The sequence below is a fragment of the Pseudomonas sp. 1 R 17 genome (assembly GCF_900067035.1).
Lineage (GTDB): Bacteria > Pseudomonadota > Gammaproteobacteria > Pseudomonadales > Pseudomonadaceae > Aquipseudomonas > Aquipseudomonas marginalis.
In genome coordinates this window covers 100,968-157,574 of record NZ_FKLB01000061.1, presented here as the reverse complement: position 1 = coordinate 157,574, position 56,607 = coordinate 100,968, and the positions used below count along the sequence as shown (strand labels likewise).

Genomic DNA, 56,607 nt, shown 5'->3' with positions numbered 1-56,607 from the left:
GGATCGGCACAAAGCCCAGTTGCAAACTGGTTTCCAGCAACGCCGCCTGGTTCTTCTCATCGATATCCGCTGCTTCGTCGAGATAGTACGGCAAGCGCACACGCCCGGCCTGGTCACGGTCCATCAAGTGCAGCAACAAGTACATGTTGGTCAGCGCCTTGATGGTCATGGTGGTGCCGTTGGACGCCGCGCCGTCGATGTCGGTGTGGATCACCGGCTGACCGTGCACCTTGGTGATCTCGAAAGCCAGTTCGAACAGGTCCTTGAGGCCCAACTGGTTATGGTTGGCCGCCACCAGGCGGGCCAGGTATTCCTTGGCTTCTTCGTTCTTGTTGTCCTGCTCGGCACTTTGGCTGAGGTCGAACACCGACAGGGTTTCGCCTTCTTCGTACTGGCCAGCACTGTGGATGATCTGGTCGATATGTTTGAGGGCTTCCTTGTTCGGCGCGAGTACGATGCGGAAGCTTTGCAGGTTGGACACCTGACGCTTGTTGATCTCGCGGTTGAACAGCGCCAGCTGGTGTTCCAGGCTGTCGTAGTCGCTGCGGATATTGCGCAGGGTTCGTGCAATGTCAGTGACCGCCGCCCGGCGCGCCTTGCCCAGTGTCAGCGCCTCATCGGTGCGGTGCGCATAAGCGTTGATCAACAATTGCAGGCGACGCTCTACGTCATCCTCGCTGTCGAACTTGGCCACGCCCTTGAGGCGCACCTGAGCGTACAGCGCCTCGATCTGGCCATCGGCACGCAGCAAGCCCTGCCAGCTGTCCTGATAGTCATTGAGCAGCGGCAGCAGGTTATCCATGGAGTCATCGACCGGGTCCATGAACGGCGTGCCAAACGGCAAGTCGGCCGGCAACAGCTGCCGGCGGCGCAAGGCGTCATCCAGCGTACGTTGCTTGGCTTCCATATCGCCGATCTGGCGGCCCACCAGCTGCAGCTTGGCGGACAGTTGCTGGACGCGCTCGGTGAACGCATCGCTGGATCGTTTCAACTCATCCTGGGCCGCTTCCATCTGTGCCAGGTTTTCCAGTTTTTCGCCTTCTTCGGCACTCAGGGTTTGCGCGCGACGGAAGTCTTCCAGCGCCTTTTGCGCGTCCAGCACCTGCTGGTACAGCGCTTCGGTCTGGGTCTTGCTCGCCGCGCGGTCGGAGGTCACGGCTTGCTGGGTTTTCAGCTGCTTGAGTTCTTTCTCCAGGCGTTCCTTTTGGTCGCGCAACGCTGCGCGATCCGCCAGGGCCTGCAGCGCCGGTGGTTCGATGTGGGAGATGTCGATGGACAGCCCCGGCACTTCAAAACGTTCGCCCTTGAAGCCATCGAGGATCTGCTCCAGGGATTTGACCCACCGGCCGTCCTCATCCAGCGTGATGCCGTGTTCACCCAATGGCAGGCTGAACAACGAACTGTTGAACAGGCGCATCAGGCGCTCGACGTCCTGCTGCGAAAACTCTTCGCGCAGCTTGGCATAGCTGTTGTTATCCGCGTGATCCAGCTGCTGCTTGACCGACTTCAAGCGTTTTTCCAGATCGCGCAGACGTTCGTCCAGATCCTCGGCGCTGAACTGCCGCGACTGCGCCAGTGCGCCCGCCAGTTCATCGTGAGCGTCCTTGGCCGCCAGCAATTGCTGCTCCAGGACCCTGACGTCATCCACCAGGGCAAAGCGATGCTTGAGCACCGACAATTCGCCCAGCCAACGCTGGATGCCGCTGATTTCCCGCTCCAGGCGCATCAGCTCCTGGGTGCCGCCACGCTGGTCGTTCTGCAGTGCGTCCTGCTCGTTGCGGTAGTGCTCGGCCTGGATGGTCAGCTCTTCCTTGCGCGCACTGGCATAGTCCGACCAGGTGCCGAGCAGCGAATCCAGCAGCGGCGACAGGCGATGCAGCTTGCCGCGCAGGGCGTCGCGCTGGCGAACGCCATTGGCCAGGGCTTCCACCAGCGGGCCGGCAGCGACCAGGGCGTTGTAGTCCTGCTCCATGCGTCGCACATCGCGGAAGGCTTCTTCGCACGCTGCGATGTAATCCACACTACCCGAACGCAGGCTGTGCTCGAACGCATCGAGGAACAGCTGCTTGAGCTTGGCCGCGGTGATTTCGCGCATGTGCAGCAGGTTGATAAACAACGCGCGGAAAGTTTTCAGGCTTTGCTCACTGGTGGAGCGCAGCGGGATCAGGGTCAGGTCCAGCGGGATCGACGTATGACCACCCACCAGCAAACGGCGCAGTTCATCCGGCTTGAGTTCGTAGGCTTTCAGGCCTTCGCGCTCAAGGTTGGTGAACAGCTCCTTCTGACGCAGGCAGGTGTCGTTTTTCTGATAGTGGGCCAGGTCCAGCTTGCCGGCGTAGGCAAAGAACTGGTGCCCGAAACCACCGCCCGGGCCGCGCCCGACCACGCCGATTACGTGGGGGCCATGGGGCAGGGAGACTTCCACCAGGATGTAGCTGGTGTCGGTGGCGAAGTAGAAGCGTCGCGATTGCTCCAGGGTGTACTTGCCGAAACTCATGTCCGACATGCGCGCCAGGATCGGGAACTGCAAGGCGTTGATCGACGCGGATTTACCCAGGTTATTAGCGCCATACACCGACAGCGGTTCTTCCAGCGGGAACAAGCCCAAGCTGTAGCCGGCAGTGTTCAATAGCGCGAAGCGGCGGATGCCGTAGCGTTCCTTGCTCATGCGTCGGTCTCCTGTTCTTCGGCAATGGCGCGGGCCAGTGCGTCTTCTTCGCTTTCGTCCGCGAAGTCGCTGAGGTCCAGCGGGTCATCGGTCTTCAGCAGTTTTTCATCGCTGTCTTCGTCAATGATCACCGGCACCGGCAGTGGCAACACGCTGTGTACGCTGGCCGCCAGGTCGCGGTCCTGCTGCACCGACAGGCACACGTCGAGGAAGCGGTGCATCGGCGGCAGGAAGCGGTAAATGCCGTTGTCTTCGCTGGCAAAACCCAGCTGGGTCATACGGCGCATGATTTTTTCTTCGAGTTCTTCCTGGGTCTGCACTTCGGCCTGGATAAACAGGTCGCGGTACTTTTCCAGCAGCGACGGCAGCTCGTCACGGCCCAGGCTGCCACCGTCGAGCACGGCGATCGGGTCGCGGCCCTGGTCGGCCAGGTGCTCGACAATGATGAAGGTGAACAGCGCCAGGCGCTGGGCGGTCTTGTTGACCTGCGCACTCGCAATCGCGGAGTCCGGCACGAAGTAGTAGAAGCCACGGGTATCGCACACCAGCTCAAAGCCCAGGGCCTTGAACAGCGTGCGGTACTGGTCCTGGAAGTTCGACAGTTGCGCGTACAGCTCGGGGTCGCGGCGGCTGACGTGGTAACCCTTGAACAGCTCGCGAAAGATCGGCGCCAGCTGGGACAGTTCGGATAGATCAAGATGCATGAGGTGTACTCGCAGGATGCTCGGCGGCGTCGGTGCCGGCCGGGAGCAGGGCGAATGAGCGCAGGCTGACCTGGTGCTCGTGTGTGTGGTAGTCGCGGCGTTCCAGGCGCTCGCGCTTGAAGCGTTTCTCCCGCGAGAGCCGCGAGAACCAGTACAGCAATTCGTCGGTGGCACCGTCCGGTTCCTGCTCCAGCAGCCAGGTCATCAGGTCCGGCATCGGCAGCGCGTCTTCGCAGCGCTCGAGCATTTCCTTGACCGTCCGCGGTGCGCGCTGGGCTTCGCCCTTGTGGGACTTGTGCGCCTTGGGGAACCGGGCCGGTTTCGGCTCGAAGTTCGCCAGGGCATACACATAGGCTTCGACCTGGCTGGCACTGCCGAGGAAGGTGCTTTGCGGTCGGGTAAACATCGGCATCGCCGCCTGCGGCACCGCGTCCAGGCCTTTACGGCGGATGGCCGACAGCGCCAGCGCCGCACCGCGGGTCACGGCATTGTGCCGACGCGCTTCTTCGCGCAGCGGCAACAGCAGCTCGCGGGCATGCCGCAAGGTCAGCTGGGCGCTGGTCTGCATTTCGAGGATGCGCGCGTGGGTGCGCAGCAGCATGTCGTCGTCCACCAGGTGGCCGAGGCGCTGTTGCTCGGTGAGCATGCGCAGCAGCACGTTTTCCACCTTGCGCACGCCTTGCTCGAAGGCACCGTCGGCGTTCACCAGCTGGATCATCGGTTCGACGTACTCGTCCCAGGTCGCCAGGACTTCGGCGTAACGCTGGCGCAGCGGGATCTGCCGGTCACTGGTCTTGGCACGGTCGGCCACGGCCGCGAGGGCCTGTTCGTCGTTGGCGAGTTTTTTCAGTACGTCGCGTACGCGCATGTCGAGCAGGCGCAGTTGGCGGGCCAGGTCGTGGCCATCACGGATGTCGAAGGCATCCTGGATATAACCGGCCAGGCGCTCAAGATGGCGCAGGTAGGCTTCGATCTCCAGGCACAGGCCAAGCCGGTGCTCCTTGCGAAGATAAGCCAGGAAGTCGTGGATCTGCGCGTTGAGCTCGAAACGGTTCGGGCTCTTGGCGACAGGCACCAGGATATCCAGGCGAATCCACACGTCCAGCAGGCTGGTGATGTCCTGGGGCGTGCTGTCCAGTTGTTGGGCGGCCAGTTGTGCGCGCAGCTCGCCGAGGCTCAGGGTGCCTTGGTCGAAGTGTTCGCACAGTGGCTCAAGTAAGGCCCAGTGTTCGGCGAGGGCGCGCAGGACGCGCTTGGGTTCGATCATGGGAATGGCCGGCTGGTTGGCGATTAAAAGTCGCGATTGTACTGCATCAGGCGCGGGATTTATCCACAGCCGGTCAGTGCACAGTGGGCGATTGTTACCGAACAGCGGTAGAATCCCCGCTCTTTACTTATCCACAAGTGGCCGAGCTGTGCTTATCGAGTCCCGACGTCGCGCTTACTTGACCGCCATGCAGGTGGTCAACTGGCTGCCCCGCACCGAACTGCCGTTCGCCGCCCCGTCGCGGCCCGAGCTGTTAGCGGCGCTTGAGCCCTATGAGGCGTTCGAGGTTTCGGGGGAGGAGGCGGCTGCACCGGTGGCCGTGGTCAAACCCGTACTGGACGCTCGTCCTGCGGTTGAACGCGTCAAGGTCGAGGTGCCGCGCCCGGGGCCAATGGCCAAGCCCGTAGTGGCCGAAGCGGCTGCGCCGGTTGCCAAGGCCCCCGTGGTGCCGCCGCCACGCTTTGCCCTGCAGTTATTGCGGGCCGGGCGTTGCCTGCTATTGGTGGAGTTACCCACCGGCGAGCGCTTCCAGACCCGCGACCCCGCCTACATGCTGCTCAAGGACATGCTGCGCGCCGCCGGCCTGCCCGACAGCCCGCAAATCGTCGGCGACCCGGTCCGTTGGCCGCTGCTGGTACGCGGCACCATGGACCAGGGCCCGGAAGCGGCGCGGGATTTCGTGCAAGGCTTCGTCTCGGCACGCCTGGAGGACGAACCCTGCGTGTGCCTGTGGCTGATCGGCCTGCCCGCCGTACGGTTTGCCGGTGAAGCGAACGCCGAAGCCTGGTACCGCGAACTGCAGGTCGAGGGCCTGGGCTCTGTATGGGCCCTGCCGGGCCTGGAATTATTAATGGAAGAGCCACAGCGTAAGGCTGATGTCTGGCAAGCCATGCGCCGGCTGATGGCGCGCTGGAAAACAACCGATGAGTGAGGCTTTATCCTTCCGCCCGATGACCGAGGCCGACCTCGACGCCGTGCTGAAAATCGAATACGCGGCATTCAGCCATCCCTGGACCCGGGGGATCTTTCTCGACGGGCTGGGCAAGTACCAGATCTGGCTGATGTTCGAAGGCGAGCAGCAGGTAGGCCACGGCGTGGTGCAGATCATCCTCGATGAAGCGCATTTGCTGAACATCACCGTCAAGCCGGAAAACCAGGGCCGTGGCCTGGGCCTGGCACTGCTGGAACACCTGATGTCCCGCGCCTATGCCGCCAACGCGCGGGAATGCTTCCTGGAAGTGCGCGACAGCAATACCGGAGCGTTCCGCCTCTATGAGCGCTATGGCTTCAACGAGATTGGGCGTCGCCGGGACTACTACCCGGCTGTCGGCGGGCGCGAAGATGCGGTTGTCATGGCCTGCACCCTCGTCGATTAAACACACGAACCAATGTGGGAGGAGGGCAAGTCGAATCGTCGCACCGCCCCTCCCACATTTGGATTTGCGCAGTGTCAGCGGTTTCCGTCTACCGGGTCCAGATCAGCCAGTTCCGCTTCATCCAGGCCATTTCCGCCGCCAATGTCATCTTCATCGACAATGCTCAGGTCAAAATCCGCCGGGTTGTCTTCCGCCGCCTCCCGAGCGTCCCGCGCACCGTCTTCATGGATCAGGGTTTCCGGGCTCATATCATCATCGGTTGACTCATGATCAGCCGTTGAAGCCCCGGTCAGTCCGGCCTCGCGCACCCGTTCGTCGGGCATCAGCTGTTCTCGCTCGCCACGGGGGATCTCATTGCCAATCTCCGCCGTCGGTTCTTCCTCGTCAAAATCCAGCTCGCGCATCGAGCCCATGCGGTCTTCGTTGTCGTCAATCGGTTCGGGCTGTGTAGCGCCGTAGGGACGTCGTGATTCAGTCATGGCCAATCCTCATACTGTGGGGCTTATAGTGTGTGGACAGGCATGGCCCCCCAAGATTCAAGTAATTGCCCGCCGGCTATCTTTATGATCGGCGTGACCCGGACGGGCGGTCGTCTGTCAAAGCTGCGCATCATTCCTGAGGCTTTCCCTGATGAACGAACTACAAGACCTGCTTGATAACAACGAACGCTGGGCGGATGCGATCAAACAGGAAGATCCCGAATTCTTCGCCAAGCTCGCCCGCCAGCAGACCCCTGAATACCTGTGGATCGGTTGTTCCGATGCGCGGGTACCGGCCAACGAGATCGTCGGCATGCTGCCCGGTGATCTGTTCGTACACCGCAACGTGGCCAACGTGGTGCTGCACACTGACCTCAATTGCCTGTCGGTGATCCAGTACGCGGTCGATGTACTCAAGGTCAAACATATCCTCGTCACCGGCCACTATGGCTGCGGCGGCGTGCGCGCCTCGATGCAGGACCGCCAGTTCGGCCTGATCGACGGCTGGCTGCGCACCATCCGCGATCTCTACTACGAAAACCGTGACGTGCTGGCCCAACTGCCGACTGAAGAGGAACGTGTGGACCGCATGTGCGAGCTGAACGTGATCCAGCAGGTGGCCAACGTCGGCCACACCAGCATTGTGCAAAATGCCTGGCACCGTGGGCAGAGCCTGTCTATCCACGGCTGCATCTACGGCATCAAGGACGGCCGTTGGAAAAGCTTGAACACCACCATCAGTGGCTTCGAGCAGCTGCCTCCGCAGTATCGCCTGCGTCCGCTGGGCGAAGCCTAAGGCCGTTTGCGGTCGCGCCAATGGGTCATGAACGCCTGGCCTTCGGCGTTCAAACACTCTGTGCTGCCGGTGATCCAGCCCCGGCAGTTCAGCTCGCCGCATTGGCAGGCGAACTGTCGGAACAAGGCGTCCTCGGTACTGGCGTAGTCCAGGGTCAGCGGGGCGCCAGCGACTATGGGCTGCACGGTCCATAGCTCCAGGTAGGTGGTGTCGAAAAACACATTCGGGTTGCAGGAGTGTCGCAGCAGGCCGCAGAACCAGCTGTCATACAGGTGGATGCGGGCGGACAGCTGCAGCGTACGTGGGCGTCGCTCGTTCACGGCGTAACCGGACACCCGGGCAATGCGCACGCGGCCGTCGAAACCCACGCGAGCCCTGACGCCGCCGCCGTCGCGCTCAACCTTAAAGTGCTTGGCCGAGGGATAGCCCTGTTCAACGAGCAGTGTCTTGAACGGGTACAAACCATCACTCACAGTGGTTTTAGCCTGGTCCATGGCTTGAGTTTTCATAACTCTCCTTGGTTAGGCTGCATCGACCTGCGGATGGTGGCTGACTACCAGTCTTGCAGCGGATGGGCCCGGCTCAAGACTCGCTGAACGTGGAGCCGATTTCTACTGTCAACTTTGACAGTAGAAATCGGATTTTCTGCTGTCTACAGCGCAGGCGCCATGATGCTGGGGGCGGGCGCTGCGTTCTTCAGTTGCTTGAGCTGCGTCTTGATCGAAGGCGTGGCGCATTTGGCGTTCGCCTGTTCCGGGGTCAGGTTGCGCACCGAGGTGTAGAACAATTCGCAGGTCTGCTCTTTGCGCGTGACCTGCCAGGTGTTCATGCAGGCCTTGAGCAGCACATTCGGATCGCTCGCGGGTTTCTGGCCCATTCCGGCCTGCCAGCAGGCGGCGCTCAAGTCCTGGCCCATCACTTTTAAACCCGCGTCGTCGGCTTTCTGCTCGTTACCGTCATAGGTGTCCGGGCTGGCCGCGTACCAGATGTAGCTGGGGTGGTTGGCGCCCAGCACCGAGACGGTCTTGCCTGCGGCAGGGCTGATCTGCGCCAGGCCCAGTACACCCACGGTTTGTCCGTATTGCTGCTTGATCCAACTGCGCACCGGCGCGCCGAACGCGACCATTGGCAGCGAGCCGTTGGGGTGCAGGCTCAGTTCGCTGACCATGCGGGTCTGGTAGTCGGTGAAGTAGCCGTAGACGTTCTCCAGGTCCTTGCCCGCATTGGAAGGGGCGGCGATGGGGGCGATATCGATGATGGTCTGGTAGGCCGGGGTTTCGGTGGCCGGCACGCCGTTATCGGTGAGCAGGCTGGCCCAGCGGTCGGTGGTGGCCGACTCCAGGTAATCCTGGGCCTGGGTCAGCGAATAATCCGGCGGGAAATGCAGCAACTCGATGCTCTTGCGGTTTTCCAGGGCCATGCCCAGTGGCAGGAACAGGTACCAGTTGTACGCCCACTTGCCGTCGCTGTTGAGTCTGCTCGCGCCCTGGTAGGCCAGGTCAGCGGTATTGAGCAGCGCGGTCAGGGGCTGGCCGTAACTGTCGGGTACACCGCTGAAGGTCGCGGCGAGCTGCCCTTCATGGTTCTTGACGCTGACCTTGGCTCGGCTGTAGCCATCGCGCTGCAGGCTTTGGTTCAGGTAGTGCTCGGCGGTCTGCTCCAGCGTCCATGGCCGAAAGCAGATCACATTGCAGTTATTGGGGTAAGCGAACAACTGGGTCACCCGTTGAGTGCTGCCCAGCGGTACTTCGATGTCGGCGTGTACGACCGCACTGGCCATCAGTGCGGCCAGGGTGAAGGACAACCTGGTCGGTTTGAACATACTTGATTCCTTGTCAGCGAAAGCCCGTCTGCGCGGGGTGAAAGCCCACCTCCTCACAGTAGCGGTTGGCCAGGAAAACCGCGTGCTAAATCGCCAGGCATGTCGCTATTGGATAAGCGTCCTACACGCTGAACTGCAACGCGTTGCTCAAATCCCCCATGGGTTTCTGGCCTCGGGCAATCATGGCGTCATCGCGTTGCTTGAGCCCGTCCAGGGTCTCCAGCTGGAAGACCCGCGTAATCAAGCGCAGGATCGACGCGGTGTCGTACACCGTATGGTCCACGGTGCCTTTACGCGCGAAGGGCGAGACCACCAGCGCCGGAACCCGTGTGCCTGGGCCCCAGCGGTCGCCTTTGGGCGGGGCGACGTGGTCCCACCAGCCGCCGTTTTCATCGACGGTCACCACCACCACCATGTTTTTCCACTGCGGGCTTTCCTGCAGCACCTTCAAGGCGCGGACAATATGGCGGTCGCCCGACGCCACGTCGGCGTAACCGGCGTGCATATTCAGGTTGCCCTGGGGCTTGTAGAAGCTCACGGCTGGCAGCTTGCCGGCCTGGGCATCGGCGAAGAACTTATTGGTGCTCGCCTCATCGCCCAAACCGCCATCGCGCAGGCGCTTGTCACGCTCGGCACGGTTCTCGGGGCCCTGCTGCTTGAAGTAGTTGAACGGCTGGTGGTGGTACTGGAAGTTAGGGATCTTCGGGATACCGCCCGAATCCTTGAACTGATCCAGCGTTGCCTGCCATGCCCCGGCGTACCACGCCCAGTCGACGTTCTTTTTCGACAGCTTGTCGCCGATGTGCTCATGGGTCTGCGGCACCAGTACGTTGGGCAGGTCGGCTTTTGCGTAGTCCGGGTTTTCCGGGTCACGAATCCAGGTCGGCCAATACGGCGGCGCCAGGGTGTTCACGCCGTAACCGTCCGGGGTCAGCGCGCTGGGGCCGAACTGCGGCGGGCCGGTCATGGCGCTCGCCGGGGATTTATCCAGCGGCTTGAGACGCGGGTCGGTGGGGTCATCGCTTTGCAGCGTGGCGATCTGCGCCTTGGCCACCGACTGCGCGGCATTCGGGTAGAACGGCGCGGTGGCGCTGATCAGGTATTGATGGTTGAGGAACGAGCCACCAAACGCCCCCTGGAAGAAGTTATCGCAGAGCACAAACTCCTTGGCCACGTCCCACAGGCGCAGGGAATAGCGACTTTGGGCGTAATGGCCCATGACCAGGCCGCCGGAGTCGGCCCAGGCGACGAAACCGTCGTTCTTGCCGCCGTTGATCTGCATCTGGTTCTGGTAGAACACGTGCCACAAGTCGCGGGTGACCAGGCTCAACGGCAGGTCTTCGGCGTTCGGGCCCTTGAGGGCGAACGGGGCGTTGGGCAGGTTTTCCTGGAATTGCACTTCGCTGGGGTAAGTCACCCCGTCCACGCTTTGCGGGCCCACTTGCAGCACACCGCCCCAGGCCGGGGGCAGGGTGGTCAACAGGCTGCCGTCGCGGTCGCGTTGCTGTGTGTCGGCGGCGGAAAGCGCCGACAGCGGTTTCTCAACGCCTGGGAAGTCCGCAAACAGATTGTTGAAGCTGCGGTTCTCGGCATAGATCACCACCACGGTCTTCACCTGGTCGTGCAATGCCTTGTCCAGCTCCTGGGGCGTGAGCGGCCGCGCCACCGGCTTGCCCGGCGTCTCACTGCTGTTGCCGCAGGCACTCAAGGTCGCGCCAACCCCCAACACCGCCGCGCCCCCCAGGAAGCGCCGACGGCCGGTGTCTACCGGCGGTTGGGCTACGGAATCGGGGGAAGGGCGGTCTTCGTGATCATCACTCATTGCGGGGAGTCCTTGCTGGCGAAATGTTGCAAGATATTTCGCAGGACGGTAGCAATGCAATGTGACGGAACGAAGACAGCGGTGTGATGAGCAAGACGTGTCTACGCTTGGCCAGCGCTGCTAGACTTGCCCGATAATGGACATCACTGAGGTGAACCGTGAAACCTTCAACCGCCCTTGATCTAAAACGTGCAGCCGTCAGAGAAGTGGTGGGCCGATTTCGCATCTCAAACCCAAGGGTATTTGGGTCTGTATTGCTGGGTACCGACCAAGAAGGCAGCGACCTTGATTTGCTGGTCGATGCGCCGCCGGGAACCACTTTGTTTGATCTTGGCGGGCTGCAAGTCGAGCTTGAGGACCTGCTAGGGGTCAATGTCGATCTACTGACGCCTGCCGATTTGCCGTTGAAGTTCCGCGCAAAAGTGCTGGCTGAGGCACGGCCTGTATGACAGCAAATCGCCTCGGGGATTATCTGGATCACATAAGGCAGGCCACTGCTGACGCGATCAGTTTTGTAGAGGGCCTTAGCAAAGAAGAGTTTCTGGAAGACAGGCGTACTCAACAAGCAGTGGTCATGAGTCTGATCATCATTGGTGAGGCGTCGACGAAAATCATGGATCTGCACCCGCACTTCGCTGAGGCTCATTCACACATTCCTTGGCGCAGCATGCGGGGAATGCGTAACCGCATCGCCCACGGTTACTTCGATATCAACCTTGATGTGGTTTGGGACACCATCCAGAGCGCGCTGCCTGATCTATTGGCGCGTCTTCCTGTAACTGCAGTGTGATTGCACCTGTTGCAACAACAGGTGCAGTCATCAGTTATTCAAGGCATGACGGGCGGTAAATACTTCAACGTCGTCCCCAACGCCCACAGCAGGAACAATACCAGCGGCGTGTGCACCAGCAGCTGCACAAACGAAAACCCGATCAAATCCCGCGCCTTCAACCCCAACACTCCCAGCAACGGCAGCATGTAGAACGGGTTGATCAGGTTCGGCAGCGCCTCGGCCGCGTTGTAGATCTGCACCGCCCAGCCCAGGTGGTATTGCAGGTCATTGGCCACTTGCATCACATAAGGCGCTTCGATGATCCACTTGCCGCCGCCTGACGGAATAAAGAAGCCCAGCACCGCCGAGTACACGCCCATCAGCAGTGCATACGTGTCGTGGGAGGCGATGGACGTGAAGAAGGTCGAGATATGGTGCGCCAGGGTCTGGCCGTCGCCGCCCTTGACCACGGTCATCAGCGCCGCAATCGAGCCGTACAGCGGGAACTGGATCAACACGCCGGTGGTGGTCGGCACTGCACGGGCCACCGCATCGAGGAAACTGCGCGGGCGCCAGTGCAGCAGGGCACCGACCATGATGAACAGGAAGTTGTAGGTGTTCAGCCCCGAAATCGCGCTGATCGCCGGCTTGGTCGAGAACTCATGGAACAACCAGCCCGCCGCCAGCAATGCCAGCAGAATGGTCAGCAACGGGCTGTGTTCCAGCCATTCGCCGGGGCGGCCCGGTGGTTGCAGCTTGGGCAGGTTGAAGGCCGGGTCGACGCCACAGGCCTTGGCGTCACGGGCGCTGTTGGGGCCGGGCGCGGTGGCGTAGGCGATGATAAGCGACACCACGATCAGTGCCAGCAACAGCACGCCGGATTGCCACAGGAAGATGGTGTCGGTAAACGGGATCACCCCGGTGATCGACAGGATCGACGGCGGCAAGCTGGCCGGGTTGGCCTGCAATTGTGCGGCTGACGACGACAGCCCCAGCGCCCACACCGCGCCCAACCCAAGATAGGCCGCCGCACCCGCAGCACGGTAGTCCATGCGCAAATCCGTACGACGGGCCAGCGCACGCACCAGCAAACCGCCGAACACCAGGGACAGGCCCCAGTTGAGCAATGACGCCACCATGGAAATCAACGCAACCCACGCCACGGCTGAGCGGCCGTTCTTCGGGATACGCGCCAGGCGGTCGATCAGCTTGACCGCCGGTGGCGAGCTGGCGACCACGTAGCCACCGATCACCACGAAGGCCATTTGCATGGTGAACGGGATCAGGCTCCAGAACCCGTCGCCAAAGGCCTTGGCGGCTTCGGTCGGCGCGGCGCCCATGCCCAGGGTCGCCACGGCGACGATGATCACGGCGAGGGCGGCGAACACCCAGGAGTCGGGGAACCAGCGCTCGGCAAAGTTCGAGCAGCGCAGGGCAAAGCGGGCATAGCGGCTTTCTTCGATAGCATCGGCCACGAGTCTTTCCTCTTGTATTTATTATGGTGTCGGCAATTTTTCGGCATGTTCCTCCACGGCCATTGATATGGGAATGCAGTTATCTTCATCGATCCATGAGGAAAACAAATATATCTGCCGCGATTGCCATCAACCGGCGCAGCTCATAACCTGCACGCCATTTTGTTTGTCTGCCGAGCCTCAACATGACTGCCACCTCTGTTCCACAGGCGCAGCGTTTTTCCCGCTCCGACTACAAGACCCTGGGCCTGGCCGCCCTGGGCGGCGCCTTGGAAATCTACGACTTCATTATCTTTGTGTTCTTCGCGCTGACCCTCAGCCAACTGTTCTTCCCGGCGGAAATGCCCGAGTGGCTGCGCCTGCTGCAAAGCTTTGGCATCTTCGTCACCGGCTACCTCGCGCGTCCGCTGGGCGGCATCCTGATGGCGCACTTCGCCGATCACCTGGGGCGCAAGCGCGTGTTCAGCCTGAGCATCCTGATGATGGCGTTGCCGTGCCTGCTGATCGGGATCATGCCCACCTACGCACAGATCGGTTATTTCGCACCGCTGATCCTGCTGGTGCTGCGCGTGCTGCAAGGTGCGGCGGTGGGCGGTGAAGTACCCAGCGCCTGGACCTTCGTCGCCGAACACGCACCGCGCAACCATCGTGGTTATGCCCTGGGCTTCCTGCAAGCCGGCCTGACCTTCGGCTACCTGCTCGGTGCGCTGACTGCCACGCTGCTGGCACAGGTCTTCACCCCGGCCGAAATCCTCGACTACGCCTGGCGCTTCCCCTTCCTGCTCGGCGGTGTGTTCGGCGTGATCGGCGTGTGGCTGCGGCGCTGGCTCAGCGAAACCCCGGTCTTCCTCGAAATGCAGGCCCGCCGCCAGGCCGCTGCCGAGCTGCCGCTGCGCACCGTACTGCGTGACCATCGCGCCGTACTGTTGCCGGCGATGATCCTCACCTGCGTGCTCACCTCCGCCGTGGTGGTGCTGGTGGTCATCACCCCGACCATGATGCAGAAAACCTTCGGCATGAGCCCCAGTCACACCTTTGCCTTGAGCGCCCTGGGCATCGTCTTCCTGAATATCGGCTGCGTCCTCGCCGGCCTGCTGGTGGACCGCATCGGCGCCTGGCGCGCGGTGCTGGTCTACAGCCTGCTGCTGCCGGTGGGTATTTTCCTGCTGTACGCCAGCCTGATCAGCGGCGGCATCTGGCTTGGCGCGGCGTACGCGCTGGCGGGCTTGAGTTGCGGGGTAGTGGGCGCGGTGCCGTCGGTGATGGTCGGCCTGTTTCCGGCGCAGGTGCGGGTGTCGGGCATTTCCTTCACCTACAACATCGCTTACGCACTGTGGGCGAGTACCACGCCGCTGATGCTGATCGCGCTGATGCCGACCAGCCCGTGGATTTGCGTGGGGTATTGCGTGGTTATGGGCGCGGTGGGGGTGGGGTGTGTAGCGCTGTTTGGCAAGCGCCACACCTTGGCGGCCTGAAGGTCAGGTCAAGAAGTGCCACAGCAACAGCGTACCGACCAACCCGACCACCGAAACAATCGTCTGCAACACCGACCACACCCAAATCGTCTGCTTCAGCTGCAAGCCAAAGTACTCGCGCACCATCCAGAACCCCGCATCATTGACGTGGCAGAAGAACACCGAACCTGCGCCGATCGCCAGCGCCACCAGTGAGCTTTGTGTCGCCGCCAACCCGGCCATCATCGGCGCGAGGATGCCGGCGGTCGTGGTGGTGGCGACCGTGGCCGAGCCGGTGGCCTGGCGCAGCGCCACGGCGATCAACCAGGCCAGCAGCAGGTACGGCATGTGCGCTCCTTCGGCGACTTTGCTGATGGTTTGGCTGACGCCGGCATCCAGCAAGGTTTGCTTGAGGCCGCCGCCGGCGCCGATGGTCAGCAGCAACACGGCGATGGGGGCAAGGGCCTTGCGCAGGGTGTTGCCGACCTCAGCGCGCGGCATCCCGGCGGCCCAGCCCAGGCAGATCACGGCGGCGATCACCGCCAGGCCCAGGGCGATCAGCGGTTCGCCGAGGAATTTCAGGGTCAGGCCCACGCTGCTTTCCGCTGGCAGCGCGACTTTGGCCAAGGTGCTGCCGAGCATCAGAATCACCGGCAACAGAATGATCAGCAATGACACGCCAAAGCTCGGCTGGCGCGGGGCCTTGGGCGGGGCGCTGAACAGCGCGCCGATGTCGGCCGGCTCATCCACATGCAGGCGCTTGGACAGCCAGTTGCCATAGAGCGGCCCGGCGAGGATCACCGCCGGCACCGCCAGGCAAAAGCCCAGCAACATGGTCAGGCCCAGGTCGGCGTGTAACGCGCCCACCGCAATCAGCGGCCCCGGGTGCGGTGGCATCAAGGCGTGCAAGGTGGTCATGCCCGCCAGCGCCGGGATGGCGATTTTCAACAGCGGCTGGTTCGAACGTTTGGCCATCACAAAGATGATTGGCACCATCATCACCAAGCCCACTTCGAAGAACAGCGGCAGGCCGATCACCATCGCCACCAGCGCCATCACCCATGGCAACGACTTGCCCTTGCCCAGCCCGAGCAGGGTGGTGGCGATGCGGTCGGCCGCGCCGGATTCCGCCATCAGCGCACCCAGCATCGAGCCCAGGGCAATGATGATCCCGGCTTCACCGAGGATCGCCCCGGCGCCCTTGCTGAAGGCCTTGGCCACTTCTTCCGCTGGCAACCCGGCGCCGACCCCGGCGATAAAGGTGCCGATCAGGATCGACAGGAACGGCGGCAACTTGGTCGCGCTGATCAGCACGATGATGCTGGCGATGGCCAGCAGTACGCAGAGCATGAGACGGGTGTCGTGAACCATCCACGCGGCAGTCGATAACGCCAAGGCGAGACTCCTTATCGAACAGGTTGGGAAAATTGTTTCTTTTTGTTTCCTGCCCCAAAAGCATACCTGATAACGCCCGCCCCAGAGCCATTGCTGTCGGATTTGTAATCTTTGCTCCACCGCTTTGATAAGTCGCGAACGCTACATTCTCCCGGCTTTTACTTTATGGGCGTGGAACTCTCGTTATGGCAATTTCCGTTAGAAAGCTGGTGGGGGCGACGCTGTTGTGGGGAGCTGCCAGCATTGCCCAGGCACAAACCCTCACCCTCGACGCGGCCCTGCAAACCGCCTTCGCCAACAACCCCGACCTGGCGGCCGCGCAATGGGAAATCGAGATCGCCGCGGGCGGTCGCCAGCAGGCCGGGTTGATCCCCAATCCGGTGGCGTCCTGGGATGCCGAAGACACACGTCGCGATACGCGTACCACCACCCTCAAGCTCAGCCAAACCCTGGAACTGGGCGGCAAGCGCGGTGCCCGCATTGACGTGGCGACGCGTGCCCAGGACGCCGCCGTACTGGCCTTGGAACAGCGCCGCAACACGCTGCGCGTCGAGGTGATCGACGGCTACTACGGTGCCCTGCGCGCCCAGGAACGTCTCGACCTGGTGCAGCGCTCCCTGGCCTTGGCCGAGCGCGGGCTGGTGGTCGCCAACGGCCGCGTGACTGCCGGCAAATCCTCACCGGTGGAAGCCACGCGGGCCCAGGTGCAGTTGTCGGAGATCCGCCTCGAACTCAATCGCGCACACATGGGCCTCACCGACGCCTATCGCCGCCTGGCCGCCAGTACCGGCAGCGCGGCGACCGACTTCCAGACTGTCTCCACGCCAAGCCACTCCACACCGCCGTTGCCGTCCGCCACACAACTGTTGGCGCGCCTTGAGCAGACCGCCGAACTGCGCCTGGCCGAACTGCAGATCGTGCAGAACGAAGCCAGCGTGGGCCTGGAAAAAGCCCAGCGTATTCCCGACCTGGATGTGTCCATCGGCAGTCAGTACGACGCCAGTGTGCGCGAGCGGGTGAACCTGGTCGGCGTGTCGATGCCGATTCCGTTGTTCAGCCGCAACCAGGGCAACGTACTTGCCGCCACGCGCCGTGCCGATCAGGCCCGCGACCAGCGCAACGCTGCCGAATTGCGCCTGCGTACCGAAACGCGCCAGGCCCTGGACCTGTGGCAAACCGCGAACAGCGAAGTGCGCGCATTCAACCAGCAGATCCTGCCCGCCGCCCAACGCGCGGTGGACAGCGCCACCCGCGGCTTCGAGATGGGCAAGTTCAACTTCCTCGACGTGCTCGACGCCCAGCGCACCCTGATCGCGGCGCGCACCCAATACCTTGCGGCCACCGCCCAGGCCACCGATGCCTGGCTGCGCATCGAACGGATTTACGGCGACCTCGCCCGGTTTTGATTTTTTCTGGAGTGCCTTATGAATAAACGACACGGCGTGGCGCTTGCCGTCGCCTTGGGCCTGATGCTGTCCGGCGTGGCCAACGCCGAGGAAGAAGAAGGCACGCTCGAGCTGACTGAACAACAAATCCAGGCCGCCGGCATCGAGCTCGCCGAGGCCCAACCCCGGTCGATCAGCACATTGCTGACGCTGCCGGGGGAGGTGCGTTTCGACGAAGACCGTACCTCGCATATCGTCCCGCGCGCGGCCGGTGTGGTGGAATCCGTGAAGGTCAATCTTGGCCAGGCGGTGAAGAAGGGCGAGCTGCTCGCGGTGATCGCCAGCCAGCAGATTTCCGACCAGCGCAGTGAGCTGGCGGCCAGCGAGCGTCGGGTTGAACTGGCGCGTATTACCTTCCAGCGTGAACGCCAGTTGTGGCAGGACAAGATCTCCGCCGAGCAGGATTACCTGCTGGCGCGCCAAACCCTGCAAGAAGCTGAAATCGCCTTGAACAATGCCCGCCAAAAGATGACCGCGCTCAGCGGCAACACCGTGCTGGCCGGCGGCAATCGTTACGAACTGCGTGCGCCGTTCACAGGCGTGGTGGTGGAAAAGCACCTCGGTGTCGGCGAGGTGGTGAGCGAGACCAGTAACGCCTTCACGCTGTCTGACCTGTCCCAGGTGTGGGTCACCTTCGGCGTATTTCCCAAGGATTTGAACAAGGTCCGGCTCGGCAAACCGGTGAAAGTCAGCTCCACGGAAATGGGCACCGATGTGCAGGGCAGCGTGGCCTATGTCGGCAATTTGCTCGGCGAGCAAACACGCACCGCCACCGTGCGTGTGACGGTGCCCAACCCCGACGACGCCTGGCGCCCAGGACTGTTCGTCACCGTGCAACTGGCCACGGACACCTACCAGGCCAAGGTCACCGTGCCGCAAACGGCGATCCAGACCGTCGAGGAAAAACCCTCGGTCTTCGTACGCACGCCTGACGGTTTTATCACCCGCCATCTTGAGCTTGGCGCCAGTGAAAACGGCTACGTCGAAGTGCGCCAGGGCCTGGAGGCCGGTGCTCAGGTGGCCACCACCGGCAGCTTCATCCTCAAGTCCGAATTGGGCAAGGGCTCGGCCGAGCACGCCCATTGATCCTGCGAGTGATTTCCCATGTTTGAGCGCCTTATCCAATTCGCCATCGAGCAGCGCATCATCGTGCTGCTGGCGGTGCTGTTGATGGCCGGTGTCGGCATTGCCAGCTATCAGAAACTGCCCATCGACGCGGTGCCCGACATCACCAATGTACAGGTGCAGATCAACTCGGCGGCGGCCGGTTTTTCGCCGCTTGAGACCGAGCAGCGCATTACCTTTCCCATCGAAACCGCGATGGCCGGCTTGCCGGGGCTGCAGCAGACCCGTTCGCTGTCACGCTCCGGCTTGTCCCAGGTGACGGTGATCTTCAAGGACGGCACCGACCTGTTCTTCGCCCGCCAGTTGGTCAACGAGCGCCTGCAAGTGGCCCGCGAGCAATTGCCTGTGGGGATTGAAACCGCGATGGGGCCGATTTCCACCGGCCTCGGGGAAATTTTCCTGTGGACCGTGGAGGCCGAGGAGGGCGCACGCAAGGACGACGGTACGCCCTACACGCCGACCGACCTGCGGGTGATCCAGGACTGGATCATCAAGCCGCAACTGCGCAACGTGCCCGGTGTGGCCGAGATCAACACCATCGGCGGCTTCGCCAAGGAATACCAGATCGCCCCCGACCCCAAGCGCCTGGCGGCCTATAACCTGACCTTGAACGATCTGGTCACGGCGCTGGAGCGTAACAACGCCAACGTCGGTGCCGGCTACATCGAGCGCAGCGGCGAGCAATTGTTGATCCGCGCGCCGGGGCAGGTGGCGTCCATCGACGACATCGCCAATATCGTCATCACCACGTCCGACGGCACGCCGATCCGTGTGCGCAATGTCGCCCAGGTCGAGATCGGCCGTGAGCTGCGTACCGGCGCCGCCACGGAAAACGGCCGTGAAGTGGTGCTGGGCACGGTGTTTATGTTGATCGGAGAAAACAGCCGCACGGTGTCCCAGGCGGTGGCTTCCAGGCTCGAACAAATCAACCGTTCGCTGCCCGAAGGCGTGGTGGCGGTGACCGTCTACGACCGCACCAACCTCGTCGAAAAAGCCGTTGCCACCGTGAAGAAAAATCTCTTCGAGGGTGCGCTGCTGGTGGTCGCGGTGCTGTTCCTGTTCCTTGGCAATATCCGCGCGGCGCTGATCACCGCGATGGTGATTCCCCTGGCGATGTTGTTCACCTTTACCGGCATGTTCACCCACAAAGTCAGCGCCAACCTGATGAGCCTCGGCGCGCTGGACTTCGGCATTATCGTCGACGGCGCGGTGGTGATCGTCGAGAACGCCATCCGCCGCCTGGCCCATGCGCAGCAGCGCCATGGTCGTTTGCTGACCCGCAGCGAGCGCCTGCACGAGGTATTCGCGGCGGCCAAGGAAGCGCGGCGTGCGCTGATCTTCGGGCAGCTGATCATCATGGTCGTGTACCTGCCGATCTTCGCCCTCACCGGTGTGGCCGGGAAGATGTTCCACCCCATGGCCTTTACCGTGGTGATCGCGCTGCTGGGGGCGATGATTTTGTCGGTGACCTTCGTGCCAGCGGCGATTGCGCTGTTCGTCACCGGCAAGGTCAAGGAAGAAGAAAACCTGGTGATGCGTACCGCACGCCGGGCCTATGGGCCGGTGTTGGATTGGGTGATGGCGCGCCGGCCACTGGTGTTCGGCTTGGCCGTGCTGGCCATTGTTGCGTCGGGCATGGTGGCCAGCCGCATGGGCAGTGAGTTTATCCCCAGCCTCAGTGAGGGCGACTTCGCCCAACAGGCCCTGCGCGTGCCCGGCACCAGCCTGACGCAATCGGTGCAGATGCAGCAGCAACTGGAAAAAACCTTGATGGCCCAGGTGCCGGAAATCGAACGGGTATTCGCCCGTACCGGCACGGCGGAAATCGCCTCCGACCCGATGCCGCCGAATATTTCCGACAGCTACGTGATGCTTAAACCGAAGGCGCAATGGCCGAACCCGAATAAATTCCGCGAAACCCTGATCGCCGATATCCAGCGCGCCAGTGCGATTGTGCCGGGCAGTGCGTACGAGCTGTCGCAACCGATCCAGCTGCGTTTCAACGAGCTGATCTCCGGGGTGCGCAGTGATGTGGCGGTGAAGGTATTCGGCGACGACATGGCGGTGCTCAACACTACCGCCGCAGACATTGTCGAGACCTTGCAAGGCCTCGATGGCGCTTCGGAAGTGAAGGTCGAACAGACGTCCGGCCTGCCGGTGCTGACCATCAATATCGACCGTGACAAGGCCGCGCGCTTTGGCCTGAATGTCGGCGATGTGCAGGACACCATTGCCGTCGCCGTCGGTGGGCGCCAGGCCGGTACCCTGTATGAAGGTGACCGGCGTTTCGACATGGTCGTGCGCTTGTCCGACGCGCTGCGTACTGATATCGACGGCTTGTCGCGGCTGTTGATTCCAGTGCCGGCACTGGCCGGGAATGCGGCGGGGCAGTTGGGGTTCATTGCGTTGTCCCAGGTCGCCAGCCTGGACCTGGTGCTCGGCCCGAACCAGATCAGCCGCGAGAACGGCAAGCGTCTGGTGATCGTCAGTGCCAACGTGCGCGGGCGGGATATGGGGTCGTTCGTGGACGAGGCCGAGGCGGCGATCACGGCGCAGGTGAAAGTCCCGGCAGGTTACTGGACCACCTGGGGCGGCCAGTTCGAACAGTTGAAGGAAGCCGCCGAGCGTTTGCAGATCGTGGTGCCGGTGGCGTTGCTGCTGGTGTTCGGGTTGTTGTTCATGATGTTCAACAACCTCAAGGACGGACTGCTCGTGTTTACCGGGATTCCGTTCGCGTTGACCGGCGGGATCATGGCGCTGTGGTTGCGCGATATTCCGCTGTCGATCTCGGCAGGCGTGGGCTTTATCGCCTTGTCCGGCGTGGCGGTGCTCAACGGCCTGGTGATGATTGCCTTCATCCGCAACCTGCGCGAGGAAGGACGCTCGCTGTCGGTGGCTATCCACGAGGGTGCGCTGACCCGCCTGCGCCCGGTATTGATGACCGCGCTGGTGGCCTCCCTGGGGTTTATCCCCATGGCCCTGGCCACCGGCACCGGCGCCGAAGTGCAGCGTCCGTTGGCGACGGTGGTGATCGGCGGGATCATTTCTTCTACCTTGCTGACCTTGCTGGTGCTGCCGGCGTTGTACCAGTGGGCTCATCGCCGGGAAGAGGAAACACCAGGTTGAACCGTGTGAACCGTCCGGGCTGGCTGCTGACGTGGGCGTGCCCCTGATGCAGCTGCATGATCGACTGCACAATGGCCAGCCCAAGCCCCGTGCCACCTTCGGCGCGGGTGCGGCTGCTGTCGGCGCGGTAGAAACGTTCGAACAGATGCGGCAGGTGGTGGGCTTCGATGCCACGCCCGGGGTTGCCCACCGACAACGCCACGCTCTGGTCGTAGGTCTCCACCAGCAGCAGCACGCTGGAGCCTTCGGGCGTGTGGCGGATGGCATTGGACAGCAGGTTGGAAATGGCTCGCTGGATCATCAGGCGATCGCCCGTTACCCAGGCGTCGCCGCGCAGGCTGAGGGTCACGTGTTTGTCTTCGGCGCTGAGGGCGAACAGCGCCATCACCCGTTGTGCTTCTTCGCCCAGTGACACCGGGCCAAATCCGGCACGCGCCGCCGGATGGCTGACCTGGGCCAGGAACAGCATGTCGGAGACGATGCGCGACAGGCGTTCCATTTCCTCGGTGCAGGATTCCAGCCCCGCCTTGTACTCCTCCGAGGGCCGTTCGCGGGACAGGGTCACCTGGGCCTTGCCCATCAGGTTGGTCAGCGGCGCGCGCAGCTCGTGGGCGAGGTCGTCGGAGAACTGCGACAGCTGCTGCACACCGGCGTCCAGGCGACGCAGCATTACGTTGATGCTTTGCGCCAACTCGCCCAGCTCCTGGGGCAGGTTGTCGATGGATAAGCGGTGGGTCAGGTCCTGGGTCGTTACCTGGGCCGCGACATGGCTGAACTGCTTCAAAGGTGCCAACCCACGCTGCACCAGCCACCAGGCGCCCATGCCGATAAGGATCAGCAGCATCGGCAGGGCGATGAGGGTGGCGCGCAGGTAGGCACTGAGCAGGGCCTGGTCATCCCTGCGGTCCAGCGACAGCAACACCCGTACGCGCTCGCCGCTGGCCAGGCGCATCAGGCTGGAGGCACTGAGTACCTGGTTGCCGTCCTGGTCTTGCCAGTTGAGGTAACCGAGGGTTTCCCGGGGGGAGAAGTCGGTCAGCAACGGTTCCTGGGGTTTGGCACCGACACTGAGCAGCACCGCGTTATCGGGTGCGGTGCCGACGATGGTCAGGTAGAAATTGTCGTGGCCCATCACCAGGTCCAGCAACGAGTGGGGACGGGCTTTGATTGCGTGGGTGTCCAGGCCCAGCGCGAGGCTGTGCTGGAGCTGTTCCATCTTGCTTTCCAGGCCCTTGCGCGCGAGCTTTTCCAGCTCATGGGTCAAGGCCAGGTAGGCCAGGGTCGCCAGCAGCACCACCAGCCCGGCGCCCATGAGGCTGACCGTCAGTCCCAGGCGCATCGACAGGCTGCTGGTCCTCATTGGCGCGCCTCCAGCACATAACCCACGCCGCGAATGGTGTGGATCAGCTTGACCTCGCTCTGGTCATCGACCTTGCCCCGCAGTCGGCTGATGGAGACCTCGACCACGTTGGTGTCGCAGTCGAAGTTCATGTCCCACACCAGCGAGATGATCTGCGTGCGGGTCATTACCTCGCCGGCCTGGCGCATCAACACATGCAGCAGGGCGAATTCCTTGGTGGTCAGGTCGATACGCCGGCTGCCGCGATAGGCGCGATGGCGGCGCGGGTCCAGCTCCAGGTCCGCGACGCGCAGCACATCCGGCAGCGGGATATGTTCGCTACGGCGCAGCAAGGTGCGCACACGGGCCAGCAGTTCGGGGAACTCGAAGGGTTTGACCAGGTAATCGTCGGCGCCCATGTCCAGGCCCTTGATCTTGTCGGCCAGGCGGCCGCGCGCGGTCAGCATCATCACGCGCTGGTTGCCGTCCCGGCGCAGTTGTTCCAGTACCTCCCAGCCGTCGGTGTTGGGCAGGTTCACGTCGAGGATCACCAGTTCGTAGGTGTGCTGCCGGGCCAGGTGCAGGCCGTCGATGCCGCTGGCGGCGCAATCGACGACGTAGCCACTTTCGGTCAGGCCTTGCTGCAAGTAATCGGCGGTTTTCTGCTCGTCCTCAACCACAAGGATACGCATGGGGATTTACCTTCAAGGAAAACGAAAGGAGATGGCCTCATAGAGGCTTGAATAGGCTGTAGGAAAACTCTGAAGCCTGAAGTAGCTTTAGGGTCAAGCCGCGTCAGGCCGGTGCGACGATTCGTCACTGACCGGGCACGCAAAAAAAACGCCCCGGCTGGGGCGTATAAAATTCATCTCTGTTCCAAAGGAGCTACACAAAAGCCGCAGAGATGAGAAGTGTTCGATGCGCAATATAAAAAGTGCAACTTAACGAGAAGGTGAGGCCGATATTACAGTTCTGACAGACTTCAACCTGTGAACAGATGTAGGGCATCGGCAAGTGAATGTAAGCGCGTCTTAAAGCACCGCCAGTGGGTATTCGATAATGACGCGGACTTCTTCAAGGTCGGACTCGAATGAACTTGAGCGCACGGTGGCCTGGCGCAGACGCAGTGATAAATCCTTCAAGTTGCCGCTTTGCACCACGTACTTGGCTTCGATATCCCGCTCCCAGCGGCGCTGGTCGGTGAGCGGATCGCCGGCGGCATCGCGGCGCATATACACCGCGTTGGCGTTGCTGTAGTCGGCGCCGGTGCCCTTGCCGTAGCGGGTCATGAACGACAGGCCGGGAATGCCGAATGGCTGCATGTCCAGGTCGTAGCGCAGCATCCACGAGCGCTCCTTGGGCGAGTTGAAGTCGCTGTACTGGATCGAGTTGTTGAGGAAGATCGAGTCCGACTGGCGCAGGTAATCGAAGTCGTCATCGCCGTTGTTGCGCTGGTGCGACACGGCCAGGCTGTGGGCGCCCACCTTCACGCCGAGCCGGGCGCTCCAGATGCTATTATCGAATTCACCCAGCAGCTTTTTGCCTTCATCCACGGCCTTGTAGTAGTTGATGTCGCCGAACAGCGAAACGTCTTCGTTCAGCGGGTAACTGGCGGCGCTGCCGACGTAGTACTGGTCCCAGGCGTCCTTCAGGCGGCTGCTGTACAGGCTCAGGCCGAGGTGTTTGTTCACGGTGTAGTCGCCGCCGAAGTAGCCGATCCAAGGTGAATCGACCGGGCCGGCGTAAAACGTTGCGAACCCTTTGTTCATGCCGCTTTCGTTGGGTTGGCTCATGCCGCTCAAACGCCCGCCCTGCAAGGTCAGGCCTTCCAGGCTGGTGTTTTGCAGGGTCACGCCACGGAAGCTTTCCGGCAACACCCGCGAATCGCCGTAGGCCACCACGGGAGTCAGCGGGAACACGTCGCCGGCCTTGATCACCGTGTCCAATACCCGCAGTTTCGCCGCGCCGCCGACCTTGCTGTAGTTGTCTTCGGGATGGTTGTTGCTGTCCACCGGCAGCATGCCGAACGAGCCCTTGCCGCCGCTGCGGCCGGTGCCCGAGTCGAGTTTCACGCCGACCATGGCGAAGGCGTCCAGGCCAAAACCCACGGTGCCCTGGGTAAAGCCGGATTCGAATTTACCGATCAGTCCCTGGGCCCAGGCTTCGGAATAGCCATTACCGGTGGGGCTGGATTGGCCCTTGCGGTCATCGCGATTGAAGTAAAAATTGCGCGCCAGCACGTTCACGCTGCTGCCTTCGATAAACCCTTCAGGTTTGTCTTCCGCGGCCGCGGCTGCCAGGGGCAATGTGGCGATCAGTGAAAGGGGAAGGGTGTAGTAACGGATCCGCATGTTTCGCTCCTCGGTGTTGGCAGTTATCAGCTTCTTATGGAGGCGGGCGTTCTTATTGATCTGGCCCGGGCTGATAGTTGCAAACCGTGGATAACGATTGGGTGGCGTGAACATTACAATTCTGGAAGCTCGTCGCCACCTAACAAATAAGTAATGTTCTGGTGAACATCGCGTCAGGGTTCGTTCGTTAGTCTCGGCACTGAACTTTCAGTCGAGGAATAGGTGATGAACTTTTATAAAACCGCTCTGGGTGTATTAACGGCCGTCCTGTCTTTCGGTGCATTGGCCGAAGGCGGCGGTGATCGCACCTTTGCCCTGATGATGGAGCGCAATGAAAAGGCCATGGCCGATTACGCCGTGAGAAACGGCAAGCCAGTGCCCCAAGTGCAGGCGTATCGCTATGGGATGAAGCTGGACATTGCCAAGGTGGTCAACGTGACGCCGCCGATCCGCGCGTGCAGTACCGTGCCTTCGCGCATGACCTATGAAGACTCCAGCGGCAAGCTCACTACGTTGGAGTACCAAGTCATGGGCGTGTGTCGAAATAACGGCAGTTAAATATGCTGGCGCTCAACGCGTAGGACGATTCACTAGCCAACTGTCGAGCTGATCCATAGGGCTGACGCTTGGGGTATCGTAGGCTTTTTCGTTTGAAGAGCCGATCCTCCATGAGCCCTACTCACTGCCGCCCCGTTCCGTTGTCCAAGTCCTACCGTTTGCTCAATCACGGGCCAACCGTACTGGTGAGTGCGGCCCACAACGGCCAGCGCAATATCATGGCGGCTGCCTGGGCTATGCCGCTGGATTTCGAACCGCCGAAAGTCGCGGTGGTGTTGGACAAGGCCACCTGGACTCGCCAATTGCTGGAAGGCTCCGGCACCTTCGTGCTGCAGGTGCCCTGTGTGGCCCAGGTCGACCTCGTGCAGACGGTCGGCAATACCACCGGCACTGAGAGTGATAAGTTCGCCGCTTATGGCCTGCAAACCTTCAGCGGTGAACACACGGAGGCGCCGTTGCTGGAAGGCTGTGTAGCCTGGCTGGAATGCCGCTTGCTCCCCGAGCCCCACAACCAGCAGACCTATGACCTGTTCCTCGGCGAAGTAGTTGCGGCCTATGCCGACGAGCGCGTGTTCAGCGAAGGCCGCTGGCACTTTGAAGGGCATGATCAGTTACGCACCTTGCACCATGTAGCGGGTGGGCATTTCCTGAGCATCGGCGAGCCCATCGATGGGCATTCGCTATAAGCGCACTCAGCGCCCGAGCATCTTCACCCATCGCGACGGCGGCATACCGTAGGTGCTGCGAAATTGCCGGGTCATGTGGCTCTGGTCGGTGAAGCCGGCGGTCAGCGCCGCGTCCACCAGCGACTGCCCCTGCGCCAGCAGACTGCGCACCAGGTCCAGCCGGCGCATCGTCAGGTAGCGATAGGGGCTGGTGCCGAACAGCACGCGAAAGTCCCGTGACAATGCCCAGCGGTCGCGGCCGGCGTGGTCGGCCATTTCGTCCAGGGTGATGCTGCGGCCCAGGGCGCTGTGGATAAACTCGCGGGCGCGCTCGGCGGCGACGTAATCGAAGGTCTTGCGGCTGACGATGGCGCCAGCGGCGTTGCTCAACGCGTGGGCCAGGTCGAACATCGCGTCCTGTTCCTGCAACGGGTCAATCGGATGATCAAGGTTCTGCAGCAGCACTTCGCTGGCGCGGAACAGCCTTGGGTCAGTGGATAAACCACTGGGGATAAACGGCAACGGCTTGCCGCCAAGGATCTGCTGGATCAGCGACGGCTCCACGTAAATCATTCGGTACTTGAAACCCTCGTCACTGCCGGCGTGACCGTCATGGGTCTCATCGGGGTGAAGCACCATGGTGGTGCCGGGCAGGCTATGGATCATGTCGCCGCGGTAGTGAAAACTCTGCACGCCAGACAAGGTACGCCCGATGGCATAGGTGTCGTGGCGATGGGGGTCGAAGGCGAAACCGGCGAAGTACGCCTCGATACGGTCCAGGCCGCTGGCATGGGGGGCACGGTGCAGCCAGTCGAAGTTGCGGGTCGGTTTGCCCATGGTGGCTTGTCACAAAAAGAGGTGGAAACACGTTAACCCAGTCTGCATCCCTTGTCTGCCGGGGTCTTGTACGTTTGTGCAGGCGGCGGGCGAGGTCTATGCTCCCTGCTCGTGCCCTGCGCTGATGGAACCGCCCAATGGAATTTATCAACCCCACCTATGTGGCGCCTCTGGTCTCGCTGGCCCTGCTGTGGACGGTGGCGGTGGTGACGCCGGGTCCCAACTTCTTCAATACCGCGCAGTTGGCCGCCAGTTGTTCGCGCCGTCATGGCGTGGTGGCGTCGGCGGGCGTGGCTACCGGCACGATCATGTGGGGGCTGGCGGGTGGGCTGGGCATCAAGTCGCTGTTTACCGCCGCGCCCATGTTGTACCTGGCGTTCAAGATCATCGGCGGCTGCTACCTGATTTACCTGGGGCTGAAACTGTTCAAGCGCTCGGCACCGGCGATGGGCCAGAGCTTGTTGCCGGACGAAGCGCGCCGCTCGTTGTTTTCCGCCTGGCGCCTGGGGTTACTGGGCAACCTGTCCAACCCCAAGGCCGCGTTGTTCGTCGCCACCATCTTCGCCTCCACCATGCCGCCGTCGCCGTCGCCGATGCTGCTGACCCTGGCGGTGATCACCATGGCCAGCTTGTCGTTCAGCTGGTATGCCTGCGTGGCCCTGGTGTTTTCCAGTGCGCACATGGCCAACCTCTACAGCCGCTCGCGCAAATGGCTCGACCGTTTTGCCGGCGGTTGCTACGTGTTGTTCGGCGCACACCTGGTAGCGAATCGCTGACCGTCCGTGGTAAGAAGCCTTACTTTCAACAGTGAGGCCGGGTCATGAGCAAGGTGCGGGTAGGGATTATTTTTGGTGGCCGTTCGGCCGAGCACGAAGTCTCGTTGCAGTCGGCGCGCAATATTGTCGATGCACTCGACCGCACACGCTTCGAGCCGGTTTTGATCGGCATCGACAAGGCCGGCCACTGGCACCTCAACGACACCTCGAACTTCCTGATCAACCAGGAAAACCCGGCACTCATCGCCCTTAACCAATCCAATCGCGAATTGGCGGTGGTACCCGGCAAGGCCAGCCAGCAGGTGGTGGAAACCTCCGGCAACGGGCTGCTGGCACACATCGATGTGATCTTCCCCATCGTCCACGGCACCCTCGGCGAAGATGGTTGCCTGCAAGGCCTGTTGCGCATGGCTGACCTGCCTTTCGTCGGCTCCGACGTGCTCGGCTCGGCAGTGTGCATGGACAAGGACATCAGCAAACGCCTGCTGCGCGATGCCGGCATTGCCGTGACCCCGTTCATCACCCTGACCCGCAGCAACGCCGCGCGTACTTCCTTTGACACAGCGGTGAATAAACTCGGCCTGCCAATGTTCGTCAAACCGGCCAACCAGGGGTCTTCGGTGGGTGTGAGCAAGGTTGGCAACGAGGCTGAGTACCACGCCGCGGTTGAACTGGCCCTGGGTTTTGATCAAAAGGTGCTGGTGGAGTCGGCGGTCGAGGGCCGCGAAATTGAATGCGCCGTGCTGGGCAACGAAAACCCTGTCGCCAGCGGCTGTGGCGAGATCGTGGTGAACAGCGGCTTTTACTCCTACGACAGCAAATACATCGACGGCCAGGCGGCCCAGGTGGTGGTGCCGGCCGACATCAGCCATGCAGCCAGTGAGCGGATCCGCCGCTTGGCCCTTGAGGCGTTTGAAGTGTTGGGGTGCGCAGGGTTGGCGCGGGTCGATGTGTTCCTGACCGACGATGGTGAAGTGCTGATCAACGAAATCAACTCACTGCCCGGCTTCACTCGCATCAGCATGTACCCCAAGCTGTGGCAGGCAGCGGGCATGAGTTACAGCGAGCTGGTGAGCCGGTTGATCGAGCTGGCGTTGGAGCGGCATGCGGGGCGGAAGGGGTTGAAGATCAGCCGTTAACGGATGGGATAAATACCTGTGGCGAGCGGGCTTGCCCCGCGTTGGGCTGCGTAGCAGCCCCAATAAGAGCGCTGCAGTGTGCCAAGCAGGTCCGGGGCTATATTTTGGGGCTGCTTCGCAGCCCAACGCGGGGCAAGCCCGCTCGCCACAAGGGCGCGTAGGTTCGTCAGGGTCTACGAGCAATCCACGAATAAATCAACGTCTTCGCTTCCTCCGGCTGATGCGTCCTTCTGCGGTAGCTGGCAAACGTCGGCGACGTGCAGTAGGTGCACACTTCGCTCACTTCGATCTGCTCCCGCTTGACACCCGCCGCTTGCAGCAGCAACAACCCATACCCGCTCAAGTCAAACCACGCACTGCCTGCTTGCCGTGCATGGGGCGGGGTAATTTCCGGGGACAGCAGCGGTGCCGGTTGCACGAAGCACCACGGTGCCTGGGCGTGTTGCCACAGGTGCCCTTGGTCACTCTGGAACTCGGCGATAAACCCTTCGCTCACTTCATAACAGCACGGCTTGATCGATGGGCCGATAGCCACTTGCAGTTGGTCGGCTGCAATCCCCTCGGCGGCAAAGTGCTGCATGACGTTGGCGATAATCCCGCGTTGCAGCCCCTTCCAGCCGCCATGGACTGCGGCTACCCGTTCGCCGGTTTTCGACGCGAACAGAATGGGCAGGCAATCTGCCGTGATCACCGCAATCGGGTGAGCGCGATGCGTCGACACTGCATCGGCCTCGATCGTATTGGTCACCTGTCCCGCCTGCCATTCAATCACCGAGGCGCTGTGCACTTGCTTGCAGATGAACACTTCATCCGGGCGCCGTGGGTCATCGATCGAACAGAAACTGTGGTCGATGCCAGGGATGGCAGCGAGATTTTCAGCCTGATGCAAGGGATCACCTCCGTTCAATAAAGTCAGTCGCCGAGCGCTTCGCCTTCGCGCCGAGGGTCGGCGCCGCCGCTGAGCGACACCTTACCCTGGGCGTCCCGCTTGAGCACGATGGCCTGGATGCCGCTGGTCATGTCTATCTCGCTCAGCTCATGGCCCTTGTCCTTCAACACCTGCTTCAGGCCTGGGCTGAACAAGCCCGCCTCCAGCTCGGTAGCCCCATTGCGGCTGCCGAAATTGGGCAGGCCGATGGCGGTTTGCGGGTCGAGGTTCCAGTCGAGCATCGCCACCAGGGATTTGCTCACGTACTCGATGATTTGCGAGCCGCCCGGCGAACCGAGCGTGGCCAGCAACTCACCGCTCTCGCGGTCGAACACCAGGGTCGGCGCCATGGCCGAGCGCGGGCGTTTGCCGGGTTGCACGCGGTTGGCGACCGGCTGGCCGTTTTCTTCGGGGATGAAGGAGAAGTCGGTCATCTGGTTATTGAGCAAAAAGCCTTGGACCATTACATGGGAGCCAAACGCGGCTTCCACCGTGGTGGTCATCGACACGGCGCCGCCCAGGTCATCGACGGCGACGACTTGTGACGTGGAGATGCGCAGTGGCGAACGGTCTGGTGCGTAGGCGACTTGAATACCCGCCGGTCGGCCCGGCTTGGCGATGCCCATGCTGCGCTCGCCGATCAGCGTGGCACGCTGTGCGAGGTAATTCGGAGCCACGAGGCCGGCCACCGGCACCGGTGTGAAGTCCGCATCGGCCACGTACAGCGCGCGGTCGGCAAAGGCCAGGCGACCGGCTTCGGCGATCAGGTGCACGGCCTCGGGCGTGGGCTCAAGCCCGGCAGGCGAGGCGCTTTTTATCGGTGTCATCGGCGCGATGGCCAGGTGCGGGTCGCGGGCTTCCAGGGCCTGCAATGTGCCGAGCATCTGCGCCACCGCAATCCCGCCTGAGGACGGCGGCGGCATGCCGCAGACTTTCCAGCGCTTGTAATCGGTGCACAGCGGCACGCGTTCCTTGGCGACGTAGCCCTTGAGGTCGGCTTGAGTCAGGCTGCCCGCATTACGGTTGCCCTGCACCTTGCGCGCAATCTCATCGGCAATCGGCCCGTGGTACAAGGCGTCCGGTCCTTCCTTGGCGATGCGCTTGAACACAGCGGCCAGCGCCGGGTTTTTCAGTCGTGTACCGGTGGCTTTAGGCGTGCCATCGGCATTCAGGAAGTAGGCCGCCATCTCCGGCGATTGCGGGATAAAGCGGTCAGCGGCGATCAGGCTGTGCAAGCGCGGTGAAATCGCGAAGCCCTGCTCCGATAAGCGAATCGCCGGCTCGAACAGCTGGGCCCATTGCAGGCGGCCGGTCTTCCTATGGGCCATTTCCAGGGCCCGCAGCACCCCTGGCGTGCCCACCGAACGCCCGCCGATCTGCGCGTCGGTGAAGGCCATCGGCGTGCCGTCGGCGTTCAGGAACAACCGCTCGGTCGCCCCGGCCGGGGCCGTTTCCCGCCCGTCATAGGCGTGCACGTTTTTCCCATCCCACAGCATGATGAACGCACCGCCGCCAATGCCGGAGGATTGTGGTTCCACCAGGGTCAACACCGCCTGCATCGCAATGGCAGCGTCAATGGCCGACCCGCCCTGGCGCAACATCTCGCGTCCGGCCTCGGCCGCCAGCGGGTTGGCAGCGGCGGCCATATGGCGCTCGGCATGGCGGGTGCTGAGGTCGGTGCGATAGCCCGAGCCCAACTCCGGTGCCGGTGGCTGTTCGTTGACCGGGGTGTGGCAGGCAGCCAGGGCAAGGGCTGCCGCCATGAGCGACAGTTGGCGGCGGGAAATCGAAAACACGTGCTGAACTCCGTTCATTGTGCGAATGATCTGTTGTCCATGGGGCGCTGCGGTTTACAGGTAAATCGTGCCTTGCATGTACAACACTGCCTTGCCGGAAATAATCACGCGGTCGCCCTGCAGCTCGCAGTGCAATTGGCCCTTGCGCTGGCCCCCTTGCTCGGCCGTCAAGTGCGATTTGCCCAGGCGCTCGGCCCAGAACGGTGCCAGCGAGGTGTGTGCCGAGCCGGTGACCGGGTCTTCATCGATCCCCACATTCGGCCCGAACCAGCGCGAAATGAAATCAAACCGGGTGCTCTTGGCGGTGACTGCAATCCCGCGCTTGGGCAGGCCCTTGAGCCGCGCAAAGTCAGGCGTCAGCGCGGCGACCTGGGCTTCGTCATCCACCAGCACGATGTAGTCATCGGTGCCGAACACGTCGGCGCTCTCGATCCCCAGGGCACTCAACATTCCAGCGGGCGGTTCGCAACGCTGTGGTTGCCGGGCGGGGAAATCCATCGCCAGTTCATCGCCGTTGCGCGTCACCCGTAGCTCGCCGCTGCGGGTGGCAAAGCGCAGCACCTGGGGTGCATCCGCCAGCGCGTGAATCAACACCCACGCCGTCGCCAGCGTGGCATGGCCGCACAGGTCGACTTCGACTTGCGGGGTAAACCAGCGCAACTCGTAGAACCCATCGCGGGGCACGAAGTAGGCGGTTTCGGATAGGTTGTTTTCGGCGGCGATATGCTGCAGTTGCTCATCGGGCAGCCACTCGGTGAGCGGGCACACCGCGGCAGGGTTGCCGCCGAAGGCATGTTGGCTGAAGGCGTCGACTTGGTAGATGTCCAGTTTCACCGTGAAGCACTCCGTGCGTGGGGGGAGGCTGGACACTAACAGTGGTAAGGGAGGGCGTCAAAAGCGGCCTACCCCGGGATAGGCCGTGTGGCTCAGGCAATCAGAAGTCCCAGCGCGTGGTCAGCATGAAGTGACGCGGTGCGCCGTAGATGGCGGAGTTGTAGAAGCCTACGTTGGTGTAATACGGCTTATCGAACACGTTATTGAGGTTCAGCGTGGTCGACAGGTTTTTCGTGAATTGGTAGCGCGTCATCAGGTCCACCACCCAGTAGGACTCCTGGGAAAATTTCTCGGTGGTGTTTTTGGGGCTGTTGTAGATGTCCTGCCACACCGTATTCTGCCAACGCAGGCCACCGCCGACGCTGACTTTGTCCAGCTCGCCCTTGAGCTTGTAGATCGTGAACATGCTCACTTGATCCTCGGGCTCGAAGGTCGAGATTTTTTTGCCGGCGTCGTCGCGTACCACCTTGTGGGTGTAGCCACCCTGCAACTGCCAGCCTGGAGCGATTTCGCCGGACAGTTCCAGTTCGTAGCCCTTGGTCGTCGCGTCGGTGCCCTTGAAGGCAAAGTTGGGCGGCGTCGGGGTTTGGTTGTTGTACGCATCGTCGGGCAGGGAGCGGTTGCTTTCCTTCACCTCGAAGTACGCCAAGCTGGCGTTCAGGCGACCGTCGAGGAACTCACCCTTGAGGCCCACTTCATAGTTCTCGCCTTCGTCCGGGTCAATCAACTTGCGGTTACGGTCGAGGTTGTAGCTTTCCTGGGGCATGAAGACATCGGTGTAGCTGACATAGGCCGACAGGTTGTCCGTGAGGTCATAGATGGCCCCGGCATAGGGAATGAAGCGTCCGGTTTCACGGTAGGTATCGGTGCTGCCGGTCAGGGTGTAGTCGACCACGCGCCCGCCGAGCAACAGTTTCAGGTCGTCGGTGAGGTTCCAGCGGGTGGTGAGGTACATGCCGGTCTGGCGAATGGTGTCGTCGGTGACTTGGGAGGCCACGCCCCAGTCGGGCTTGGCCAGGTTGCCATGCCAGTTGACGTAGTCGACCAGGTTGGCGGTGGGGAAGGTTTCGTCCCAATAGCCCTTGCCCTTCCAGTGGGCGGTGCTGATGGATCCACCGACCACCAGGTCATGTTCACGCCCGAGGAAATTGAACGGACCGCTGATATACAGGTCGGCCGAGTCGCTGGTGGTTTCGCCCTTGTAGCGCTGGGCGTTGATATTGGCAGTGCCGTCCGCCGCCGGCTGGTAGAACTGGATCGCACCCATCTGGGCGTCGTAGCCGTTGAGCTTGTGGTCCAGTTGCAGTTTGGTCACCCAGCCGTCGCCGAGGTCGTGCTCCAGGTTCGCGAACACCGTGCGGGTGTATTGCTGCCAACTGCTCCAATCAGTGGCATTGCTGAAGGAGCGCTTGGCATTGTTCAACTCGCCGGCATAGTTGAACAGCGGGAAGCTGCCGGACCAAGTGGAGCCTTTGGGTTTGCTGTCCTGATAATCGGCGCCCACGGTGAGCAAGGTGTCGGGTGACAGGTCGAATTCGAGAATGCCGTAGAACACCGAGCTTTTGTTCGAGTAGCGGTCGATCCACGACTTGTTGTCCTGATAGGCCGCCACCGCACGCCCACGCACATTGCCGGTTTCGGTCAGCGGGCCGCTGACGTCCACTTCCGTGCGGTAGTGATCCCAGGTGCCCGCCGCCGTGGTGATGTGGCCGAGAAATTCCGCCGTAGGTTTCTTGCGCACCAGGTTGATGGTGCCGCCCAGGGAACCGGCGCCGCTGAGCAGGCCGGAGGCACCCTTGAGCACTTCGACCCGGTCATAGATCGCCATGTCGCTCAGGGTGTTGCCCGCCGAATAGGCCACGTTGCGTACGGCTGAGGGAATACCGTCGTACTGGAAATTGTTGATCGAAAAACCGCGCGAGTAGTAATTGCTGCGGTCGGTGTCGTAGGCCGACACGGTAATGCCAGGGGTATGGCGCATCACGTCGTCGACACTGTCAAGGGCGAAGTCATCCATGTGCTGGCGGGTAACGACACTGATGGACTGCGGCGTTTCACGCGGGGTCAGCACCAGGCGCGTGGCCGTGGCGATGGTGCCCGGGGTGTAGGAGCCGGTGCCTTCGGTGACGGTGCCCAGTTGGTTGCTGATCACGGTGGTGGTGCCCAGTTGCAGGGCTGCGCCGGGTTGTGCGGTGCGGGTCAGTATGACCGCGTTGGGACCATTGAGCTCGAAGCTCAGGGGCGTGCCTTTGAGTAACTGGGCCAGCGCCTCCAGGGCGGTCATGCGGCCGCTGACGCCAGGCGACTCGACGCCTTGGGCCAAGTCCGCCGCATAGGCAATTTGCAGCCCGCTCTGCACACTCAATTGATCCAGGGCATTGACCAGCGACTGACGCGCTATGGCAAAGCTGCGGGTATCTGCTGCTTCACGAATGGCCGGCTTGCCCGCCGGTTCCACGGCAACCGCAGTGTTGCACGCCAGGCAGACGGCAAGCGCAAGGATGCTACGGGCGTGGGTCGGATTGAGTGCTGGAAAGTACATGTGAGCCCCGTTAGAAATAGGAATGATTTGCAAAGGCAAAGTTCTTGACGGGTTGAAGCTTCGAAAGCCGTAAAACTTTTTGCGACGGTGTCAGGGGCTCTGTATCAGCGAATAATCAGGATGCCACCCGGCAGGCGCTGGATGTGGGTGGAAGTGACTCTACTCAACGCCTGCACGATCGCCTGGGGGTCATCCAATTGGTAATTGCCGCTGACCCGCTCACCGGCAGCGGTATCGTTCAATAGCAGGATCGGTGAGGGGTAATAGCGACGGATCTCTGACAACACCTGTGCCAGCGGCGCGTTCTGGAACGACAGCCGTCCGTTGATCCAGGCCATCTGCTGTTCGCCACCTTCCAGGGACAGCGGTTGCAGATGCCCACCCAGCAACCGTTGCCAGTTGCCCGCCTGCAACAGGCTCTGTTCGCCCTTGCGGTTGGCGAAGCGCACCTGGCCTTGTCGCACGGCGACGGTGACGCCCCCGTCGCGCTGGCTGACGCTGAATTGCGTGCCGACTACGGTCACGCTGGCCTCGGCGGTTTCGATGCTAAGAGGGCGCTCTGAGTCGTGTGCGGCTTCGACGTAGAGCTCGCCACGCAGCAGCTTGATGCGGCGATGAGCGCCGTCGAAAGCGATGCTGATTGCGCTGCGGCTGCCCAGCACGATGTGCGAGCCGTCCTCCAGGTCAAAGCGTTCCAACTGCGCAACGTCGGTCATGTGGTCAGCCTGCAGGCGCATCGGCACATCGGTCATCCAGCCGATGCCCAGCGTGATCAACACGGCAGCGGCGGCAGCCATGAAGCGTGTCTTGCGGTGCGTGGCGGCTTGCGGGGCAGGGGGCAATTCCAGGTCGCTGGCGAGGTTTTTCAAGGCTTGCTCGAAGGCGCGGCTTTCCCACATCGCGGCCAGTTCCGCATACGCCGTGGCGTGCCGGGGATCCGCATCACGCCACTGCTCAAAGCGCTGGCGGGTGATGGGGTTGCGCACCGTCTCATCGCGCAGGGTGAACCAGTCGGTCGCCTGCTTACGTATGGCATCGGGGGTGTCGGCGCGATCAATCATGGTCGGTCGTTTGCTTGACGCAGGCAGTGAGGGCTTGGCGCAGATCTTTTTCCACCGTGCTCAACGACACCTGCAGGCGTTGGGCGATTTCGCTTTGGGACAGGTCATGCAATCGATGCAATACCAGGATTTGTTGCTGGCGTTTGGGCAAGGTAGCGAGCACCTGTTGAAACTGCAGCAGTTGTTGTTGGCCCTGGGCCTGGCTCTCCGGACCGGGTGCCGTGGTGGGCACCTCGACAACCAGGCTTTCGGCCAGATGGCACTCATAGCGCCTTTTACTGCGCACACTGCGCAGATGATCAAAAGCCAGGTACTGCGCAGTTTGATAAAGAAACGGCTTCAAGTGTTCGATAGGGCGAGCGTACAGCGCTTTCGCCACCTTCAGGTAGGTTTCCTGGGCCAGGTCCTCCGCCTGGCTCGAACAGCCGACGACGCGCGACAGCATACGGATTAACGCACTGCGCTGCCCGATAAAAACGGCGCTGAGTTTTTCCTGATCCCCTGGCGTCCCTGTCTCCATGGCCCCGATACCCTGATGCGGCGTTGCGCGAATAGCAGGCATATTAATGAGAAGCGGTCTCATTTGATAGGGCGGCGGGTGATTTGTTTGGAGAGCAGTCCTCCCGGGCGTGTCATGGGTTCGACCGGCGCGTCAGCCCAGCCGCAACACCATAGCTCCACTGGCAATGATGCACGCAGCCATGATGCGGCGGCGGGTCAGTTGCTCTTTGAGCACCAGTGCCGAGATCACCACGCCAAACAGGATCGACGTCTCCCTGAGCGCCGAAACCGTGGCGATCGGTGCCGCCGTCATTGCCCAAAGCGCCAGGCCGTAGGACACGACGGTGCCGAAGCCACCGATAACACCTGGGCGCCAGTGGCGCGCCAGATAGCGGCAGAATTCGCGCCGCCTGACGGCAAATGCCCATACGGCAAGCGCGATGCCGGTGAGCAGGAATATCCACAGCGTATAGGCCGCCGGGGCGCCGGATTTGCGCACACCCACACCGTCGATAAGGGTGTAGCCGGCGATGACCGCCGCGTTGACCAGCGCCAGGAGCATCCCTTTTCGCTGACCGATGCTGGGGGCGGCAGCCATGCTCAAAATGCCGATGCAGATGATGGCAATGCCGAGCCAGGCAAATGAGGACAAGGATTCGGACAACAGTCCCACGCTCGCTGTCGCCACCAGCAACGGCGCGGTACCGCGCATGATCGGGTAGGTCTGGCTCATGTCGGCAATGCGGTAAGTCGAGGCGACCAGCACGAAATACACCACCTGCAAAATCACCGACGCGCCGATGAAGGGCCAACTTTCCTTGGCCGGCAGCTCTAGAAACGGAATGACCGTCGATGCGATCAGCGATGCAATGGACGCGATCATGCAGGTGGTCAGCAGCTTGTTGTCACCGCCCTTGACCACGGCATTCCAAGTCGCGTGCAACGCCGCGCCCAGCATGATGATTGCGAACACATCAAGGCTCATGAAGGGACATCCTATTGGCTCAGTTCTGTATCCAGGAGGGGGCTGCGAGTATGCCCCAGGCACTTTTTTCAAGGCATAAAAAACGCTCTACCTTTCGGTAAGCCGTTATCAGTAGCGGGTTACGCGTCAATTGAGGGCAAATGCTGTTCGATTACGCCTGGTCGCCCCATGCCCGGATATGTTTCAACGCCAGGCGTTATCGAGTAGCCCTGAATGAGATTTTTGCTCAGAACACCTGCAACAGTCGAACGTTGATGCGGGCGCTTTCCTTGAAGCCATTTTCCACCTCAAGGTCGCGCCCGAGCGCCACCAGCACCTGCGTCTTCGGGCGGATGAAGTAACTGCCACCCACGCTGATTTTTCGTTGCCGAGCCTCGTCGTCGCTGTCAACGCCATTGACTCGGGTCTCACCGCCCCAGGTCTGCGACAGGCCGACGAAAGCGTTGGCTCCGGGCGTGAACTGGTAACGCAAATATCCCTGCCCCTGGTAGAGCTGTTTCTGTTTGAGCGTGTCGCCGGCAGCGCCGTAGTTGTCGTTCTTGCCGTGGAACATGACGTCGCCGGTCAAATCGACATACCAATTGTCGGTCAGCCCTTTGACGAAACCTACCTGTAAATCAAATTTCCAGCGGTTCTCACCCAGATTGAGCGGGCGGTCGTGGCTATAGCTACCCGTTGGAAGGTACAGATAGGGCGCTATGGCTAGATAGGTGCGAGACGCTGAGTCGTTGATCAACCAGATTGGTGCGGCCAGGATAATGTCACCTACCCCGCTGGTCTTGCCCAGTGCACTCGTGTCGCGCCCGGCATCCAGCCGGCCAAACGGTACCAGGATCTGGGGGCCTACCGTCAGCCCGCCAATCGTGGTGTAGTGCACCAGCCTCCCGATACCGACATCCGAGACCAGCCGAGGATCCCGCGCCGTCTGCCGTCCCTGGGCATAGAGTTTGTTGCGCTCGGCATGCTGCAGGTACAGCAACCCCGCCGTCGTACCCTCCGGCGCCGGGACGAAATCACCGATGTCCACATCGATGGCGCGCGCGGTCATCGGCACCATCGTGACCATCGGTAGACAGGCCAAGGCCAATACCTTGTTCATGCAGCTCAGGGGCGAGTGGGTACCGGCCTTTGACACGTGGCCGGTCCTGCGGGCGACGCTGGAGAATGCTTGGGTCATTACGGAAGTCCTCTCTCGAGTAGTCATCTGTCATTGATCGGTCGGCGAAGTGCGGCGACACAGGACAACGCGGCAGTGCGCATGACAAAGATAGGGGGGACGTGCCCCAAGTCGCTTTGTTGGGGCGGTCATTCGTTGTGCTGGGAAGGACAGTTGCTCGGCGCTTACGCCTCGTGGCCTGGGGGCCGTTTCAATTGCGTGCCTCTGCGCCGGCCATGGCGTCGTAGGCCGGCGAGCGCAGCAGCGCATGGAGTTGCCGGCGGCGGACCCCCACGTTGCCGCCGTCGTACAGGGGAAAACACAGCGCGTCCTGCATCAGGCCGGCCAACGGGTAGAGGTCGGTATAGGCATCGACACCGACAACGCGCATGGCATCGTAGACAGCCTGAACGCACAGTTCCGAACAGTGAACCTTGGTGATGATGGCCAGTTCGCGGCTGCGTCCCTGGGTGATATCGAGCTGGTGACAGGCTTTCCAGGTCAGGTAGCGCGCGGCCTCGATGCGCATCTTGATATCGGCCAGCATGAAGCCAACGTTCTGGTGCTCAATCACAGGCACCGTGCCGGAGCGCTTGTCGGTGCGGGCAAACTTCAAGGCGACGTCGAAGGCCGCGCGCATCACACCTACGCAGGCCGCGCCGATGAGCGCCGCAGTCCAGGAGAAGGCATCTTCCACCATGGCAATGCCATCGCCCGGCTTGCCCACAATATTGGCCGCCGGCACGCGCACATTGTTGAAATGGATGCGCGGCGAGATCGTCGCGCGATGGCCGACGGTATCGAGAAAGCCCGCGATCTCGATGCCCTGGGCGCTGCCGGGCACCATGATGACCGCCAGCGATTGCTGCGGCGGCAGGGCCGCATCGGTGCGGCATATGACGCTGTACAGGTGCGCGCCCTTGCCGTCCCAACCGGTGCTGTTGGTGGTGTAGTGCTTTGCGCCGTTGATGACCCATTCGTCGCCTTCGAGGCGGGCGAATGTCTGCACGCCGGCGGAGGGGGCGGAGCTGTCGTAGTTAGCGCCGCCGGTGACCTCAGTGAAGGCCAGGGCGGCCAGGCGCGAGCCATCTTCGACGAAGTCCGGCAGGAAGCGGCGCTTCTGCTCCTCGGTGCCGTGGTGCAGCACCGCGTGCAAACCCAGGCCGGTGCCCAGCAAGGCCGAAGGCAAGTTGACGTCGGCGGCGGCGAGTTCTTCGGCAGCCAAGGCAAAATCCAGCGTGGTCAGGGCGCTGCCGCCGAACGAGGCGGGCAGCAACGCCTTGATGAAGCCGGCGTCGACCATGGCATCGTAGAACGGCCGCGTGGCGTAGAACCGGTCTTCCGGTCGCGCGATTGGGGCGATGGTGGGGGCGACCTTGCTGAGGACTTCGGCGGCGAAGGTTCGCGCGCTTGCCTGTAAAGCTTTCTGTGATTCGGTGAGCTGGAAATCGATAGCCATGGGAAGCGACCTTTCTTGCGGTGGGTTAGGTAACGGACAACCCATCGTAGGCAGCCGGACTGCCTCGGTCTCGCTGGAGCGTGCAAGCCCAATTGACGATCTGTGCAACAGGAGGCACACATGACACGTCTGAGCGGCCCGCCCTACCGTGACATTGGCTCAGAAATCAGTCGCTGGCTTGCGCTCGCGATGATTGTCTTTTGCGCCACTGAGGGGTGACCGCAGGATGCAAATCTGGACTACCGAAGCGTGCGTGCAGCGCGAAAGATTCAGCTACTGGCGTGAGGTCCTCTGCGAAGCCTTCGTCTCGCTCAATCCCATCCTCAAGCAAGAGCCTGCAGGATCGGACTTCACGGGCGAGGTGAGCTCTCGGCCCCTTTCCATGAGCGCGCAGACCCGCGTGTTTTCCCGTGCGCAGTTCGTCCAACGACGTTGGGATGAAATCCGCCGCAACCCGGTCGAGTTCTGCTTCGCGAACTTCCAGTTGGAAGGGGCATGCGTGGTACGTCAGGATGGGCAGGAGACACTGGTGATGCCCGGTGACTTCTCCGTCGTGGACTCCACGCGTCCCTACTTTCTCGATTTCAGGGAAGATTGGCGCGTGCTGTCATTCCGTATACCCAGGGAGCAACTGGTGTCCAGGCTCGCGGCACCGCGCCAGGCGACAGCGCGCTGCGTCAGTGGCCTGATCCGGGAGCTGCGCTTGCGGCACAGCGCGCGCGATCTCTGCAGTTCCGGCCATCCTGGCGTGCTCGCCGTAGCGCTGCGCTGGGGATTTAACGATGCCTCGCATTTCTCCCGGTTGTTCAAGCAACGGTTCGGGATCTCCCCACGCGGACTCGCAGCCAGCGTCGAAGGTGAAGCCAAACCAGGAACGAACAGTTGTGGATCGGTCCAGGATCTTCTGATCAGGTGAAGACAAGGTTCAGGAACTACAAAGGCGATCAAGGTGCGAGGTGCGGGGATGCGACGCGGCGCAGGGTGACCTGCGGTCATCTGTTGGTAGTCCCCGTTCATCACGGCGCCTTTCGCCATGAATATGGAGCCAGCGGTACTCCCCGGACTGACTTGCGGGGGCTATTTCTGAAACGCATCAACTACCTCCAGTTTTGCTCACGAGGTGTTGAGGTCGTTCTCGCTCTTGATGCCCCGAGCATTGCGGTCTTCGATGCCCGGGGACAGTCTGGATTGGACTGGCGTCTGTCGACTCAGGCGGTCTGGTACAGACGGCGCTCGACCAGCCTGCTGTTACGCAGGCGATGCGTTGCCTTGGCACCGGCCAGCACGGCCAGGTCCAACAGCGGTTCGAGGATGACGACGGTCATGTAGGCACTGCCGAAGGTCAGGACTGACAGTGCGTTCTCTGCCGTGAAGCCCTTCCCGTAGAAGGCCCAGAAGGCAACCCAGGCGACGATGCCTGACTGGAAGGCCGTCGACAGGCCCAGTGCCTGGCGATAGCCCAGATCAACATAGGGCGTGTTTGGCGCGATGATACGCCGCGCCAGGGCAGCAACTGCCAACAGCGGTACCAAAAGGGTGGTGACGTTCATGCCGTACTGCGGCAGGTCGAATGGGGCGAAGAACAGACCCTGGATTAACAGCCCCAAAGCGAGACCTACTGCTGCAGGTGCTGCACCGAACAACAGGAACAGCGTCGAGCCGAGGATGAGATGCACCTCCGAGACGCCAACCGGATGATGCGGTAGCAGTTCAAAGAAGCCAAACACCAGCGCCGTGGCGGCGGCGGCGCGAACTACCAGCGAGACGGCACCTCGTTCGCCAATGGCGTCCGCAACGAGTTTGACGGTGTAGGTGCCGACGCTTGCGGCGGTAACATAGCTCAGCCAGAGTTTTCCGGCTTCCACGAGGCCAGGTTCGATATGCATGACGATGACTCCTTGGCCGCCTCTGCGGCTTGCTAGGTAAAAAAGGACAACAAAAAACTGCTCCGCCCTCAGTTAGAGGCTCGGCTGATCGCCACGGGCTCGCGATGCGGCAGATGCTCACCGGTGTGCCCGTGGGCCGGTGGACAACTTGCATTGAGCAAAACCACCGGTTGTCCATGGGGAGTATTCAGGTAGGCCTGCCTCCATTCCTCGCCCCGCTGGACGATGTCCTCCATCCCGGTCAGGCCAAGGGTGGTGACCATTCTTTCCATGGCCGTGATCCATTGCCGGTAATAGGCGTCATTGACGCCTTCTCCGGGTTGCGCCGGGGCGGCCTTGATCTCTTCGCTGAATACCTGCACCCAGTCCTTCCAGGGGAACACGCCGGCTTGGTGCAAGTGCACCAGCAGGGAAAAAGCCTGAGCCTGCCAAGGCTTGTCGAACACCGGGCCTTCATCGTCGAGAGGGAGGCCGACGGCCTTGTAGTCGTGGCGCATGCTCGTGTTCATACGGCCTCCAGGTAGTTGTCCCATAGGTCGATGCACACACTGTCCGGTCGCCGTACTCCCCACAATTCTTCGGCACTGAAGCGTACGGCATAGACCTGCTGCGGCTGTTCGCCCAAACCATGGGCCATCGTGTCCGGGGTAGCGAACGCGCCATGTGCAATCACGATTGTGCCGACCTTACCGCGGGCGTAGCGTGGCAGCCGGGTGTGATTGGTTGGGTTGAGGCACTTCGTTCGCACCCGGTCACCGACTCGGAATTGGCCGGGGACATCTTCTTTTGCCCGCGACGAGGCGCCGCCGAGCACTACGGCGTCGACGATGTCCGGTGTTAACACCGTGACGGGCTGTGTCGGTGGGGTTGGTTTGGCCGTACCCTGCAGTTCGGCGGCGCTGATGACGCCCTTTTCTGTCAGCAGGGTCTCGAAGGCGTGCAGCCAGTGCTCGTAGTAGCTCGACTGCAGGTATTCGGCGGGCTTCATGCGTTCGATGGCGTGGCGGAATTCGTCCACGTTGAAGTACCCGCCGACGAAGAGCGAGGCGAAGAGCGGAAAAACCCTGCGCTCCCAATCATGATGGAAGATGGGTTCGTGCTCTTCCATGAGCACTGGGCCGAAGCCATGCATGCCGCCCAGGTCGTGTATACCATTCATGGGTTTTCTCCTTCTCAGGTTCAGGCTACTTGATCCGGATTCTTAGGCAGTCCGGTGCCGATCATGGCGTCGCGAGTCACGAGTTCGACCAGTTGTTCCTCGTTCCAGCCATCAGTACCCGCCGGACGTTCCGGCAATACCAGATAGCGCAGCTCAGCGCTGCTGTCCCAGACGCGAACTTCCTTGTCATCAGGAATCGTCAGACCGAACTCCGCCAGCACGCCGCGCGGGTCAATGACTATCCTCGAGCGATAAGGTGCGGACTTGTACCAGACCGGTGGCAGGCCCAGGGTCGGCCATGGGTAGCAGGAGCACAGTGTGCATACCGTCACGTTGTGCACGGTCTGGCTGTTCTCCACGACCACCATGTCTTCACCCTGAACACCAGAAAAGCCCAACTCGGCGATGGCTGCGGTGCCATCTTCCAGCAGCCTGTGTTTGTACAGAGGGTCGAACCAGGCTTTCGCTATGACCTGGGCGCCGTTTCTCGGGCCGACCTTGTGTTGGTAGGTGTCCACCAAAGCATCCATGGCTACGGGATCGACCAGGCCCTTTTCCGTCAGCAGGGACTCGAGCGCTTTGACGCGTAGCGCTATGGCCTCCGGTGGCTCAGTGTGGTCGTGATCGTGATGATGTTCGTGCGTATGACTCATGTCTTTGCCCCCTCTGAAGTTGGTGAAATCGCTCCCTGCATTACTCGACGAATGCAGCAATACCAATATCCGGCGCCAGCTTTTTCACAGGTTACTTCCCTCGTTTCGGCCAAATTACCCCAACGCTTTTCATTCCTTTGGCGGGGTCCATTTCGGGGTGTGCGAGTACTACGTCGCGGTAGGAGGGGCTACCAATCACGGCGGGTTTAAACTTGATCAGAAAGTCATTGACCTCTTTGCGCAGATCCGGTGCCAGATCGTAGTCGTTGTAGCATTCCTCAAGACAATCGAGCACGGCTTGCCAGTGCACCTCGGTAAGACCCATTCCGCGATGCGCGGTGACCATGTCCCTACCTCGGTATTTGGCGCTGCCACCCCAATGTTCAGAAAGGAAATCGACAAAGTTGATGTGTTCCTTCTGGAATGTTGATTCGGACATGTGGGCCCAGATATGGCCGATAGCGGGATGTCCCATGGTCTTCCTCAAAACTGCCCCTGCGAACTGATAAATGACGTCGTAGCCCCCAAGACGCGCATAGAGGGAGGGCTGTTGTTCCACGGATGGTTGCTGGTCGGTCATGATGCGGTTTCTCCGTTTCGGCTGGGGACGATCTCATTCGCTCAATGTTGCGTTCCGCATGGTTGATAAAGGGTGCGAGAACTTGCGACGAATCCAAATTAGAGCTGCTGTCGAGCGCACGCTTTGCTGGCAAGGACAATCGTTTGGTCTAGACGGACAACGGCTTAGGAAAACCGTGCTTGCAGCAGACGCAAAATGCTGACATCGGAACTGTCCTGCGGCCATGGGGGTAGATATGGTCCGTGACTGGGGTTCCTCTATTTCTGCCTTGACCGGACGGTTCGCTGTTCTAGATCGCCGTGGACGTTGGTGTTTTACGATTGGTCCCATTCCATCGGCGTTGCAGCACCAAGGTCCCGAGTTGCAGCAGGTAAGTGGCAAACTCTTCGGGTGCCATGTCCCATCTCTGTAAAAACCAGGATGAATCGGATAGTCGCTGCTGTTCTCGTAGATGCATGAGACACCTCGTCATTTGTGTTTTTAGGGACACGGCGTGGAGTGAACATTATCTAGGGGAGATGAAGTGTGCTTGGCTCGAATGGACAACCGTTTGGTTAAAAAGGACAGGTATAGATGTCCGGCATGCCAGTGGGCAGCGATGGTGCGGGGTGGGGAGGGATAGACAGGGATAAACGGCCACATACAAGAAAGCCCGCACGAGGCGGGCTTCTTGAGGTGATTCATAGACTGCTGTAGACATCTATGGATCGGTACTTGGTGGTACACAGTCATTTGAACTGGTTGCTTAAGGCACTGTATTTAAACGGGTTTATAAAACTTTACTGAGTTAGGCATACATGTGGGCATACACGCTGCATTCTTCTGCCTGCTGATGTTGTGGTATTCCTGCTAGGTAAAGCACCACCAGTGGGAGGTAATGTGTAGCCATTCGGCCGGGTAGTCACTCCTTGGTCCGACCTTCTGCCAACAGTGAGGCGAGGGCAAGGGTGATGAATCCTGCATTCCCATCCAAGGTTTCCAGTGCCCCTCGGATGTTCTGTGCCACTTCTGTAGATCCTCTTTGCTCAACCCAGTTTGACAGCTCCTCGACAGCTGCGCCCAGCGCCAGTTGGTTTTCATTCATGCGCTTGAGTAATGTTGCGAGCAGCGAGACATCTTCCATTAGCTTTCTCCTGACTTTGAAATCATATGCTCGGGAACAGGAATGACGGATCCAAGGATGGGGCTAAGGTAGCTGCGTATATCAAACCCGGGATGAAGACGGTGAGTCCGTAGGTCATCCCACAACCGCTGTAGAAAAATAAAAAGAGCTTTGGCTGGGTCAACCAAAATTTCTTGACCTAGCAATGTCGTTTTGAAGGACCGATTAACTCCACCGTCTGTGGCTTCTGCTATCCATCTCTGGACAGTGCCATTGGTGCTTTCCATCTGTATGACCCCTTGATCGAGAGAGCAGACGCGCAATATACGTATCTCTGGATATGTGGGGGCCTTATCTAAAAGCTGAACACCACGGGAGAGAACCTCCCAGTCAAACCAGCGTGCAAATGTTTCAAAGCTTCGGCAGTCAGAGCGGTACGAAAATGCGTACAACCCTGGCGGGTTATGGTGAATATCTTCGTTCTGCACGCGCGTTGCCCAATAAGGTGATAGCGCAGGGCGAAACTCAAGATCGGAAATCGACGCTAGGTTATCCATCGCTGATTGAGCTTCAGTCGATGACATGGACGTTTTGACTTCGATGACTGCGTAAACGATCTCTACCGGGAACGCCTTCCGGAGGAAATTCGCCTGGTTTTCAGAGTCGTAGATGACGATGTCAGCTTGCTTGCTGACTTTCCCAGAGCGGTCAATTACTAACGCATTTACTTCTACTCCGTACTTGCTGGGTAGAAATTCTCGGATTACAGCTGCCAATGCGTTTTCATTTTCGGACCCCTTCAACCCGCTGTGCGGTAGCTCTCGATTGAACAAGAGCGCGTCAGCTTCCAGCTTGCTATATACGCTGGCGAAGTAATGGTCGAGGAAATTTCTGTCTCCTTCAGTTGATGCGTCCGGCAGCCCACCAAAATTAGGGGGAATTGTGGATGACATCGTCAAGCTCCTTGTCTTCTGTCCATAAGAAGCAGCTAGCTTAGCTGCTTTGACATTACGAAGCCTCACTCACGGGGGGAATCCCAGATTACCGCTGGGGACCCTGAGGTTTTCTTGAGTACACGGGGCATGAAACCCGCGGGATTGAGTTAGTGGAAGGCATTGGAAGTTACTGAAATTTCAATCGTTGAAATTGAAAGGACCTTGAAGAAAAAGGGCCATCGTTACAGCTTCGGTAAAGGTGGCTGTATCTGTTGCTGATAGTGAACACCTGCATGGCGTCAACTATGGTCATGGGTGTCAACCACGTCAACCTGTCAACCGACGTAGGAAAGACTGCCGCTAACACGATCCGACGGGTTTCCTACCCCGTGCCAAAACAGACATGCGCAGGGACCCCAGCTATCTAACCAAAGCCAGAGCATGATCGATGTCACTTCGCTGGAGGAGCGATAATAATGGGGTTCGGGGGATACCCTACTAAAACCGTGTTACGCGTGTTACGCACGTTACATATCATCTTAACTATATGATTTTAATTGATTTATGTAGCGTTACACAGCTGCCCTGCGTTTGCCCATAGTCGTGTTACATGGCAATTAGGTGTTACACCAAATGAATGCTCTGTGAGGAGCGGTTTGTGATGATTAAGGCGAAAGTCATGGACCTAGAGCCTTTCGCTCAGATAGGTCGCTATTGGACCAAAGCGGCTATTGACTGTCGAAAAAGTCGGCGGTTGTTCACTGCGCATGGAATATCAGGATCACCCCGCCTCTCAAAACACCACATAGACCGTTGCTGCTTTTGATCGGTGATCAGTACACTGAGACGAGTCTAACGGAGCTGGGGACAAGGAACGATGGCAAGCCCAACTGAGATACCCTTCGAAACGGCAGAAGAGCTGCTGAATTTCGTTTCCCCCCTAAACCCTATTTGGGATTCTGGGCAATATATCTTCAGGGGACAGCCAAGCGATGGTTATAAGCTCACACCGTCGATATTCCGTCGCGGTGAGGGCTCGTTTGGGCATGGCTCGCCTCGAAAAGCATTCGCAGACACCGTTTCTAGGCAGATTCACTACGAACTAGAAGTTATCAGCAGATTTCTAAACGGCTGTGATCGGTCGGGTCTTGTTGTGCCGGGATACACGAAGGAAATCAAACGACGGCTGGCCAATGAGCGAGAATCCTTCCTGAGTGCGCACCGGTTGTGGCCCCAACCGGAGATGCACGAAATAATGGCTGTCGCCCAGCATTACGATGTACCCACTCGGCTGCTCGACTGGACCGAAAGAAGCTTTGTCGCCTGTTACTTCGCAGCTTCTTCCGCCAGTTTTGAAGTAGACAGTGGCAAGATACCAAGAATAGCCATCTGGGCATTGGACACTACACATTCGAATGACTGGGAAACGGTGTCAATCATTAGAACTCCAGGCGGCACAAGCAGAAACCAAGCCGCTCAGTCTGGATTGTTCACTACGCACAACGTCAGAGCGCCAAGCTTCACAGACTACCATCAGCCAGAAGCACTAGAAGCCGTTCCGGAGATTTACGGGGAAGGCAAAACGGCAAGTTCAATTTTCAAAATCACATTACCGTTATTCGAAGCTCCCACTTTGCTACTGCTCTGTTCAAAACTTGGGGTTGATGGATCAACTCTCTTCCCCGGTTATCACGGGGTAGCGAAGAGCGTACGGGACTGGGCTAATGTTGAGGTAGGTGTGAGGATGTCTCAATCAGCTATAGACCAAGCTAACGCTGATAGCTACGAGAGCGATCCAGACTTTCATTGAGCGCAGATAAACCAATGAGTCGTCTTTGGTAAGGAGGACACAAATGAGCGCCAGCTTCCGGCTCAGAGTGTTTAAAAACGCTTCGTTACAAAAGTGCGTGCCTCGATAGGCGATTCCCAGTCCGGTTTGAGTACCTTTCGAGAACGTTTTTATAAAGCCTCGGCCAAAAGCAGCCATTCATCGAAGGAAGCTTTTAGTCCCAAAGCCAAATCAGGCGAGAGCGCGACTTTGGAAGGGGCGGTGAGTGGAGTGAACTCATAGTACGCCCATCCCACTCACCCAATCCTACAATTAATTTTTAGTACCTCTCCCAAATGCCTACGATTTCAAGATATCCGGTTAGGAACAGGACATTAGGCTTCAGTAAGGAGAATCTCAATGATGCAAGGCTCTGAGATGTCATCAGCGACACGCAAGCGACCTATTTGCCGCAACGGAAGGCCAGCGGCACCATGGGAGCTTCCATGACCGCAGAAGAATCCAGCGAGATGCTGGAAGGCCTGTTTAAACTGGTCAAGGAGATCCGGCCGGTGGCCTCACCCAGAACTCGGCTTTCACCTTACGAGACTAAAATGCTCCGAGACCAGGGTGTAACTATCACTGATCTTGGTGACTATGCGCTGCTGACTGAAGGCCGTAATTACGGCCGAGTCGAGCATTACATCGAATGGCTGGCCGAACAGGCGGATATCCCTGCACGCACCTTGCTGTACAGGCCGAAGCACATTGGTGATGACACGTTTGGCTTCTTCGGCTTTCAGGTGGCTGACGCAGTTGGACTGCTCGTTTACATGGAACAGCTCGGAATCATGGTCTCCGCTGCGCTTTTGGTGGAAGAGCTTCTTCCTGGACTTGAGAAGCGCACGCTGCTCACAGAAACCGAGCATTCGATTCTGACCTATAAGTTTTGGACTGGCAGGCGTCTTATAAGCGTCCGGTCAACTGTTAAACGTGTGCCGGGCGCTAATTCTGTGGAGACATTCCGGAGCCCTACGGGTTATCGCTACAAGATGGTTAGACAGGATGGTCTCGCACTATACTTAGAGGTCAGGGGCCCCAAGCATCGCGAGCTTAAGCACGAAAGTATTGAATGTGACTACTGCGGCTTGTCGTATCTGTCCAACACGCGGGCGGATACTAGAATGCATCGACAAGTCCATCGCCGAGCCGCGCAATTGCTCGATCCAATTCCGAACTCCAGATTTGCCAAACGCCTGTCTTTAACTGACCAACCCATAACTGTCGACTCCAAGGCTCCGATGTGGATGCAGAAAGAGGTGTATAGGCGTGCAGTCAAATTCAAGCGTGAATTTCGGTACGATTTCGTACAATGGGCAGGTGACGATGTAAATCCGGTGAAGAGTGGCTGGCACGGTTACCTGTTCCCGGCCGGACCAGACGGCACCATCGCGGGTGCATGTGCTTTCTCGAATGAGCATCCGGGACCGGGCGGCGTAGAGTGGACGCTTGCATGGGTATGGATTGCACCAAAATACCGTGGTGAAGGGCTGCTTACCGCGCATTGGCCTTGGTTCGTGGAGCTATACGGTAATTTCTTCATCGAGCCTCCATTATCCGAAGCAATGCAGGGATTTGTTCGCTCGTACGGTACCGAGAGTCAAATAGCACTTCTGTTCGTTTAAAAATCGCATCATGAGGTTGATGAGTGAATTAGGCGCTTCAGTTTACTAAGATGCCTGAATATACTTGTGCATCGATATTAATTTACGATTATATGAAAATTCGACTAGGGGGTAGTTGTGGATAATTACAATCGCAAAGATTTTTTCACAAGACCGCACCTTGACCATAGGCGCCACTTACCCGATCTTGAAAAGCTACAATATCAAATCGATGAGGAACTTCATAACATAAGTTTAGATGGTGCTGGGTCCTTTAAGTTTGTATCAAAAATATGTTGCTACACCACTGCAGATATAATTTCTGATCTAAATGTTGCAATAATTCAGAGTTTAAAGATTGGAAGTTATTCTGCTGCCGAAGCGCTTTCGAGGTCTTCACTTGAAAACTCAATAAATCTGATTCTATTTAGCCAAGATCCTACATCAGGTAGAGCAAAGTCCATACTGCTAAATTATCTAAAATCTTCCAAGATTCGGGCGCGAAAATGGCATCGTTATGCAAAAGAAAGTAACAACATTGAATCTATCGAAAGGTCAAGTGATTTTGAGCAGTCGTTGGAGGTCATGGAAAGTCTATTCAGTGACCTAGATCCTAAGGCGGTCAAAGGTTGGCCTGACGCATGCAGTAGATTTAGAGATGCTGGATTCGAGCATTTCTACCACATATTATTTGCTCCTGCTTCGGATTCTATACATGGCTTCAGCAATGATATATTTAATCGTTTCTTGGGTGAGAAGCTACCTATTAGTGAGGAGGAAAGAACAGAGTACTTAGAAGGGCAATTGGCGGAGAAAATTTCTTTCGCGTACTATCTTGCTACGAACTCGGTTCTCTTTTATTGCGTTGCTGCATCTCATATAGCCGACAGGGCTGAGAATGAAGAGGCGTCTAAAAAATTCCAAACTATTGGTAACGCGCTGGGATTGATGATAGTGGAGCATGAGACGTTGACCAAAGCTTGTCTTGAAAACATCAAAGAAAATAAGTGCAGTCGGGAAATGCGGTAATTCGAAGTTTGTAAAATCGCCGCTTTCATGTTGTTCGTTTTAGTCCCGCACTGTTAGGCAGTTTCAAGTTGGCTCCTAAGATATCTCCAACTCCGCTATCTTGAAATTTATAGAGTGCAAATGAGGCTAGTATTTTTTAACTAAATCTAAGGTGATCTAATGAGTTTTTGGAGAATTCAAGTCACCACACATCTTGTATTGAGTTTAAGGCGCTTACGATATATAACCACATACAAAACATTCCATCTGGCCGTTGAAGTTTCTTTTTTCTTGCAGGGTTTGCACAAAGGCATCGGTCCATTTGCTGTCAAAAAACTCACAGCTAGAGAGTATTTTGTAGCAATTTGGGCACTGTGCAGCTGATAATCGTTTGTCATATTTAAAAAAACGCTTGGTGTCAGTGGGGTTTAGTCTATTTATGACTAGAGAAAGCTCCCGATGAATTGCCATATGGATATATGAGTCGTTTTCATTTTCTGGTTCAACTCCTATTCCCACACCATGCTCGGGCGAACGATTTAAGTAACTGACTCTAGACTGTATCCAGCAGTTCTTGCCTACGAGATACTCATGGCACTCCAGTATGGAGCGGGCGAGACTGGCGGGCTCTACAGATAGCGTCTTATCAACGGTATGCATGATTTTGTTTCTCATGGAGCGCATTTCATTAAACCATTGCTTGAAGTCATCCGTCAGCCGTTCAGCTGAGAAGGTGTTGTGTATTTTTAATAAGTCTTGGGCGTCTAATGTTCTGAACTCACTAAAGCTTATGTCACTTATGTCGCTTTTGCGTGGTAGCGATCGTGGATCTAATGAGATTAGTAGATAAGGAGATATAGATAATATTTTAGCTTTTAAGTAAAACTCCACCGCATGTTGCACCATCGCTAAGGCTGATGTAAGTTCTGGCTTTGCGTATAACCAATATTGACTTATGGCTTTTTGTTCCGAGCCTAAGTCCTCGAAAACTTCATGATTCTGAAGAAGTTTTGTTAGGCTATTCCATGCGCCATTAATTAAGTTCTCGGCGGATGTGTGAAAATCGTTTGAATCGGGAATGTCAGTTAGCATGCGGACATGGCCTTTAAGTTGACGAGCAACTTACGAACTATCATCAAGTTAGTAATTTCTTGAGCGTTGCTAGAATAAAAATAGAATACCGTCTAGCCGATCGTCGCTCGTGATTAAGGGTCGATTACCCAAAGTTGCCGGTAACGCGGCGCAAGAATGAGGTGAATGATTTGCAAGCGAAGACCTCTGTCCTATGCCACCATGGCGCGAGCTGTGCTCTCGAGCTTTTCTAGAAAGAAGCTTAGGATTTCTCTGCGGGCACATGGACCCGACGTGGGAGTCAGGGCCAGGAACTCACCTGCGGAGATGGTGGCGAGAGGTGCCGTAAGTAAAAAATGAACTACTATGGTCTGGAAGTCTTTTGCGCTCTCGGTAGAGTTATGAGCAATGTGATTTCTGATTTTTTTGGCTTGTTGTAGGTGAGATTGCGAACCAGCAATTGCCGATCTAATTGGGTCTCCGCCTATTATGTAAGTGTCAGCGCGTTTGATGACAATCTGCGGACTAGTCCAGTCTAAAAAAGGCTGCGATGAAGTAACTAGTGCGCGTGCATGATCTCGATTTACCGGTCTTACATGTGAGTTAACTTGAACGCCCCCTATAGTTTGCTCCCCTGTAAGATAGGATATGAAGACATTTTCAAGAAGATTCTCATAAGCGCGATAAAGTCTCAGGAAAATTGCTTCATATAGCAAGTGTCGTTCAGAATCAAGCATGCCTGTAGCTGCTGTATTGGCTTTCTGTCTAAGAGTAGTAGCTACACTGACAGCCAACAAAAAATCATTGAACTCATCCGTGATTGGCATGTTTGCTATACCGCCTCAAAGAGCTTTTGGCAAATGAAGGTTGTGCGCGATTTTCGAGTAGATAAGTCTGTTGTCGCTCGACGAGATGCGTCAATGAAATCGCGGTATTCGTCATTCGGTGGAAGAGCATCCTTGGCAGTAACTTCATCATAACGAGCACTTACTTCATCCAGGGCATTTCTAATTTGACCGATGTTGGCTGTGTTTATGACAGCTCGAGGAGTTGTGTTTAGGTCTCGAAGTCCGAACAGGCAATGAGCGATTGAAGTAAAGAGAGTATAGAAAAAGTGCACACGATGAAAATTCGTTTGACTTAGTTCGTTCGCAGGGTAGATGGCGCCAATGACTGACATTATCTCATCAAATTTTGCTGCGGCATCCCCACTTTCTTGTTCGTTATCGTCGTATTTTTTATAATAGGTTGGAATGGATTTTTTAGGTTGTATTCCTTCGATTAATGATCCTAAAAGGTCTGATGATAATTCGGCTTCAGCCATCCTGGTTACTTCTTTCTCTGAAAGAACGCTAGCCTCGATCCAGTAGCTTACGTACTTAAAACCTAAACTGTAGGCAGCTTGTTTGTAATATCCAAGGTACTGGGCATTCAGTAGTTCTTGTGGATTTAATTTTACTGAGTAGGTGTTAAGTCTGGCAAATACATCCAAAATATCTTCGAACGTCAAGTCGAAAAGCATGTCGACGCCGATTTCATATTTCAGAAACTCAGACTGCACGTCTTCTGGTAGATCGTTGAATAGCAGTGCTGCGTAATCTTTGTTGTGCGCTCGAGATACCTTGAAGTCACCGTTAATGTATCCTAGGATCGCTCTGAGACGTTGCTGTCCATCAACAACTGTTCTTACATTCCTTCCAACGTTTAAAGTTTGCGTAATCAAGATTTTAGGGATTGGCTTTCCGCGTATTACAGTGTCAACTAGATAGGATTTTGCTTTTTCAGTCCAGACGGAGCGGCGTTGAAATTTAGGAGATAACTCGAGCAGGCCCGTTTGATGCCACTCGACAAAATCTGAAATGTTGTAGGCGCGCGTGTCAAAGTTTTTCATTTTATAACTATCGTCCTGTTAGAAAATTGCTCTGCCTGACCAGATCATGACGATACCTGATTTTTTTCGTATTACACAGAGCCTGGAGTCTGGTAGGGAGTGTCGAGCGCTGCCACGGCACCTTTGAATAAGTGTCTATAGAGTTCATTTCAAAAGTCCTCCAGCGCCGGGTGACGTAAATGTATGCGACGTCTGCTCTTGGCCGAGGCGGTGTAAAAACGTTTTCGAGCGCGACAGGTACTCACCACCGGACTGGAAATCGCGCATCTGCGCGAAATCCACATCTGCTGACGTGCCGCTAAATGTCAGATTCAACGTAGACGCGCGCACTTCAATCTTGACGAAGCGTTTTTACATGCGCTGAGCCGAAAGCAACCATAAGCCCAGGGTCGCCACAGACCAGAAGCCAAAGAGGTCTGACCCCTTGTTTGCAAGGATAGGATCTAGCGACGCGGAAGCTGTTGAGGCTTCCGCCTCTTAATCACCTGCGCTTTCTTTTGAGTTGGACATCAATGAAATCAAGCTCTGCCTTGATTGCATCAATCGTGAGCGTCTCAACCTTGGTGATTTTGTTTGCTCTTGCGTTGAGCTTTTTCATGCCAGCGATGCCGACAATTATCCCTTTTAAATGCAGCTTTCGGGCCCTTAGGTCATCAGGCATCTGAGTGCTGTTCTGTAGTGTTTGGTTCATGGTTAGACCGATGGTAGGCCCGAAGCAACCGGCCCTCGCCGGTTGTTTCGGGGAGGGTTTAGATTAGGCCGCCAACAGGTCAAGCAGGCTGTGTTGGTGTGAGCGTTCTGCAAGCTCGCGGAAGGTCCAGCTTCCGAAGTTTTCACCTTGCTCAGGGATTTGCAGCTTCAGCAGAGAAACCGGATCTTGACTAATCAGTCTTCGCGCAGCCCACAGCTTGCCGCCGGTCTCCAGCAGTGCTTTCGCCGCCTCATTCCATTGTTCTTCCAGCACAGTGTTCGCCAGGTGAGCCGCTTTGTTCTCGATCTTGGCGCGTTCTTTTTGTGCCTCTGTGATGTGCAGATCAATCGTTACCAGCTCTTGCTCCAGCGCTGTGATGATCAGTTGTTGGCGACGGTGATGTTCAGCCGCAGCCGTGAGGTTTTTTGCTGCCTTTTGAGCTTCCGCGTTAGCGGCTTTCTCGCCCTCCACGTCGCCCCAGGCGACAGCCTGCGCATAAGCGGTCGCTGCGTCCGTTTCAGCTTGGCGAGCCTTTGCCATGTCTTCCTGATCGCTCTGGCGAACTTGCTGCAACCTGGTCTCGATGCTGCTGCGCTTTTCGTTAAGCTCCATCTCGTCGGCTTTCCAGTTCGCAATGCCACTGAGGTAGCCCGCAGCCAAGCTCTCACGGTTCGCCAGAGCCTCGAGGCGATCAATTTTTTGATTCAGGAGATAGATCTCATGATCTCGTGAGTCGATGCATCTTTTGTGATCGTTGATTTCGTCTTGCACTGCCCGTTGACGGCCCTGTTGGATAATCTCGGGACTTTCCAGCGCCTCTTCGAGGGGCATTAAATCGCGCTGAATGCTCTCCACTTCGAGGGTCAGTTGGTCGCGGCGGTCTTTCAATTCTTGGATAGTGTTCATCTGTATTGTCTCTGGGTACTGCGGTTAATAGGGATGGTTGTCGAATGGCTGGCAAGGCCGGTAATGAGCCGGCGCTACCTCGATCAGCAGGCTCGCCGTCAGGCGGCCTTGGCCTCGCCTTCGTCCGTTCCTGGAACGGTCTTCACCACGTAGCAGCGCTGGGGCCCTAACCCGGGCAGACGGATCAAGCTGTAGGCCTTGCCGTCACTACCCGGCTCAAGCACGCCGCGTTGCAGCAACTCCTTGTTCACCGCACTGATGTTCATGCCTTTGAAGATCTCGGTCCTCCAGGCTTCAGGCAGTACGTAATAGGTGTTGGTGGTGTGCAGGGCGTCGCCCATGCCGTGTTCCAGCGTCTTGCGAAAGCCCAACCGATCAATCGTGCGCGGCCCGTGCTCATCGAGTTTGGCGGCGGCGGATTCCCAGCGGGTAAAGCGGCTTTCTCCAAACCGCTCGATGACCTGGCGCAGCCGCGCCAAGATCGCATCGCCCTCGAAGTTTCCGGCGCCGCCGCGTTCGGCCAGCCACGCATGCAGACACACCCGAGCGGCGGTCGTGGCTGTGCCATCCGGCCAGCCGGTAACACCAAAGGCGGTAGCCAACTCTCCGGCGGCGGCGGCGAGGCCGAAGCGAAGGGCGG

At 59.2% G+C, this 56,607-nt stretch carries 51 protein-coding genes and 1 pseudogene (1 of these 52 cut by a window edge); 17 read left to right on the top strand and 35 right to left on the bottom strand.

Annotated features, from left to right (window positions below):
- The 3 genes in view from mksF to mksB are tightly spaced (each overlapping or abutting the next) and all read right to left on the bottom strand, a layout consistent with a single transcriptional unit that may run on beyond the window.
- Positions 1-2,668 carry the 5' portion of an Mks condensin complex protein MksF gene (mksF, locus tag BFP99_RS25505; protein ID WP_065948506.1) on the bottom strand. It extends 173 nt beyond the left edge of the window, so 2,668 of the gene's 2,841 nt are visible here — the first part of the coding sequence; the start codon lies at positions 2,666-2,668; its stop codon lies off the left edge, out of view.
- The gene (mksE, locus tag BFP99_RS25500) at positions 2,665-3,372 is read right to left on the bottom strand and encodes an Mks condensin complex protein MksE (RefSeq protein WP_065923985.1); all 708 of its coding nucleotides are present in this window, start codon (positions 3,370-3,372) and stop codon (positions 2,665-2,667) included. Before mksE ends, mksF begins: the two co-directional genes overlap by 4 nt.
- Positions 3,362-4,639, bottom strand: coding sequence for an Mks condensin complex protein MksB (gene mksB / locus BFP99_RS25495; protein ID WP_065948505.1), 1,278 nt, complete (start codon positions 4,637-4,639; stop codon positions 3,362-3,364). Before mksB ends, mksE begins: the two co-directional genes overlap by 11 nt.
- Before the next feature lie 187 nt (positions 4,640-4,826).
- On the opposite strand from mksB, the gene BFP99_RS25490 reads away from it, so the two are divergent.
- A complete protein-coding gene (locus BFP99_RS25490) occupies positions 4,827-5,570 on the top strand; it encodes an energy transducer TonB (protein WP_065923987.1) in 744 nt (247 codons plus the stop codon).
- A complete protein-coding gene (gene rimI, locus BFP99_RS25485; RefSeq protein ID WP_003188286.1) occupies positions 5,563-6,015 on the top strand; it encodes a ribosomal protein S18-alanine N-acetyltransferase in 453 nt (150 codons plus the stop codon). Before BFP99_RS25490 ends, rimI begins: the two co-directional genes overlap by 8 nt.
- A gap of 74 nt (positions 6,016-6,089) precedes the next feature.
- Here the strand turns inward: rimI and BFP99_RS25480 are convergent, their stop codons facing one another.
- Entirely contained in the window at positions 6,090-6,494 is a 405-nt protein-coding gene (locus tag BFP99_RS25480) for a serine kinase/phosphatase (RefSeq protein WP_065948504.1), read from the bottom strand.
- 151 nt (positions 6,495-6,645) lie between these two features.
- On the opposite strand from BFP99_RS25480, the gene can reads away from it, so the two are divergent.
- The gene (gene can, locus BFP99_RS25475; RefSeq protein ID WP_003188288.1) at positions 6,646-7,290 is read left to right on the top strand and encodes a carbonate dehydratase; all 645 of its coding nucleotides are present in this window, start codon (positions 6,646-6,648) and stop codon (positions 7,288-7,290) included.
- Here can and BFP99_RS25470 read toward each other — a convergent pair.
- From BFP99_RS25470 to BFP99_RS25460, 3 genes are all read right to left on the bottom strand, one after another.
- Complete coding sequence (locus tag BFP99_RS25470; protein WP_065948503.1) at positions 7,287-7,799, bottom strand: SET domain-containing protein-lysine N-methyltransferase; 513 nt, start codon at positions 7,797-7,799, stop codon at positions 7,287-7,289. The two genes, can and BFP99_RS25470, sit on opposite strands and share 4 nt — an antisense overlap.
- 143 nt (positions 7,800-7,942) lie before the next feature.
- Positions 7,943-9,112 carry a hypothetical protein gene (locus BFP99_RS25465; protein WP_065923990.1) on the bottom strand — a complete coding sequence of 390 codons (1,170 nt, stop codon included), beginning with the start codon at positions 9,110-9,112 and terminating at the stop codon, positions 7,943-7,945.
- A 121-nt stretch (positions 9,113-9,233) separates the two neighbouring features.
- Positions 9,234-10,934 (bottom strand): acid phosphatase, encoded by a 1,701-nt coding sequence (locus BFP99_RS25460; protein WP_065948502.1) that lies wholly within the window; start codon positions 10,932-10,934, stop codon positions 9,234-9,236.
- Between the two features lie 158 nt (positions 10,935-11,092).
- On the opposite strand from BFP99_RS25460, the gene BFP99_RS25455 reads away from it, so the two are divergent.
- Positions 11,093-11,383 (top strand): nucleotidyltransferase family protein, encoded by a 291-nt coding sequence (locus tag BFP99_RS25455; RefSeq protein WP_053134104.1) that lies wholly within the window; start codon positions 11,093-11,095, stop codon positions 11,381-11,383.
- Positions 11,380-11,724, top strand: coding sequence for a HepT-like ribonuclease domain-containing protein (locus tag BFP99_RS25450; RefSeq protein WP_053134107.1), 345 nt, complete (start codon positions 11,380-11,382; stop codon positions 11,722-11,724). Before BFP99_RS25455 ends, BFP99_RS25450 begins: the two co-directional genes overlap by 4 nt.
- 38 nt (positions 11,725-11,762) lie before the next feature.
- Here the strand turns inward: BFP99_RS25450 and BFP99_RS25445 are convergent, their stop codons facing one another.
- Positions 11,763-13,181: a short-chain fatty acid transporter gene (locus tag BFP99_RS25445; protein ID WP_027606949.1), complete on the bottom strand. Its 1,419-nt coding sequence runs from the start codon at positions 13,179-13,181 to the stop codon at positions 11,763-11,765.
- Positions 13,182-13,366: 185 nt separating this feature from the next.
- On the opposite strand from BFP99_RS25445, the gene BFP99_RS25440 reads away from it, so the two are divergent.
- Positions 13,367-14,656: an MFS transporter gene (locus BFP99_RS25440; RefSeq protein ID WP_065923992.1), complete on the top strand. Its 1,290-nt coding sequence runs from the start codon at positions 13,367-13,369 to the stop codon at positions 14,654-14,656.
- A gap of 3 nt (positions 14,657-14,659) precedes the next feature.
- Here the strand turns inward: BFP99_RS25440 and BFP99_RS25435 are convergent, their stop codons facing one another.
- Positions 14,660-16,030 carry a GntT/GntP/DsdX family permease gene (locus BFP99_RS25435; protein WP_065923993.1) on the bottom strand — a complete coding sequence of 457 codons (1,371 nt, stop codon included), beginning with the start codon at positions 16,028-16,030 and terminating at the stop codon, positions 14,660-14,662.
- A gap of 185 nt (positions 16,031-16,215) precedes the next feature.
- Here BFP99_RS25435 and BFP99_RS25430 point away from each other — a divergent pair, with 185 nt between their 5' ends.
- From BFP99_RS25430 to BFP99_RS25420, 3 genes are read left to right on the top strand one after another with little or no spacing between them, the layout of a single operon-like run.
- Positions 16,216-17,436 carry a TolC family protein gene (locus BFP99_RS25430; protein WP_065948501.1) on the top strand — a complete coding sequence of 407 codons (1,221 nt, stop codon included), beginning with the start codon at positions 16,216-16,218 and terminating at the stop codon, positions 17,434-17,436.
- 18 nt (positions 17,437-17,454) lie between these two features.
- A complete protein-coding gene (locus BFP99_RS25425; protein WP_065923995.1) occupies positions 17,455-18,561 on the top strand; it encodes an efflux RND transporter periplasmic adaptor subunit in 1,107 nt (368 codons plus the stop codon).
- Positions 18,562-18,579: 18 nt separating this feature from the next.
- Positions 18,580-21,726, top strand: coding sequence for a CusA/CzcA family heavy metal efflux RND transporter (locus BFP99_RS25420; protein WP_065948500.1), 3,147 nt, complete (start codon positions 18,580-18,582; stop codon positions 21,724-21,726).
- Here BFP99_RS25420 and BFP99_RS25415 read toward each other — a convergent pair.
- The 3 genes from BFP99_RS25415 to BFP99_RS25405 all read right to left on the bottom strand — a co-directional run bounded on the left by BFP99_RS25415 (position 21,650) and on the right by BFP99_RS25405 (position 25,416).
- Positions 21,650-23,086, bottom strand: coding sequence for a heavy metal sensor histidine kinase (locus BFP99_RS25415; RefSeq protein ID WP_065948499.1), 1,437 nt, complete (start codon positions 23,084-23,086; stop codon positions 21,650-21,652). The genes BFP99_RS25420 and BFP99_RS25415 overlap by 77 nt on opposite strands.
- Complete coding sequence (locus BFP99_RS25410) at positions 23,083-23,757, bottom strand: heavy metal response regulator transcription factor (protein WP_027606942.1); 675 nt, start codon at positions 23,755-23,757, stop codon at positions 23,083-23,085. Before BFP99_RS25410 ends, BFP99_RS25415 begins: the two co-directional genes overlap by 4 nt.
- 339 nt (positions 23,758-24,096) lie before the next feature.
- The gene (locus BFP99_RS25405; RefSeq protein WP_065948498.1) at positions 24,097-25,416 is read right to left on the bottom strand and encodes an OprD family porin; all 1,320 of its coding nucleotides are present in this window, start codon (positions 25,414-25,416) and stop codon (positions 24,097-24,099) included.
- A gap of 225 nt (positions 25,417-25,641) precedes the next feature.
- Between BFP99_RS25405 and BFP99_RS25400 the strand changes: the two genes are divergently transcribed.
- Both BFP99_RS25400 and BFP99_RS25395 read left to right on the top strand, forming a co-directional pair.
- Positions 25,642-25,974, top strand: coding sequence for a DUF2790 domain-containing protein (locus BFP99_RS25400; RefSeq protein WP_065923999.1), 333 nt, complete (start codon positions 25,642-25,644; stop codon positions 25,972-25,974).
- Between the two features lie 110 nt (positions 25,975-26,084).
- Positions 26,085-26,660, top strand: a complete 576-nt coding sequence (locus BFP99_RS25395) for a flavin reductase family protein (RefSeq protein WP_065948497.1) — start codon at positions 26,085-26,087, stop codon at positions 26,658-26,660.
- Positions 26,661-26,666: 6 nt separating this feature from the next.
- On the opposite strand, the gene BFP99_RS25390 is transcribed toward BFP99_RS25395, so the two are convergent.
- Positions 26,667-27,476: an AraC family transcriptional regulator gene (locus tag BFP99_RS25390; RefSeq protein WP_065948496.1), complete on the bottom strand. Its 810-nt coding sequence runs from the start codon at positions 27,474-27,476 to the stop codon at positions 26,667-26,669.
- Between the two features lie 137 nt (positions 27,477-27,613).
- On the opposite strand from BFP99_RS25390, the gene BFP99_RS25385 reads away from it, so the two are divergent.
- On the top strand, positions 27,614-28,252 hold the full coding sequence (locus BFP99_RS25385) for a LysE family transporter (RefSeq protein ID WP_065924002.1): 639 nt from the start codon (positions 27,614-27,616) through the stop codon (positions 28,250-28,252).
- Between the two features lie 44 nt (positions 28,253-28,296).
- Positions 28,297-29,391 (top strand): D-alanine--D-alanine ligase, encoded by a 1,095-nt coding sequence (ddlA, locus tag BFP99_RS25380; protein WP_065948495.1) that lies wholly within the window; start codon positions 28,297-28,299, stop codon positions 29,389-29,391.
- A gap of 166 nt (positions 29,392-29,557) precedes the next feature.
- On the opposite strand, the gene pgeF is transcribed toward ddlA, so the two are convergent.
- From pgeF to BFP99_RS25335, 9 genes are all read right to left on the bottom strand, one after another.
- On the bottom strand, positions 29,558-30,280 hold the full coding sequence (gene pgeF / locus BFP99_RS25375) for a peptidoglycan editing factor PgeF (protein WP_065948494.1): 723 nt from the start codon (positions 30,278-30,280) through the stop codon (positions 29,558-29,560).
- A gap of 23 nt (positions 30,281-30,303) precedes the next feature.
- Entirely contained in the window at positions 30,304-32,133 is a 1,830-nt protein-coding gene (gene ggt, locus BFP99_RS25370; RefSeq protein WP_065948493.1) for a gamma-glutamyltransferase, read from the bottom strand.
- 36 nt (positions 32,134-32,169) lie between these two features.
- On the bottom strand, positions 32,170-32,949 hold the full coding sequence (locus BFP99_RS25365; RefSeq protein ID WP_065924006.1) for a PhzF family phenazine biosynthesis protein: 780 nt from the start codon (positions 32,947-32,949) through the stop codon (positions 32,170-32,172).
- 100 nt (positions 32,950-33,049) lie between these two features.
- The gene (locus BFP99_RS25360; protein ID WP_065948492.1) at positions 33,050-35,491 is read right to left on the bottom strand and encodes a TonB-dependent siderophore receptor; all 2,442 of its coding nucleotides are present in this window, start codon (positions 35,489-35,491) and stop codon (positions 33,050-33,052) included.
- Positions 35,492-35,595: 104 nt separating this feature from the next.
- Entirely contained in the window at positions 35,596-36,552 is a 957-nt protein-coding gene (locus BFP99_RS25355) for a FecR family protein (protein ID WP_065948491.1), read from the bottom strand.
- A complete protein-coding gene (locus BFP99_RS25350) occupies positions 36,545-37,072 on the bottom strand; it encodes an RNA polymerase sigma factor (RefSeq protein WP_065948510.1) in 528 nt (175 codons plus the stop codon). The genes BFP99_RS25355 and BFP99_RS25350 overlap by 8 nt, the downstream gene beginning before the upstream one ends.
- Positions 37,073-37,204: 132 nt before the next feature.
- The gene (locus BFP99_RS25345) at positions 37,205-38,038 is read right to left on the bottom strand and encodes an EamA family transporter (RefSeq protein ID WP_065924009.1); all 834 of its coding nucleotides are present in this window, start codon (positions 38,036-38,038) and stop codon (positions 37,205-37,207) included.
- A 226-nt stretch (positions 38,039-38,264) separates the two neighbouring features.
- Positions 38,265-39,215 carry a transporter gene (locus tag BFP99_RS25340; protein ID WP_235865543.1) on the bottom strand — a complete coding sequence of 317 codons (951 nt, stop codon included), beginning with the start codon at positions 39,213-39,215 and terminating at the stop codon, positions 38,265-38,267.
- Positions 39,216-39,405: 190 nt separating this feature from the next.
- Positions 39,406-40,653, bottom strand: a complete 1,248-nt coding sequence (locus tag BFP99_RS25335; protein ID WP_065948490.1) for an acyl-CoA dehydrogenase family protein — start codon at positions 40,651-40,653, stop codon at positions 39,406-39,408.
- Positions 40,654-40,879: 226 nt separating this feature from the next.
- Between BFP99_RS25335 and BFP99_RS25330 the strand changes: the two genes are divergently transcribed.
- Entirely contained in the window at positions 40,880-41,569 is a 690-nt protein-coding gene (locus tag BFP99_RS25330) for an AraC family transcriptional regulator (RefSeq protein WP_065924011.1), read from the top strand.
- Between the two features lie 292 nt (positions 41,570-41,861).
- On the opposite strand, the gene BFP99_RS25325 is transcribed toward BFP99_RS25330, so the two are convergent.
- The 7 genes from BFP99_RS25325 to BFP99_RS25295 all read right to left on the bottom strand — a co-directional run bounded on the left by BFP99_RS25325 (position 41,862) and on the right by BFP99_RS25295 (position 46,986).
- Positions 41,862-42,539: an energy-coupling factor ABC transporter permease gene (locus tag BFP99_RS25325; protein ID WP_065924012.1), complete on the bottom strand. Its 678-nt coding sequence runs from the start codon at positions 42,537-42,539 to the stop codon at positions 41,862-41,864.
- A gap of 68 nt (positions 42,540-42,607) precedes the next feature.
- On the bottom strand, positions 42,608-43,048 hold the full coding sequence (locus BFP99_RS25320; protein ID WP_065924013.1) for a nitrile hydratase accessory protein: 441 nt from the start codon (positions 43,046-43,048) through the stop codon (positions 42,608-42,610).
- Positions 43,045-43,698 (bottom strand): nitrile hydratase subunit beta, encoded by a 654-nt coding sequence (gene nthB, locus BFP99_RS25315; RefSeq protein WP_065948489.1) that lies wholly within the window; start codon positions 43,696-43,698, stop codon positions 43,045-43,047. Before nthB ends, BFP99_RS25320 begins: the two co-directional genes overlap by 4 nt.
- Positions 43,699-43,718: 20 nt before the next feature.
- Complete coding sequence (nthA, locus tag BFP99_RS25310; RefSeq protein ID WP_027606924.1) at positions 43,719-44,351, bottom strand: nitrile hydratase subunit alpha; 633 nt, start codon at positions 44,349-44,351, stop codon at positions 43,719-43,721.
- Positions 44,352-44,442: 91 nt separating this feature from the next.
- Positions 44,443-44,931 (bottom strand): group I truncated hemoglobin, encoded by a 489-nt coding sequence (locus BFP99_RS25305; protein ID WP_027606923.1) that lies wholly within the window; start codon positions 44,929-44,931, stop codon positions 44,443-44,445.
- Positions 44,932-45,832: 901 nt separating this feature from the next.
- On the bottom strand, positions 45,833-46,054 hold the full coding sequence (locus BFP99_RS25300; RefSeq protein ID WP_065948488.1) for a hypothetical protein: 222 nt from the start codon (positions 46,052-46,054) through the stop codon (positions 45,833-45,835).
- Positions 46,054-46,986: a DUF6602 domain-containing protein gene (locus tag BFP99_RS25295; protein WP_065948487.1), complete on the bottom strand. Its 933-nt coding sequence runs from the start codon at positions 46,984-46,986 to the stop codon at positions 46,054-46,056. Before BFP99_RS25295 ends, BFP99_RS25300 begins: the two co-directional genes overlap by 1 nt.
- Before the next feature lie 859 nt (positions 46,987-47,845).
- Here BFP99_RS25295 and BFP99_RS32440 point away from each other — a divergent pair.
- The 3 genes from BFP99_RS32440 (at position 47,846) to BFP99_RS33045 (ending at position 51,429) form a co-directional block, all read left to right on the top strand.
- A complete protein-coding gene (locus BFP99_RS32440) occupies positions 47,846-48,778 on the top strand; it encodes an FRG domain-containing protein (RefSeq protein WP_083221251.1) in 933 nt (310 codons plus the stop codon).
- Positions 48,779-49,242: 464 nt separating this feature from the next.
- A complete protein-coding gene (locus BFP99_RS25290) occupies positions 49,243-50,421 on the top strand; it encodes a hypothetical protein (RefSeq protein ID WP_065948486.1) in 1,179 nt (392 codons plus the stop codon).
- Between the two features lie 117 nt (positions 50,422-50,538).
- Complete coding sequence (locus tag BFP99_RS33045; RefSeq protein ID WP_141690821.1) at positions 50,539-51,429, top strand: DUF5677 domain-containing protein; 891 nt, start codon at positions 50,539-50,541, stop codon at positions 51,427-51,429.
- A gap of 213 nt (positions 51,430-51,642) precedes the next feature.
- Here the strand turns inward: BFP99_RS33045 and BFP99_RS33040 are convergent, their stop codons facing one another.
- The 6 genes and pseudogenes from BFP99_RS33040 to BFP99_RS33790 form a co-directional block, all read right to left on the bottom strand.
- Positions 51,643-52,500 carry a hypothetical protein gene (locus BFP99_RS33040; protein WP_141690820.1) on the bottom strand — a complete coding sequence of 286 codons (858 nt, stop codon included), beginning with the start codon at positions 52,498-52,500 and terminating at the stop codon, positions 51,643-51,645.
- Between the two features lie 191 nt (positions 52,501-52,691).
- The gene (locus BFP99_RS33035; protein ID WP_141690819.1) at positions 52,692-53,306 is read right to left on the bottom strand and encodes a hypothetical protein; all 615 of its coding nucleotides are present in this window, start codon (positions 53,304-53,306) and stop codon (positions 52,692-52,694) included.
- A 5-nt stretch (positions 53,307-53,311) separates the two neighbouring features.
- The gene (locus BFP99_RS25280) at positions 53,312-54,370 is read right to left on the bottom strand and encodes a DUF262 domain-containing protein (protein WP_065948484.1); all 1,059 of its coding nucleotides are present in this window, start codon (positions 54,368-54,370) and stop codon (positions 53,312-53,314) included.
- Positions 54,371-54,851: 481 nt separating this feature from the next.
- Positions 54,852-55,061: a hypothetical protein gene (locus BFP99_RS25275; protein ID WP_370737677.1), complete on the bottom strand. Its 210-nt coding sequence runs from the start codon at positions 55,059-55,061 to the stop codon at positions 54,852-54,854.
- A gap of 63 nt (positions 55,062-55,124) precedes the next feature.
- Positions 55,125-55,967, bottom strand: coding sequence for a chromosome segregation protein SMC (locus BFP99_RS25270; protein WP_065948482.1), 843 nt, complete (start codon positions 55,965-55,967; stop codon positions 55,125-55,127).
- Positions 55,968-56,065: 98 nt separating this feature from the next.
- A pseudogene (locus BFP99_RS33790) lies at positions 56,066-56,607 on the bottom strand (DNA/RNA helicase, superfamily II protein); the annotation flags it as partial.

Bases quoted from the DNA above. Each gene is read 5' to 3' on its own strand.
- BFP99_RS33040 (WP_141690820.1), bottom strand. From the start codon at position 52,500: ATGCTAACTGACATTCCCGATTCAAACGATTTTCACACATCCGCCGAG.
- BFP99_RS25335 (WP_065948490.1), bottom strand. From the start codon at position 40,653: ATGGCTATCGATTTCCAGCTCACCGAATCACAGAAAGCTTTACAGGCA.
- BFP99_RS32440 (WP_083221251.1), top strand. From the start codon at position 47,846: ATGGCAAGCCCAACTGAGATACCCTTCGAAACGGCAGAAGAGCTGCTG.
- BFP99_RS25270 (WP_065948482.1), bottom strand. From the start codon at position 55,967: ATGAACACTATCCAAGAATTGAAAGACCGCCGCGACCAACTGACCCTC.
- BFP99_RS25460 (WP_065948502.1), bottom strand. From the start codon at position 10,934: ATGAGTGATGATCACGAAGACCGCCCTTCCCCCGATTCCGTAGCCCAA.
- BFP99_RS25480 (WP_065948504.1), bottom strand. From the start codon at position 6,494: ATGACTGAATCACGACGTCCCTACGGCGCTACACAGCCCGAACCGATT.
- BFP99_RS25440 (WP_065923992.1), top strand. From the start codon at position 13,367: ATGACTGCCACCTCTGTTCCACAGGCGCAGCGTTTTTCCCGCTCCGAC.
- BFP99_RS25410 (WP_027606942.1), bottom strand. From the start codon at position 23,757: ATGCGTATCCTTGTGGTTGAGGACGAGCAGAAAACCGCCGATTACTTG.
- ggt (WP_065948493.1), bottom strand. From the start codon at position 32,133: ATGAACGGAGTTCAGCACGTGTTTTCGATTTCCCGCCGCCAACTGTCG.
- BFP99_RS25300 (WP_065948488.1), bottom strand. From the start codon at position 46,054: ATGGAAGATGTCTCGCTGCTCGCAACATTACTCAAGCGCATGAATGAA.
- BFP99_RS25390 (WP_065948496.1), bottom strand. From the start codon at position 27,476: ATGGGCAAACCGACCCGCAACTTCGACTGGCTGCACCGTGCCCCCCAT.
- BFP99_RS25430 (WP_065948501.1), top strand. From the start codon at position 16,216: ATGGCAATTTCCGTTAGAAAGCTGGTGGGGGCGACGCTGTTGTGGGGA.
- BFP99_RS25305 (WP_027606923.1), bottom strand. From the start codon at position 44,931: ATGACCGACCAGCAACCATCCGTGGAACAACAGCCCTCCCTCTATGCG.
- BFP99_RS25360 (WP_065948492.1), bottom strand. From the start codon at position 35,491: ATGTACTTTCCAGCACTCAATCCGACCCACGCCCGTAGCATCCTTGCG.
- BFP99_RS25400 (WP_065923999.1), top strand. From the start codon at position 25,642: ATGAACTTTTATAAAACCGCTCTGGGTGTATTAACGGCCGTCCTGTCT.
- BFP99_RS25425 (WP_065923995.1), top strand. From the start codon at position 17,455: ATGAATAAACGACACGGCGTGGCGCTTGCCGTCGCCTTGGGCCTGATG.
- rimI (WP_003188286.1), top strand. From the start codon at position 5,563: ATGAGTGAGGCTTTATCCTTCCGCCCGATGACCGAGGCCGACCTCGAC.
- BFP99_RS25385 (WP_065924002.1), top strand. From the start codon at position 27,614: ATGGAATTTATCAACCCCACCTATGTGGCGCCTCTGGTCTCGCTGGCC.
- BFP99_RS25295 (WP_065948487.1), bottom strand. From the start codon at position 46,986: ATGTCATCCACAATTCCCCCTAATTTTGGTGGGCTGCCGGACGCATCA.
- BFP99_RS25275 (WP_370737677.1), bottom strand. From the start codon at position 55,061: ATGAACCAAACACTACAGAACAGCACTCAGATGCCTGATGACCTAAGG.
- BFP99_RS25325 (WP_065924012.1), bottom strand. From the start codon at position 42,539: ATGCATATCGAACCTGGCCTCGTGGAAGCCGGAAAACTCTGGCTGAGC.
- BFP99_RS25420 (WP_065948500.1), top strand. From the start codon at position 18,580: ATGTTTGAGCGCCTTATCCAATTCGCCATCGAGCAGCGCATCATCGTG.
- mksB (WP_065948505.1), bottom strand. From the start codon at position 4,639: ATGATCGAACCCAAGCGCGTCCTGCGCGCCCTCGCCGAACACTGGGCC.
- BFP99_RS25280 (WP_065948484.1), bottom strand. From the start codon at position 54,370: ATGAAAAACTTTGACACGCGCGCCTACAACATTTCAGATTTTGTCGAG.
- BFP99_RS25405 (WP_065948498.1), bottom strand. From the start codon at position 25,416: ATGCGGATCCGTTACTACACCCTTCCCCTTTCACTGATCGCCACATTG.
- mksE (WP_065923985.1), bottom strand. From the start codon at position 3,372: ATGCATCTTGATCTATCCGAACTGTCCCAGCTGGCGCCGATCTTTCGC.
- BFP99_RS25450 (WP_053134107.1), top strand. From the start codon at position 11,380: ATGACAGCAAATCGCCTCGGGGATTATCTGGATCACATAAGGCAGGCC.
- BFP99_RS25470 (WP_065948503.1), bottom strand. From the start codon at position 7,799: ATGAAAACTCAAGCCATGGACCAGGCTAAAACCACTGTGAGTGATGGT.
- BFP99_RS25395 (WP_065948497.1), top strand. From the start codon at position 26,085: ATGAGCCCTACTCACTGCCGCCCCGTTCCGTTGTCCAAGTCCTACCGT.
- can (WP_003188288.1), top strand. From the start codon at position 6,646: ATGAACGAACTACAAGACCTGCTTGATAACAACGAACGCTGGGCGGAT.
- nthA (WP_027606924.1), bottom strand. From the start codon at position 44,351: ATGAGTCATACGCACGAACATCATCACGATCACGACCACACTGAGCCA.
- BFP99_RS25345 (WP_065924009.1), bottom strand. From the start codon at position 38,038: ATGAGCCTTGATGTGTTCGCAATCATCATGCTGGGCGCGGCGTTGCAC.
- ddlA (WP_065948495.1), top strand. From the start codon at position 28,297: ATGAGCAAGGTGCGGGTAGGGATTATTTTTGGTGGCCGTTCGGCCGAG.
- BFP99_RS25350 (WP_065948510.1), bottom strand. From the start codon at position 37,072: ATGGAGACAGGGACGCCAGGGGATCAGGAAAAACTCAGCGCCGTTTTT.
- BFP99_RS25465 (WP_065923990.1), bottom strand. From the start codon at position 9,112: ATGTTCAAACCGACCAGGTTGTCCTTCACCCTGGCCGCACTGATGGCC.
- BFP99_RS25415 (WP_065948499.1), bottom strand. From the start codon at position 23,086: ATGAGGACCAGCAGCCTGTCGATGCGCCTGGGACTGACGGTCAGCCTC.
- BFP99_RS33035 (WP_141690819.1), bottom strand. From the start codon at position 53,306: ATGCCAATCACGGATGAGTTCAATGATTTTTTGTTGGCTGTCAGTGTA.
- BFP99_RS25320 (WP_065924013.1), bottom strand. From the start codon at position 43,048: ATGAACACGAGCATGCGCCACGACTACAAGGCCGTCGGCCTCCCTCTC.
- BFP99_RS25330 (WP_065924011.1), top strand. From the start codon at position 40,880: ATGCAAATCTGGACTACCGAAGCGTGCGTGCAGCGCGAAAGATTCAGC.
- nthB (WP_065948489.1), bottom strand. From the start codon at position 43,698: ATGAATGGTATACACGACCTGGGCGGCATGCATGGCTTCGGCCCAGTG.
- BFP99_RS25290 (WP_065948486.1), top strand. From the start codon at position 49,243: ATGACCGCAGAAGAATCCAGCGAGATGCTGGAAGGCCTGTTTAAACTG.
- BFP99_RS25355 (WP_065948491.1), bottom strand. From the start codon at position 36,552: ATGATTGATCGCGCCGACACCCCCGATGCCATACGTAAGCAGGCGACC.
- BFP99_RS25340 (WP_235865543.1), bottom strand. From the start codon at position 39,215: ATGACCCAAGCATTCTCCAGCGTCGCCCGCAGGACCGGCCACGTGTCA.
- BFP99_RS25490 (WP_065923987.1), top strand. From the start codon at position 4,827: ATGCAGGTGGTCAACTGGCTGCCCCGCACCGAACTGCCGTTCGCCGCC.